This window comes from Pontibacter sp. Tf4, assembly GCF_014212495.1.
Lineage (GTDB): Bacteria > Bacteroidota > Bacteroidia > Cytophagales > Hymenobacteraceae > Pontibacter.
This window is the reverse complement of sequence record NZ_JACKZC010000004.1, coordinates 229,322-285,803: the sequence shown is the minus strand read 5'-3', so window position 1 is coordinate 285,803 and position 56,482 is coordinate 229,322. Positions and strand designations below refer to the sequence as shown.

Here is a 56,482-nt window from a genome sequence, read left to right as displayed (position 1 = left end):
CCACACATCATTTTCAAATCTTCAAATTTTCAAATCTACAAATCTTAAAAATGATCGAGATATTTACAGATGGTGCTTCGCGTGGAAACCCGGGGCCGGGTGGGTATGGCGTTATTCTGCGCTGGGGGCCGCATGTAAAAGAACTGTCTGCCGGTTTCCGTAAAACTACCAACAACCGCATGGAGCTGCTGGCTGTTATTGTGGGGCTCGAAGCGATCACGAAACCGGGCATTCCGATCACCATTTACTCCGACTCTAAGTACGTGGTAGATGCCGTGGAAAAGCGCTGGGTATTCGGCTGGCAGAAAAAAGGCTTCGCCGGCAAAGCCAACGGCGATCTGTGGAGCAGATTTCTGAGAATTTATGCCAAACATAATGTGCGCTTTGTGTGGGTTCGCGGCCACGCCGGTCACCCCGAAAACGAGCGTTGCGACGAACTGGCCGTAGCCGCCGCCTTAGCCCCCAACCTCCCCGCCGACGAAGGCTTCGAATCCGGCATGTTCAACTCCAAGTAAGAAGTCTGAACCGCAGATTAATCAGGATTAAAAGGTTGATTTAAGATTTCTTTTGTGAGCTCCAGGTACCCATTCATAATTTCTAATTTCTAATTCATAATTAAGCGCAGCATTGGCTAATTCTTACTTTCAGTTCAAGCAGTTCAGGGTGGAGCAGGAGAGGTGCGCCATGAAGGTTTGTACTGATTCGTGCCTGTTTGGCGCTGTAGTGGATGTAAGTAAGGCTGCCCGGATTTTGGATATAGGTACAGGGACCGGTTTGCTCTCGCTGATGGTGGCGCAGCGCTCCGGGGCAACTATAGATGCCGTGGAAATTAACCCGGAAGCAGCCGCGCAAGCCCGCGAAAACTTTGCTGACAGCCCATGGTCCGACAGACTGCACCTACATCCGGTAAGTTTGCAAACGTACGCCAACTATAGCCAGCCACAGTACGACGTTATTCTTTCCAATCCGCCGTTTTTTCTGGCCTCGCTGAAATCCGGCAACGCAGCCAAGGATAGCGCCAAACATACCGGCGACCTGTTCTTCGAGGATATTCTGGCTTTTGCACAACAGCACCTTATACCGGAAGGCAAGCTTTACATTCTGCTGCCACCCGCAGAAGCCACTCATTTTGCCGGCCTTTCCCCGGTGCATCAGCTGTACTTAACTCAAACTATAGAAGTTTTCACCTACATCGGTGGCCAATGCATCCGGCATATCCAGACCTATAGTTTCACAAAATCAACTGCCCCAACTATAAGCCAGCTCCACATCCGCGAAGCCGATAAAACTACTTATACCGCTGCATTTACAGCGCTGTTAAAGGCATACTACCTGCATCTATAGTTTCTTTACTGACCTCGCACGGACTCCAGGCGCTATAGTTAGGCCAGCACTGTTTCGCGCTCTATAAAGTTAATGCCATATGCATTCAGTTCTTCCAACACCGGCTGGTATAGTTCGGGGTGGATGGGGATGACGACGCCGTGCTGTGTGATTTTGCCCTGTAGCAATAGTTTGGCCAGAATAGCGACTGGCAAGCCAACGGTTTTGGCCATGGCTGTGTGTACTTCGTCATCGCCTTTCACTACCAGCGACGAAGTCAGTTCGTGTTTCTCCCCTGCCAGCTCGTACTCGAACAGGTGCTGCATCACGATCATGTCCTTATCGCCTGGGGATAGCTGCCATTTTTCCTTCAGTATCTTTTCCAGTATCTGTGCCGGGGTGGCTCCGGCAAGCTCCACCGGCTTTTCAGTAAATAAGTCGAGCCAGGCCAGTTTCTGCATTATAGTGCCGTCAGCGTCTATGCCGGTATAGTTGGCAAGGCGCTGTTCTATCGTTTGCCCGTTGGTAACAGGCGGCAGGAAAGCTTCCAGGTAACTACGGTAGCTCATGTGTTCAGAGCCTTCCAGACTATAGCTGTCGTCGGTGAGGCCGAGCTGAACGAACACATTCCAGGCAGCACAGTAGCCGGCCTTGCGTAGTGTGCCGCGCAGCATAGTAGGTATATCAAGCAGGTTATAGGGTTCGCGGTAGCTTAAGGAGTCGCGGTTGGCATAGCCTTCAAACTGCCCGTAGCCTTCTACATAAATCTCTTCGGTGCGTGTAAACAGCTTGTGGTAGGGAATGTATTTGTACTCGCCGTTTTTAATGTATTTAGCCGTGCCCTGCCCTGCCAGCACCACGTTGCGCGGGTTCCAGGTAAACTTATAGTTCCAGGGGTTGGTGTCTGATTCCGGCGCAACCAGGCCACCGCAGTACGATTTAAAAGATGTAAGCTTGCCGCCTTTGGCCCGGATGTGCTCGATAGCTGCCATCGCCGACATGTGGTCTATGCCCGGGTCAAGCCCCGATTCCATCAGGATGGTCAGGTTCTTTTGCTGTGCTTCGGCGTGCAGTTCCAGAAAAGCAGGTGTTACATACGAGGCTGTGATCAGATGTCTGCCCTGTTTCAGGCATTCGCGGGCAACCTCTATATGATAGATGGCCGGCAACAGCGAGATCACCAGGTCGGCTTGTTTCACTTCGGTTTCGCGCTGGGCATCGTTGTGCACGTCAAAAACAATGGCTTCAGCAAAGGGCAGGTCGTCAACTAGAGTGTGCAGGTGAGTTACAACGATGTCGCCGATCTTTACATGCCAGTTTTCGGTGGGTGCGTGGTGCAGCAGGTAGGCGATGAGCGAAGAAGCAGAACGGCCGGCGCCGAGAAGCAGTATATTTTTCATAGGGTAAACGTACGTTTTGGGTTCCGGCTATAGTTTGCGTGAGGGATGGAGCGGTTGTTTGAGCTCTTTTGGCGAGGTACGAGCCAAAAAGCGAGCCGCGAGAGCCCGACGGCTGTGCCGGCACGCCCAACACATCTCTCTGCTATAGCCTGAATGCTGCTTCAAGTTAAGGAATACCGGCAGGAAGGCAAACCGTTTTATTGTTTTATCGGAATATTCCGTTAAATTTATAGCCCTTTTCTAATTCTTGAATGAAGATTGACTTAAATGGCAAATAAACTATCGGTACACATAGACGTTGACGTGCTGGACCCGGCCGAGCTTACGGCAGAAGAGCAGAAAGCCATGCAACTGGCCCAGGAAGCAGCCAACGATGCCTATGCACCTTACTCCAACTTTTTGGTGGGAGCCGCCCTTCTGCTGGAAGACGGAACCCTGTTTAAAGGCAGCAACCAGGAAAACGCTGCTTACCCGTCGGGGCTTTGTGCCGAGCGCACGGCCCTGTTTGCCCTGAGTGCCCAACACCCGAAGGCTAAAATAAAACTGCTGGCTGTTACGGCCCGCCGCCGCCACGAGCACGAGCATCTGGCCGCCATGCCCTGTGGTGCCTGCCGCCAGGTAATGGCCGAGTACGAGTACAAACAAAAAGAGCCGATCCCGGTTTTACTGCAGGCCGCCGACGGCAAGTTTATCCGTTTTAAATCGGTTGGCGATCTGTTGCCTTTCCAGTTTACGCCGGAGCACCTGTAGGCTTTTGTTTTCAGGCTGCTGCCTGCCCTATGACCTGACATATGCATGAGCACCACCTTACTGTACCCAGAACGGCCCGCTTTTATAGTTTGGGTTTACCCTCGGAGCGTATTGCCGATCTCTGGATTGTGTGCCATGGGTATGGCCAGCTGGCCCGTTATTTCCTGAAACATTTTGCTCCGCTGGATAACGGCCGCACACTTATAGTTGCCCCGGAAGCTTTGTCGCGGTTTTACCTGGATGGTTTTTCGGGGAGAGTGGGCGCTACCTGGATGACGAAGGAAGACCGCCTGACAGAGATAGCAGACCAGACAACATATTTAGACCTGCTATTGCAAACACAGCTACAGCAATTACCTGCCGACGTTCGGGTAACTATAGTTGGTTTTTCGCAGGGCGGGGCTACGGTCAGCCGCTGGCTGGCGGCGGGTGCGGCGCCTGTGCACCGGCTTATCCTGTGGGCTGCCTCCTTCCCCGAAGATATTGACTTCAGTACCGGCAAAGCCGCTTTCCAGAACATACCGGTAGCTGTAGTGTACGGCACCCAGGATAAATTTATAACGCCCGACTCCCTCCGCAAAAAGCAGCAACTGATGGAGACCCTGGGCATACAACCCAACTACTACACGTTTGAAGGCGGCCATAGTCTGCACGCTCCCACCCTGCTGCAGGTGCATTCCGAACTATAGTTTATACTTCTCTTTCCCATTAAACTGCTCCTCCCGGGGCTGGTAATTTTCATCTTCGGCTATACAGGGTTATAATCTGAGCAAAGGCACGTTTTTAGTTAGTATAACTTTATCAATAATAACTTACAGTTATCTAACTTTACCACCCTGTTCCACTCCCAGTCAGTCGCATGATCCTTCACCTTTCTGCGACCAGACAACCTTACACTATAACTCAATAACTATTATGAAAAACTTATTTGAGCACAGTCACCGACTGATGCAAACGTTGTCTGTTGCGGCTGTATTGCTGCTTGCCGGCTGCGAAAATAACACAGATGTTGAACCTGCCGCCCCGCAATCTATGCACGGTAGTGCTGTAAAAGGAGCCACCAAAGTGTACTACGGCGACGAGGCTGCGTTAGGGAACGGCACAGCACAGGTATGGGTACAAACCGTACAGGGCAAACCCACAGCACTGGGCATAGAGTTAACAGAAGAAGCCCTGACCGGTTTACTTGACATGGACATGTTTGAGTTTGCCCTTCCGATGCCCGGGCAGGCCCATGCTACCGGCTATAAAACTGTCATGATCGGCTGGAACCCGATGGGCCATGAGCCGGAAGGCGTGTATACCCTGCCTCACTTCGATTTCCACTTTTATTTACAGACCATGGGCCAGATCATGCAGGTGCAGGGCGGCGAAGACCCGGAAGCCAGGTTGCTGGCCGGAACTGTATTACCTGAAAACTATACCTTTGGCCCGGTACCTATAGCCGTACCGCACATGGGTGTACACTGGAGTGATAGAAACTCTCCTGAGTTCTCGCCAGCCGGTTTCTCCCGAACCTTTATTTATGGTTCTTATCACGACCAGGTAACGTTTCTGGAGCCTATGATCACGCTGGAATACCTTTTAAGCCTGGAGCCCGGCGAATCTGTAACAATGGAAGTCCCTTCTCTGCTTGTATACGAAGACCCTGGTTATTACCCGCTTTCCTACACCATTACCCACACCGAGTACGGTACTTACATCATCGCCCTGACCGATTTGGTTTGGCATAACCGTAACAAATAGGTTTTACCAGAGCAATCCCTTTAAAGTAAAGTTTACGCCGCCCGCGGCCTGCTTTATTTTAAAGGGATTCTTATGTCCGGCAGGCAAAAACTCCGCCCGGTTTTATGAAACTATAGTTCGGGATAGCGCTATAAATATTTGAACATTAATATATTTACTTGCGTATATACCATAAATCAGGTAAAATGGCCTGTTTGTATCCCTATGTAAACCTGTTCTGTTCCATAAACCCTTACTGTTATGCAAAAGAGTTTTTACGCGTTCATTTTGCTATGTTTTGTGTCGGTTGCCGCATCAGCACAAAGTAAGATCAACATCACCGCCAACTTCCCCGATGCCCGTTTTTTTCTGCTCCGCGATGCCGATAACACCGAAGTATCCGAGCTTGGCTCCGGCAGCATTGAACTGAAACTGGAAAAAGATGCCCGCAACCGCATAAAAGTGGTGAAAGAAGGGTACGAGCCCCTGATAAAGGAATATCCCCGGACAACCAAATGGGAGAAAGACCAGAAAGTAGAGCTCGAAAACCGCCTGGTAGACATTACCGTGGAGCCTTATGATGCCGAAATTTATGTGGATGGCCGCATGGTGGGCAGCAAGCGGACCAGCCTTATCATTGGTAAAGGCAAGTTTCTGAATGTGGAGGTAAAGAAGACCGGTTTTGCGCCTGTTTCCAAAGTATACTACAACGCCCCGGACCGCGAGGCCCCGCCTGCCAAAGACTTTTTTGAGTTGAAAGACCGGCAGGTGCGCCTAGAAGTGGCTCCGGCCGATGCCTCTATTCTGGTAAATGGGGTAGCCAAAGGCCGTGGCAACTCCGATATTGCAGTACCGCTTGGCGAGTGCGTAACTATAACCGTAAATCGGGAAGGCTTTGCCGATGTAACGCAGGTTTTCTGCAACAAACCGGCCACCGATCCTGCTCCGCCCATCCGTTTCAGGGCTGCGCTGGAAGACCGCCTGGTAAAAATAACCTCGGCCCCGACGGATGCCAACATCGAAGTGAACGGTAAAATAGTAGGTGTAGGAAAATACGACCTTAAAGTACCAAAAAATGCCTGCATCGAATTGCGTGTGGTGAAAGATGGCTTTATCCGGTTTGTGAAGAACTACTGCAACCAGGCCAACATGCAGGAGCCACCTCTCACCGAGTATGTAGAAATGGCCGTAGATGAAGCGTATAATTCATCCATCAGCACCGACATGGCCAACGTGCGCATTACCATACCGGTAAACAAAACCCTGGACCCTGAAAGCGCCTGGCGTACGCTGAGTTCCATTATTACCCGCAGCTTTGATGTGCTGGAAACCGTGGACTACAACACCGGCTACCTGACCACGGCCTGGCAGGTACAGAACTTTAACGGCATGAGCACCATCCGGACACGCGTTATTGTCAGCACCGGCGGCAACTCCGGCGACCTTACCTATGTGGTAAAACTTGTAAGTCAGCGTGCTGATGGGGTAACAAGCGTAAAAGAAGACCAGCTATTTTCGGACTGGGAAAGGCTGCTGAAACGCTACGGAAATATTGTAGAAGAACTACAGGCACGTCTTCAGTAAAACACGAACTATAGTTTAAAAGCCCCGGAAGAAACTCCGGGGCTTTTTTTATGACCACCTGAACTATAGTTAACAATCAACAATTTAACAATCAGCAATTTAACCATCACCTTTCTCCCACATCCCTTCCATTACAACTTCCAAGAGGTGCTGGTCCGGGTCGCGGAAGTAAAAGGACAGGTAGCCACTGCCCCAGTCGTATTCCTGTTCTATGGGTATGCCGGCGCCGGCTATAGTTGTTTTGGTGGCGCTATAGTTTTGTTTGCTTACTTCAAAGGCCAGGTGCAGCTGACCCGAACCGAAGTGCGGTGGCAGTTTTTTTGATTTAGCCGAGGTTTCAGCTATAAAGCATAATAGCACCGAACTGCCCGCCCTGAAAAACACATGCCTGCCGGGTAGCTCCCCTATCACGTCAAACTTCAGCAATCCGTTGTAAAATGCTTTGGTCTGTTCCAGGTCGGTCACATACAGGCAGGTTTCTTTTATTTTCAGGATGTCCATGGCTGCTTTAAAAAGGTGATTCATGTGCTGCTATATAGCAAACGTATCGTGGGTGCTTACGTTAAGTTAGGGGAATATGCGCCTTTCTTTAACGTTACCTATGAAGCTTATGACAAAAGTATTTATTCTTTTTGCCGCCGTGCTTGCCGTGGCGTTTTACTTTTTACGCGATCAGTTCTCCGATGCACCCGCTGCCGCGCCGGCCTCTTCCGGCAATTTAGAACGACTTGCCTCACTACCCGGAGAGGTAAAAGAAAGCTCCGGAATTGAAACCCTCCCGGAAAAAGGGCACTTAATCACCCACAATGATGCCGGTAACAAACCCTACCTGTACGAGATAAACGAGCAGGGCAAACTCCTGAAAACCTATAAACTGAAGCTGCCCAACGTAGACTGGGAAGACCTTACCCGCGATGATAAGGGCAACCTGTACATCAGCGATACGGGCAACAACGATAACAAGCGCCGGGAACTGGCCGTGTATAAAGTGAACTATAACGCTATGAACAGCCCGCAGGCCATCCGCTTTACCTACGAAGACCAGCCCCACAAAACTTCTAAAAAAGACAAGATCGGTTTCGACAGCGAAGCCATTTTCTGGTACAACAACACCTTGTACCTGGTAACCAAAGACCGCAGCAACACCGGCGAAGCCCGCATTTACACCCTGCCAGACACGCCCGGCACTCACAAAGCGCAGAAGGCCGGCACCCTGAAACTAAAAGAACCTGTAACCGGCGCCGCCATCAGCCCCGATGCATCTATAGTTGCTCTCCTGAGCGAAGAAAAAATACACCTGTACCGCGATGTGCCCTCGCCGGAAAAGTTTTATGAGCAGAAGGCCGAGGAAATAAAGCTGGATGGCGCCGGACAGACCGAGGGAATTACGTTTGAAGATGCTAAAACCCTGCTTATTACCAGCGAGGGCGGCAACCTGTACCGTTACAAACTATAGTTTATAGTTGGCAAAACAAAAGGGCTGTAGTGTATGCTACAGCCCTTTTTATATTATTTAGCTTCTGCCAGCCTGCCTCCAGGCAAAGCAGGTTTCGGGTTGCGCCAAACCTTGTACAGCACAAACAATCCGATCAGTATCAGCGGTATACTTAAAAGTTGCCCGATGTTCAGCGCCATGGTCGCTTCTTTTTCTACCTGGTCTTCTTTCAGGAACTCCACTAAAAATCTGAAACTGAAAAGCAGCGTTACAAACAAACCGAAAAGCAGCCCAAGCGGCAGGTTCTGCTTATACTTTTTCCAGAGCCAGTACAGCAGCACAAACAGGCCAAAAACCATAATAGATTCGTATAGTTGTGCCGGGTGGCGCGGGTCCTGCGAGGCAGCCACGCCGTTTATGATCTCGTTGTTACGCAGAAACTTAAAGGCCCACGGTACATCAGTTACCTTGCCAATAATCTCCGAGTTCATCAGGTTCCCTAAACGGATAAGCGCACCACCAAGGGCTACTACAATCACGATGCGGTCGAGCACCCACATATAGTTGAATTTATGGTTACGGCTGAACAGCCACAGTGCCAGCAATATACCAATGGTTGCCCCATGGCTCGCCAGCCCGCCTTCCCAGATCTTCAGAATCTCGATCGGGTTGCTCAGGTAGTATTCCGGTGAGTAAAATAGCGTATGGCCCAAACGTGCGCCAATTACCGTCCCGATGATCATGTACAGGGTAATAGCATCTACATCGCCTTCGGTGCGGCCTTCGGTTACGTAAATTTTGCTCAGGATACGTTGCCCAAACACAAAAGCCAGCGCAAACAACAACCCGTACCAGCGTACAGATATTGGCCCGATGTGAAATATTTCCGGATCTACGTTCCAGGTAATGTAGTTCAGTAAACTCATATAAGGGTGCTAATCGTGTGTAGCCAAAGTTACAATAAATCGGGCAGGTACAAAAAGGTAGGATTATAACTATAGTTTCTCTTTTGAGATTAAGTGTGTTTATAGAGAGATTGCCTGTGTTCTATAGTTCATTAACACGCTGTTGTCATTTCGAGCGTAGTCGAGAAATCTATCTCGGATTATAGCTGCTTTCTTTTCAACCCGAGCGTTAGCCGAGGGATCTTATGTGTTCTATAGTTTGATAAGTTATAATCCTATTGTTGGCTTTGCCTACCACTAGAAACAAGCCGTTGTTCTATAGTTTCCTTTCATCCTGGGAGCTCTAATAGCCTATAGTTCTATAGTTTACTTGGCTCCCTCCCGGGCCGGGAGGCCCCGTCTTTGGGCATCGCGCTGCTTTCGCTTCCTTTGCTCCTGACGTCGCCATGCCTGACGGCACCGGAACCTCTCGAGGCGCTCAACCCAAAGACTGAGATCAGTTCGATAGCTTCTGCTTCAACTATAGTTTCCTTATTTGCTTTTCGTTAGAGCAGATCGGTTTTTCTCGTGGCTATAGTTCCTTGGGGCAGGCTGCGCCCGCCTGTTCATGGTATGTAACTATCAAACTATAGTTGAACTATAGAACTATAACTTAAACTATAGCAATGTCAGAGTTTCCCTCCTTAGACAAGGAGGGGTAGGGGTGGTTTGACCAACAGCAACTATAAAACTATAGTTACAACTATAGCAAAAACCAAAATCCTGCTAATCCATTAATCCTGTAAATCCTGATTCAGACAAACTCCCCCTCCTACAACCGGTTGAGCTGGTTCAGTTCTTCCCGGAAGCCGCCGCTCAGGATCGGGAAGCGAAGCCAGCTGCGTGGGTCCAGGTTATAGTCGTCGAGGTGGAAGGCTGGGGCGTAGCGTTCGCGTTTCCATTGGTTGCGGCTCCACAAACTATAGAATTTAGTCAGCCAGCCCTGTATCGTTTCACCGTCTGCTACATTTGCTTCCAACAGTTTCTCATACACTTCCTGTGGCGAGTAGCGCTCAAAAAATGCCAGACGCTCTATCTGGTTCAGCACATCATACGGCATCAGGTCCTTTTCATCGGTCTGTACTTCTTTAGACGGACGCAGCTCTGCCGACGGTTGCAATTTGTTCACATACTGCAAGCCTTCATAGCCCAGTTCGGTCTGGCACCATATCAGCAGTTGCCGGACAAACGATTTATCGATACCCGCTATAGGTGAGATACTTCCGGCGGTGTCGCCGTCCATGGTGGCGTAGCCTACAGCCGCTTCACTACGGTTAGATGTTGCCAGCAGCAATGCATTTTTGATATTGGCCAGCATCCAGATAGCCGGGGCCCGTACCCGCGCCTGTATGTTCTGCAATGTCAGGTCGTCTTCGGCCCAGGTGAGCGGCCGCTGCAATGCTGCCTCAATAATGGACGTATAACCCTGTACCTGCTCATCTATGGTCCAGCTATAAAACACAGCGCCAATGCTTTGCGCCAGTTCCTTCGCCGAGTTAAAAGTGTCATCCGACGAATTGACTGTTCCCTGGTAAGCACAGGTCAGCAGCCGGCCGGTCAGTTCGCGTTTTACCTGCTCAGGCGGCAGCGTTTCAAAATAGGCGGCATCTTTTAACGAGAACAACTGTGTTTTAGCAATAAAGCCAAGCGCAGTTAAGCTATCCACGCCCCGGCGCACCATCTCGGCCACAGCCACCGCACATAACGACGAATCGGCTCCTCCGCTCAGCGACAGTACAAAGCCACGGCTACGGCTCTTGCGCATATAATCGAACAGGCCCAGGCTTAGGGCTGCCATCACTTCCTTATTCTCATCTATAGTTGGCAGGTATTGGATAGGTTCATCTGTAGTTGGCGCCTCGTCGAAATCTACTTCAGCTACTTCCATATCCACATTCCGGAAGCAAAGCAGCTCGTTTCGTTTCAGCAGTTTGCCGTGCTGCGCTATCAGTACCTCGCCATCGTAAATTACCTTGCCAGCTTCGTTGCCCAGCAGGTTGGCATATACATACGTGCATTTGTAGCGCTTCGAGGCCTCCAGCACCAGGCGGTAACGCAGATCGGTTTTACTCATGGCAAAGTGGCTGGCGCTGGGGTTCAGGATCAACTGCACGCCCTTGGCCATGTGGCGCTCAGCAGGGCGGTTTGGTCGCCAGGCATCCTCGCATATCTCAAACGCATATTTCACACCCTGCTCTTCATACACCAGATCACCGATCCTGTATTTCTCCCCGAACAGCTCAAACTCTCCTACCTGGTTGGCAGGCCACTCCGTAAACCAACGCGGCTCGTAATGGATGCCATCCCTGGCCAGAAACTGCTTGGCCGTAAATCCTATTATCTCTTTGTTCCTGATAACGCATGCGGTGTTGTACACCTGTTTGTCCAGCCAGATGTGCACGCCTACACATACCGTAATGCCGTCGCACCACTCCTTTACCTGCAGTAATTTCCGGAAAGTGGTTTCGCCGAGCCAGGGACTCAAAAACATATCTTCGCAACCATAACCGGTAATGCAGAGCTCAGGCAGCAGCAGTATGTTTACCTGGCGGGAAATGGCTTCGTTAATGGCTTCTTTAATGTTCTGCAGGTTGTTGTCCCAGTCCATCGGGGTCTGGTTCAGAGCGGCGCCTGCCAGCGTGAGTACATTTTTTTTCATAGATAATATTAAACGCAACTATAGCCGGCAAGTTAAGTTTTATTGTTGGATGGCCGAAAGGTTAAATTGCTAAAGGTTGATGGTTGTTTAACAGGATGAGTTGCTCTTAAGAAACCAGCAACTAAACTATAGTCAGCATTTACAAAACAGCCTAAAGCAAAAAAGACGCAAGGTGTTGCGTCTTTACATTTCTTTAAAATTTAACTATAGCTTTCTGAGCAATTAAGAAATCTTCAGGATCTCCAGGCTTTTTTCTGCGGCAGCCTGGTCGGCTTTTTTCTTGGATAAGCCCACACCGGTAGCAACAGGCTTATCTCCAATGTACACTTCCGATGTAAACTCGGTGGTATTGCCCTGCTGCTTTTTCCTGATGCTCTCGAAGCGGATCTCCATGTTCTGGCTTTGCGCCCACTCGATCAGTTTACTTTTGAAATTGGCAGTCGTGTTTACGAGCTGGTGCAGGTCTACGTGGGGCTTTATCAGTTTGCCCAATATAAACTGGCGCGTCATGTTATAGCCTTTGTCCAGATAAATGGCTCCTACCAGCGCTTCCAGGGCATTGCCGTTCACAGACTTATGGCGGTTAGATCCCGTTTCTACTTTTACCAGCAGGTTCAGTCCTATTTTTACGGCAATATGGTTCAGCGACTCACGGTTAACAATGCGTGAGCGGATCTCTGTCAGAAAACCTTCGTCTTCGTACGGAAACTTACGGAAAAGTAACTCAGCTACCACAGCACCCAGCACGGCATCACCTAAAAACTCAAGGCGCTCGTTGGTATCGTGTTTTGTACCTGCTGCCTGTCGGGCAAACGAGGTATGGGTAAGGGCAAGTTTATACAGCCTGATATTATCGGGTGTACTCCCTGTAATACCGGCAATGGCGCGTACTAATTCTCTATCCCTGTTAAATACTCTCTGGTAGAAACGCCGAACCGGTTTAATAGGACCAAGCACTAATCGTTCAGTTGTCTGAAAATTACGGATGTGTTGTGACCGCCAAAACCAAAGGTATTGCTCAACGCCACTTTTACTTCGCGCTCCTGTGCCTTGTTAAAGGTAAAGTTCAGGTTCGGGTTAAAGCTTTCGTCGTCGGTAAAATGGTTAATGGTTGGTGGCACCACGTTGTTTTTGATAGCAAGGATAGAAGCAATAGCCTCAATCGCACCGGCAGCTCCCAGCAGGTGGCCTGTCATAGACTTGGTAGAGCTGATGTTGAGCTTGTAGGCATGTTCGCCAAACACTGTCTCGATCGCTTTCGCCTCGCTTATGTCGCCAAGTGGGGTGGATGTACCGTGTACGTTAATATAATCTACTTCTTCCGGCTTGATGTGGGCATCACGCAGTGCATTCTTCATTACATTCAGGGCACCCAATCCTTCCGGGTGTGGTGCTGTAATGTGGTAAGCATCTGCAGACATACCGCCACCTAATATCTCGGCATAGATCTTTGCTCCGCGGGCCTTAGCGTGCTCATACTCTTCCAGTATAAGAGCGCCGGCGCCTTCGCCAAGCACAAATCCATCGCGGTCCTTATCAAACGGGCGGGATGCAGTTTCAGGGGAATCGTTGCGCTCCGAAAGGGCTTTCAGGGCATTAAAACCACCTATACCGGCTTCTGTTACAGCTGCTTCCGAACCACCCGATACGATCACATCAGCTATACCTAAACGGATATAGTTAAAGGCATCGAGTAGAGCGTTGGTAGCAGAGGCGCAGGCCGAAACGGTAACAAAGTTAGGGCCACGGAAGCCATACTTAATAGAGATCTGACCGGCGCTGATGTCAGCGATCATCTTCGGGATGAAGAACGGGTTGAAGCGTGGTGTGCCATCGCCGTTGGCGAAGTTCACACACTCTTCCTGGAACGTGCGCAAGCCGCCAATTCCAGATCCCCAGATCACGCCCACGCGGTCCGGATCGTAGTTACCTTCAGTTAAGTTTGCGTCTTGTACAGCCTCGTCGGCCACTACAAGCGCAAACTGTGTAAACAGGTCCATTTTGCGGGCCTCTTTACGATCAAAGTATTTTTCCGGATCGTATCCTTTTATTTCACAGGCGAACTGTGTTTTAAACTTACTCGCATCAAAGCGTGTGATAGGCGCAGCTCCACTCACGCCATTAACAAGGCCGTTCCAATACTCTGCAACGGTATTTCCAAGTGGCGTGAGTGCGCCCAGCCCAGTAACTACAACTCTCTTAAGCTCCATAAGCTGTTACCAGAGGATAGATATAGTAGAAAAATCTTATACTTAAAAAGGGATTATTATTTTGCGTGCTCTTCCAGGTAGCTGATAGCCTGACCTACAGTGGCGATGTTCTCAGCCTGATCATCTGGAATAGATACGTTGAACTCTTTTTCAAATTCCATGATAAGTTCTACTGTATCTAATGAATCTGCGCCAAGGTCGTTAGTGAAGCTAGCCTCAGGAGTAACCTCTGACTCTTCCACGCCAAGCTTATCGATGATGATAGCTTTTACTTTTTCTGCGATTTCTGACATTTTTCTTATAGTTTATTAAAACACTGTGCAAAGAAATATAATTAGGCAGACAATGCCAAAAAAAATTACTCTATTCGTTCTAAAGCAAAAGTTTTGGCCTGTAGCTGTCTTATTCCAAAGTAGCTTCTTAAATTTAGGCGCCAAAGCAATACAATGAAATTATTTTACCTCGACGATGATTACGAATACGATTTTGACCTGTATGGGTTGGTTTCGTCGGGGAAGGAGTACACCCTGGCCTGGTGGCTGAACAAAACGTTTGCCATGCGCCTTATAAAACAGACCGACCTGTGCTACACCCTGCCCGACAGGCAGCAGATGCTGGTCTCCAACTATGAGTTCTGTTCCGAGCACAGCACGATCAGGTTGCTGCGCAACAAGGCACTGGGCACTATTACTGCACGCAAGCCTTACCTGCTCCCGGAAATAAAGCAGTACGACTATGTGCTGCATATTACGGGGTCGTTGCCCAGGTTGTACCCGCATAATTTTATAAACACCCTGTTGCGCATACCGTTAGTACAGTATGTAAAACAATTCGACCCGCTGGCTCTTAACAATAAAGAGAATCTGATTTTTTAAATATGAATACTACGTTTAACAAAACAAAGGTGCTTGCCACCGTAGGTCCTGCTTCCAACACGTTCGAGCGTTTATTATCGCTGGTGAGGGAAGGCGTGGATGCCTTTAGGCTTAATTTCTCGCACGGAGAACACTCCGAACACCTGGAAGTGATCAATCATGTGCGCGAAATAAACCGTCAGTTTAATACAACCGTGTGCCTTGTGCAGGATCTGCAGGGTCCTAAGATCAGGATCGGCGAAGTGGAGAATGGCGGCGTAGAGATACACGAGGGACAGGAAATTCTGCTGCGCTGCGATGGTTCTCTGAGCGTACCGGGCCGACTGGCCACCAACTATACGCACCTGGCCCAGGATGTAAAAGCCGGCGATGCCATCCTGATTGATGACGGTAAACTGGAACTGAAGGTACTGCATACAGATAACGACCAGGAAGTGCGCTGCCAGGTAATCTATGGTGGTGTAGTAAAACCCCGCAAAGGCATTAACCTGCCCGACACCAGCGTATCGGCACCGTCGTTAACAGAGAAAGACCTGCGCGACCTGCACTTTGGCCTGGACCACGACGTGGAATGGGTAGCCCTTTCGTTTGTGCGTTCTGTAAAAGATATAAACGAGATAAAGCGCATTATAGAAGAGCGCGGCAAAGATACCCGCGTTATTGCCAAAATAGAGAAACCTGAAGCTATCCGTAACATCGACGAGATCATTGCGGCTACTGATGCCATTATGGTTGCCCGCGGCGACCTGGGTGTGGAAGTTGGCATGGAACAGGTGCCGATGATACAGAAAATGGTAGTGGAGAAGAGTAACCGTGCTGCCAAGCCAGTGATCATTGCTACCCAGATGATGGAAAGCATGATCGTGAATCCGCGCCCAACGCGTGCCGAGACCAACGACATTGCCAACGCGGTAATTGACGGGGCCGACTGCCTGATGCTGAGCGCCGAAACTGCTGTTGGTGCCTACCCGGTAGAAACGATCCGCAGTATGATCCTGACCATCCGTACCGTAGAGACGCATGCCGATATCTTTAACAAGAACTTTGTTCTGAATCCGCACTCGCCTTTCTTCTGCAACGACAGCCTGGTAGCCAATGCCTGTAACCTGGCCCGCGACACCAACGCCCGTGCCGTGATCGGTATGACCAAATCAGGCTACACGGCGTTCCAGCTGGCCAAGTACCGTCCGAAGTCGGATATCTTTATTTTTACAGAGAACACCAAGCTGCTGACCACGCTTAACCTGGTGTGGGGTGTAAGAGGCTTCCATTACGACAAGTTCGAGTCTACGGACGCTACGATTGCCGACATTAAGGAGATCCTGCTGGAGGGTGGCTATATTGAGAAAGGTGATGTGTTCATTAACACGGCCAGTATGCCGATAAACGAGCAGAAAAGAACCAATATGATAAAGCTGAGCATAGCTTAACTATAGTTCTATAGTTCTGATTAAAACAAGAAAGCGCCGGTAACTGCTATAGTTGCCGGCGCTTTTTATTTATCCTTAGTTGTTGAGCCGCGCTTTTCGGGCAATTGTGTTTCAGCGTTCAGTTATTCCGCTACAGTTGAGCAAAGCCGGTGCACTAACTATAAACACAAAAAGCCTTGCGCGCGTGCACAAGGCTTTGAAACTATTTACTCCGCAAAAATTACGCAGCCAGCGTGTTTACAAACTTAGCCAGTTTAGACTTGTTGTGAGCCGCTTTGTTTTTGTGGATGATGTTTTTCTTAGCCAGACGGTCAATCATTGAAGAAACTGTCTTGTACAGTTCCTGCGCCTCGGCTTTATCAGTTGTGCTTCTCAGTTTTTTGATGAAGGTACGAGTAGTTTTCGCCTGGTATCTGTTACGAAGACGTTTAGCGTTATTCGCTCTGATTCTTTTTAATGCCGACTTATGGTTAGCCATGTTATTTTATACTGTTAAATATTTTGTTCCGTATCTTGAATGAGTTTGCAAAGGTATATTCTTTACAATTAATTTCCAAAGCTTGTTCCCCAGAAAAATATTTTAACTCATTTATGGTTACAAAGGTAAAACCAAATCAGCAAATTAACACTATATACATGCTGCTATATACTACGTAAATTCAGATCATGTCATTTGTTACACGTCTATTAGTCACATTTATAGTTGCCGGGGGCATTGTAGCCTGCTCTCCTGATACCGATGCACCACCTGCCCCACAGGCAGAACACAAGCCTACCCCCTACCAGCTGAACATACCGGCTACACTGTCGCGCAATTTTATAATACCCGATGATAACCCGCTTACAGAAGAGGGCGTGCTGCTGGGCAGACACCTGTTTTATGAGAACAGGCTCTCGGGCAACAATACTATGTCGTGCGCTACCTGCCACCAGCAACAGAAGGCGTTTACCGATGGAAAATCGGTGAGCTTTGGCATAGACCGCCTGCCAACCAAACGAAGCACCATGAGCCTGGCCAACATGCTATGGTTTACTGCCTTCAACTGGGATGGCAGCGCTAAATCTTTAGAAGAACAGGCCCGCGGCCCTATCGAGAACCCGGTAGAGATGCACGAAACAATGGCGAATGCCGTAAGTGAGCTGCAACGCACGCCCATTTATCCGCCCCTGTTCTATAAAGCGTTTGGCGACAGCACCATTACCGAGGAAAACGTACTGAAAGCACTGGCCCAGTTCCAGCGCACGCTTATTTCTGCTGATTCGCGGTATGACCGATACCTGCAGAGCAAAGAGGTTTTTACCCCCGACGAGGCGGAAGGCATGCGCCTGTTTATGACGCACCCCGAACCCAGCCAGGGCATACGCGGCGGCAACTGCGGCGACTGCCATGGCGGCACCCTGATCTCGCTGAAAGGCTTCCATAACAACGGCCTCGACTATACTTTTAAAGACAACGGCCTGGGCGGTGTAACCGGCCGCGAAACCGACAACGGCAAGTTCAAGGCGCCATCGCTGCGCAACATTGCCCTGACAGCGCCTTACATGCACGACGGCCGTTTTAAGTCCCTGGAAGAGGTGCTGGACCACTACAACGAGCACGTTATTTACAACAGTCCTAACATCGACCCGCTGATCACGGAAGCATCAAATGTGCAGAATGGCCGAAGTCTGAAATTAACAGCCGACGAAAAGCAGAAGATCATCAGGTTCCTGCATACTCTCACCGACTCCACGTTTATACAGGACCCCAAATTCGCAAACCCTTTTACCAGATAAGCCATGCACCAATTATACAGACACACCCTTACAACTATAGCTATAGTTTGCACACTGCTCTTTACGGCCTGCTCGTCGGATGACGAGGAACCTATAGTTGCCAATGTAGAGGTAGTGGTAGAGAACACGGTGGCAGGACACCCGCTGAAGCTGACAGACACAACCTACACCAGCCCAACCGGCGATATTTATGCAGTGCATGAACTGGCCTATTTTATGAGCAACATCAAGCTACTGAATGCCAGCGGCGAAGCCGTTTATATAGAGCCCGATAGTTACCACCTGATAGAGGAACAGACAGGCAAACGTACATTTACACTTAAAAACGTGAAAGCCGACACCTATACAAAATTGCAGTTCGGAGTTGGCGTAGATGCTGCCCGCAACCACTCTACAGACCAGTACGGCGACCTGGATCCCAGCTCTTCAATGGTATGGGACTGGGACACAGGCTACAAGTTCTTTTCGTTGGTAGGCAATTATACAGCCAACACAAAAGCCGGCGGGCTGGTATTCCATATTGGCGGCGATGCTAACTATAAAACAGTAACTGTAGACCTGCAGCAGCCGCTCGTTATTAAAGCCACCGAAGGAAACCGCATAACTATAGTTACCGACCTGAACGCCATATTTCAGGATCCGCACCCGATAGATTTTGATGAGATAAACACGGCCATGACCGGCCCGGATGCCGCTAAAATTGCCGAGAACTATAGCACCGGCTTTTTCAGGAAAGTAACCGCAGAGTAATTCAGGATGTGGCGCAGCAGCTTAAAACCAAGGTATAGTGTTGCAATTGTGCTGCTTGCCTTTTGCGCTATAGTTACGGCCTGCGACCAGCCAGCTGCCGTGGCGCCTGTACCGGATTATGTAACCTTGCCCGTGCCGGCAAACTTTCCGGAGCCTTTGGCCCAGCCTGCACATAATAAAGCCACAGCACAAGGCATTCTGTTAGGCAAAACACTCTTCTTCGACCCTACCCTTTCGGCAAACGGAGAAGTTTCCTGTGCCACCTGCCACCAACCCGACAAAGCTTTTTCGGATGGGCAGTCACTCTCTGAGGCAGGAGTATCGGGGAAGCCATTGAGACGGCACGCACCGGCCCTTATAAATTTGGCCTGGATGGATGGTCTGTTCTGGGATGGAGGTGCCCGGAACCTGGAATCGTTGAGCTTTGCCCCGCTGCGCCACCCCGATGAGATGGGACAGGATATTGCCGGACTGGTTGCCCGCATGCAGCAGCACCCCACTTACCCTGCCATGTTCAAAGCGGCTTTCGGCACCGATTCGGTTACAGCGGCAGCACTGGGGAGGGCGCTGGCACAGTTTCAGCGCACATTAATCTCGGCCAACTCGCGCTACGACCGTTATGTGCGGCAAGAACCGAATGGGGCTTTATCCGACCACGAGCTACAAGGCCTGTACCTGTTCCGGCAACACTGCAGCAGTTGCCACGCCACCGACCTGTTCACCGATAACCGCTACCATAACAACGGGCTCGATGCCAGCTTCCCGGGCAGTGACGAAGACCTGTACTTTGGTTACGGGCGCATTTCCCGCAAACCGGAAGACATCGGGAAATATAAAACACCAACCCTGCGCAACATTGCCCTGACTGCGCCTTACATGCACGATGGTCGTTTTAAAACGCTGCCGGATGTGCTTGACCACTATAGCCACGGTGTAAAATGGTCGGAGACTTTAGCCCCAGCACTGCAGCAACACCAGAAGCCGGGCATTCCTTTAACCGAAACCGAAAAAGAAAAGCTCATTGCCTTTCTGCACACCCTCACCGATGCCGGTTTTATCAGAGCCCACACCCCTGCGCCATAAACTATAGTTATAAAAAAAAGCCGCTGCAACTATAGTTACAGCGGCTTTTTCAGCATTTTTTATGAAACAGGATTAGTTGTTATCGCGTTTCACGTCCACATCTACGTCAATATCGTCGATCTTGCCTAAACGTTTCTGAACACTGTTCTCGAACTCGTTCCAGTCGGCTTTAACTTCTTCCCACTCACGACGGGTTTCTTCATCCCAGGTAGAAGATTCAGCTTCAAACTCAGCCTCTTTACGGTTATATTCTGCACGCATTTCGCGGTACTCGTCAGCTGTTACTGTTTCAGCTTTAGCAGTGTTAGTTCTAACCCAGCCAGTAAATTCATCATATTCCTGGTTGGCTTCAGCGCCAGCTTCGTTCAGTTCAGCATTTGCTTCAGTGTTTGCTTCTGATACTTCAGCCTGTGTTTCGTCTACAGCTGAATTTGTCTCATTCTGTGTTTCCTGGCCACAGGCAAACATAAAAAAGCCAAGTGCCAGCGCCATTCCTATTGATTTAATATTCGATACGATTTTCATAGTTTTGTAATTTTTGTTACTGCCTGTTTTACGCATCAAACAAAATATTGATATACCCAACTATAAAATTCCTCTACAAAAGCAATAATGCAAAAATAAAATACAATTTCTGGTCAACATTTTTAACTATAGTTTGTTAAGCACATAGCACTATAGAAAGAGCGCCAATTAAACAACTCCTGGGTTTAAAAGTTAATTTTGTGCTGCAAGCATAATAATCTGATTACCCTCGTATAATTAACTATAATACCACAGTTTTTTAGCCATGCCTATCTTATCATCATCCTACAAGGCACCCTTTTACCTTTTTAACGGGCACCTCCAAACCATTATCCCAAGCTTGTTCAGGCAGGTGGGCGGCATAACGTACAGTCGCGAGCGGCTTACCACCCCCGATCAGGATTTTATAGATGTGGACTGGTCGCAGGTGGGTGGCGATAGCCTGGTGGTGTTGTCGCATGGGCTGGAAGGCGATAGCAGCCGGCCTTACATTTTAGGAATGGTGCGTGCTTTTAACGAGCGTGGCCTGGATGCCCTGGCCTGGAACTACCGTAGTTGCAGTGGCGAACCAAACAAATTGCTACGCTCCTACCACCTGGGCGCTTCCGATGACCTGCAGTTTGTAGTGGAACATGCCCTGCATACAGGCAACTATAACACCGTACACCTGATAGGTTTTAGTGCGGGGGGCAACATTACACTTAAGTACCTGGGCGAGAACCCGGCACAGGTTCCTGCTGAAGTGAAGCGTGCCTGTGTGTTCTCTGTTCCGGTAGACCTGAAAGCTTCGGCCCAGAAAATTTCACGCATCTACACCCAACGTTTCCTGAAGACCCTGGGCGAAAAACTGGAGCAAAAACGGCAGCTATATCCCAACGAGGTAGACCTGACCGACTACAGCGTTTTCTGGTCTTTCCCGGAGTTCGACAACCGCTACACCGCCCCGATCCATGGTTTTAAAGATGCAGATGATTATTATACCAAAGTCAGTTCGCGGCAGTTTCTCACAAACATACAGCAACCTACACTGCTCGTAAATGCCAAAAACGACCCGTTCCTGGCCGAAGAATGTTACCCCGTAGAGGAAGCACGCACTAACCCGTATTTTTACCTGGAGATGCCTGAAACCGGCGGCCACGTAGGCTTTACCGAAGATTTCCGGAAAGATGTTTACTATTCTGAAGCCCGGGCCGTGAAGTTTTTATTAGATGATGTGAGGTGTTGTTTGTAGTTAATTAAAAGGAGTGTGTTTTTTCCTCATCTGATTTGAACTAAGGCATATTTCTGAACTATAGTTTAGCTTTAATTTGTCATGTCGAACGCAGCCGAGACATCTTGTGCGTCCTTTAGTTCATTTCAACCCTCCTGTCATTTCGAACAGAGTGAGAAATCTATTTCAGCCTATAGTTGATGCTCACAAGTTATAGTTTTATAGTTGACTCTGCTTGCTGCTGGATACAAGCCTTTTATTTCATAGCTACTATTCATCCTGGGAGCTCTAAAAGCCTATAGTTTTATAGTTTGTTTGGCTCCCTCCCAGGCCGGGAGGCCCCGTCTTCAGGCATCGCGCGGTGTACATTTCCTTTGCTCCTACCGTCGCAATGCCTTGCGGCACCGCAAATCTACAAGGCGCTCAACCCAAAGACTGAGATCAAACTCGATAGCTTATTCTTTGGCTATAGTTTACTTACTGTCTCTTGGTTAAAGCAGATCATCTTTTCTCGTGGTTGTAGATCCAAAGGGACAGGTCGCGACCTGTCCGCTCTTGGTTTGTAATTATGAAACTATAGTTTGAACTATCACAAAGTCAGAGTTCCCCTCCTTAGATAAGGAGGGGCAGGGGTGGTTGGACAAGCAGCAACCATAAAACTATAGCAGCGTCAACTATAGCAAGATCAAAAAGTCCCCCTTTGAAGGGGGCTGGGGGATGACAAAACGTAACTATGAAACTATAGCTGCTCCAACTATAGCAAAAAGCCCAAATCCTGTAAACCCATCAAATCTCCGTTATTATGCGGTTCAGACAGTCTACTTCTTCAGCGGGACATACACTACTTTTTTGGTATCGAAGAACTCTTCCGTAAAATAGTCGCTCAGGTTAAACTGCTTTGTAATCAACCCTGATTCGGCAATTTCTTCATCCAGGTCGCCGCCTTTTAAATAATACAGGCCTTCTATCGGGGAGCCGGTTTTCTTGAAGCTGTTCATGATCCAGGGCCAGAAGTTGGCTAAACGCGTTACGGCACGGCTCACAATAAAATCGTATTTATCACGCACCTGCTCGGCACGGGTGTGGCTGGCCGTCACGTTATGCAAATGCAGCTCGCGGGCAATCTCCTGCACCACGTGTATCTTTTTGCCAATGCTGTCTACCAAATGGAATTTCACATCCGGAAACATCACTGCCAGCGGCAGGCCCGGCAAACCACCGCCTGTGCCCACATCCATCACGGCTGTATGCTCCGGAAACTGTACCACTTTGGCAATGCCCAGCGAGTGTAGAATATGGTGCACGCCCAACTGGTCCATGTCCTTGCGCGAGATCACGTTTATCTTCTGGTTCCACTCCTGGTATAGTTCACCCATGTGCTCATATTTCTGAAGCTGGTCTTCGGTGAGTTCCGGAAAATAACCTGAAAGCAGGGTACGGATGGCGGTCATATTTTTGAATTACGAATTATGAATGATGAATGGAGCTATGTAGCAACAAAATACAAAGCTAATGCTACCAACCCAACTATAGCTACTACGGCTAAGGCCATAAAAACATCGAACAGCAGCATAAGCCCGGCGTTGCGGTAATGGCCTTCGTACTTTACGGCCAGTTCCTTTTCAATTTTACGTTTATCACGCAGGCGTAACTGCAGGTATAGTTTACCCGAACGTGCTAAGATAGTATCTGTTAAAGATCGGCGCATTGCTATAGTTTAATGCCAGTGTTCTGCGTCCGGCATTTCTCGCTTACTGCACAAAACAGCTGCAAAAGTATAAAATAACAACGGCATCAGCACTAAAACTATAAAGCCCCTGCTGCTTACGGGCAACAGGGGCTTTAACAATAATCAATAGTAACCTTAATTTTTATCTTTTAAAGCACGCTTGCTGATTCAACAATTAAATCAGGTGCTTCTTGTTCTTCACCATGTCATATAGCAATTCGCGGGCGCGGTGCAGCTGGGCTTTTACCGTGCCAAGCGGTGCGTTCAGTTCGGTGGCTATTTCTTCGTAGCTCAGCTCGTTAAAGTAGCGCAGCGTAACCAGGCGCTGATATTTTTCGGGCAGCTTGGCCACCACATACTGCATGATCTCGATCTTCTGGTTCTTGATTGCTTCTTCCTGCGGATTCAGGTTCTTATCCTTAAAGTCGATGGTTATCTCGTCGCCATTATCAATTTTAATGGCCGAGTCGATGCTCATGGTCTTGATGCGGTTCTTGCGGATAAAGTCGATACAGTTGTTGGTAGCGATACGGAACAGCCAGGTACTGAAGGCATATTCGGGGTTAAACTTGTGCAGGTTCCGGAAGGCTTTGGCAAAAGCTTCTATCGTCAGGTCTTCTGCATCGTCGGGGTTGCGCACCATTTTCAGTACCACGTGGTACACCGGCTTTTTATAGATACTCATCAGCTCGGCGTACGCTTTTTCGTCATTATCTTCAACGGCGGCTTGTATAAGCTTAAAGTCGTGTTTCGCTTTCGCTGAGAATTGTTTATTTACTTCCATCTGATTCTTTTAAACAGTAGTACAGATATACCAAGGAACAGGTAATTAAAAAAGTACACCAGGTCAAGTAATGGCAATAGAACTAAGGAGAGCTTGTCGTTTAGTCTGCGAGCTACTGATGCATACGCGGAGAACATAACTATGTACCGCAAACCGACTATAGCGGCTAATATAGCTAAATGACTATTAACGACAAGTAGAATGATGGCTAATACGTAAAAAAGTATGTTTGAGATTACGAATGCGCCAATTTTTCTTTTATCATTTGCCTTGTACTGCTTCCCGACTGAAAGATGCCTTCTTTTCTGCGTGATCCATTCCCGAAACGTCTTTTTGGGAATACTCCAGGTCTGTGCCTCTTTGTCTATAACAATATTTACGTTGCTATTGTTGACGGCATCTCTTACAAATAGGTCGTCGTCGCCGCCAGTTGTTTTGATATGGGAGGCAAACCCTTTGTTCCTAAAGAAACATGCTTTAGTATAAGATAAGTTTCGGCCTACACCCATGTAAGCCCGCCCTTTGTTTGCCTGAGACAAATACTGGATTGCGGTCAGTAATGTTTCATATCGGATAAGATGATTCAAAAATCCTTTTAATTGTGCATACGGAGAGTAGCCAAGTACCATATCAGCCCCTGTTACATAGCCGCTCTGCATCTTTTCTATCCATTTAGTACTAAACGGCCGGCAGTCGGCATCGGTAAAAAGCATGTGCTCGTATTTTGCCGCGCGTATACCCAGGGCCAGGGCATATTTTTTTGAGTTAAGGTACTCCGGGGTCTTTTTAACCGTTACCACCTTAAAATTCGGGAACTGCTTTTCGAGCTCGTAGAGGTAAAACTCCGTGTCGTCGTCAGAGCGGTCGTTTACCACCAGCACTTCAAACTCCGGGTACTCCTGGTCCAGCAGCATGGGCAGCAGCTCAAACAGGTTGTCCTGCTCGTTGTGGGCAGCCACAATTACCGATACCGGCACCTGTTTTGTTACTTCGGGGTCTTTGTGGCGGCTAAGCGGAAAGAAGTAAACTAGAGCAAAAAACAACTGCACCAGCACACAAACACCGAGCAGCCCTAAAAGTATAAGTGGAACCAATATCTCTGATTGTTAAATTGTTGGATTGTTGAATTGTTATCTGGCAAAAGTATTACAAAGGTTTCAACAATTTAACCATATAGCAATTCAACAATTTACTCTCAAAAATAGCTATTCTACGGGCATTTCCGAATGCTGTGGCTAATTAAAAATGTTTAAGGTTTGTACTGCACTTGTTCGTATCTTTGCCGCTTATTTCTATAAACTATAAATAACTGCTGATGAGGAGCTGAAACCTCCGGCAGTTGTCCGCTTAAAACGGGCTTTTAACTACTATATGCAGTTTACCTTACTCGCTACCGATACCCAATCCAAAGCACGCGCCGGCGTGGTGCAAACCGACCATGGCGCCATCGAAACGCCTATTTTTATGCCGGTGGGCACTGCTGGCAGCGTAAAAGCCGTGCACCAGCGCGAGCTGAAAGAAGATATTAAGGCGGAGATCATACTGGGGAACACCTACCACCTGTACCTGCGCCCCGGCCTGGATGTACTGGAAAAAGCAGGCGGCCTGCATAAATTCAATGGCTGGGACAGACCTATACTTACTGACAGTGGCGGTTACCAGGTTTTCTCGCTGGCCGGTACGCGCAAGATAAAAGAAGAAGGCGTAAAGTTTAAATCGCACATCGATGGCTCGTCGCTTGATTTTACACCGGAGAACGTAATGGATACGCAGCGCACCATTGGCGCCGACATTATTATGGCCTTTGATGAATGCACCCCCTACCCTTGCGACTATAGTTATGCCAAAAACTCGATGGAGCGCACGCACCGCTGGCTGCAACGCTGCGTGGACAGGTTTGACAGCACCGAACCAAAGTATGGCTACTCGCAAACGCTGTTCCCTATAGTTCAGGGCAGTACTTATAAAGACCTGCGCATAAAGTCTGCGGAGACTATAGCCAGCTTTGGACGCGAAGGAAATGCCATAGGCGGTTTATCGGTGGGTGAGCCGGCCGAGATGATGTACGAAATGACCGAAGTAGTGTGCGACATACTGCCAAAGGACAAGCCACGTTACCTGATGGGCGTGGGTACGCCGGCCAATATTTTAGAGAACATTGCGCTGGGCGTAGATATGTTTGACTGCGTACTGCCAACCCGTAATGCCCGTAATGGCATGCTTTTTACGACACAAGGAGTCATCAACATCCGGAATAAGAAATGGGCCGATGACTTCAGCCCGATTGATGCGGAACTGGGTGGCTATGTAAGTACGTTTTACACCAAGGCTTATCTGCGCCACCTGATCCACAGCACCGAATACCTGGCCGGCCAGATTGCCAGCGTGCATAACCTTACTTTCTATTTGTGGTTAGTAAAACAGGCACGCCAGCAAATACTAAACGGCACCTTCCGCGACTGGAAAGACGTGATGGTGAAAAAATTAATGACCAGATTATAATTAGAAATTAGAAATTATGAATTAGAAATTATTTTTTGGATTGTACTCTGAGCACTTTGCCATTTTTAATTTCTAATTTTTAATTCATAATTAAGCGAAGCGTGAAAATACTCGACTGGTATATACTGAAGAAGTTCCTGAGCACATTTGTGTTTGCGGTGCTGATCCTGGTGGCCATTATCCTGGTGATCGACTTTACCGAAAAGAACGATGACTTCATCCAGAACAATGTGGCCGTGTCGGAGATCATTTTTGATTACTACATCAACCTGATCCCGTTCTATGCCAACATGCTCAGCCCGATTACGGTGTTCATTGCCACCGTTTTTGTTACAGCAAAACTGGCGTCACACACCGAAATTGTGGCTATGCTGAGCAGTGGTATCAGCTTCAGAAGGCTGTTGGTGCCTTATGTTGTTGGCGCTACACTTATCGGTGCTGTAATCTTCGGCCTGATCGGCTGGGTTATCCCGAATGCAAACAAAAAGAGTGTGGCCTTCCAGGTAAAGTATGTAAAAAGCCCTTATACCTACGACAGCCGCAATATCCATATCAAAATAGCCCCCAACGCTTATGTGTTTATGGAGAGCTATAACAACAACGCCCACATCGGCTACAACTTTGCCCTGGAAGAAATAGAAGGTACTACCCTTAAAAGCAAGATCACCTCGAACAGCGTAACCTGGGACGAAAGCGCCGGCAAATGGCATATGGACTTTTATACCCTGCGCACTTTTGACGGCGAGAAAGAGACCATCCTAAAAGGCCAGGACCTGGACACAACCCTGAACATGTTGCCCAAGGATTTTGAAAGCACCTACAAACTGGAGCAGACACTAACCTTGCCCGAACTCAACAGCCTGATCGATGAAAAAAGACAGCGCGGTGCCGATGATATTGAGCTTTACCTGGTAGAGAAGTACGAGCGCTTCAGTTACCCGTTTGCCATTATCATCCTTACTGTGATCGGGGTAATTGTGAGTGCCCGCAAAGCCCGTGGCGGTGTGGGTGTACAGATCGCGCTGGGGTTCTTCCTGGCCTTCGTGTTTATTATTTTCGTGATCACCAGCCGAAGCCTGGCACAGGTAGGTGATATTCCGCCACAAATTGCCGCCTGGATACCAACTATAGTTTTCAGCGGTATCGGCTTTTTACTTTATCGTTATATTCCGCGCTAATGCCACGCTTAAAAGATTTTTTAGAACTCCACTTTGTAATTCTGCTGTGGGGCTTTACGGCCATACTTGGCAAACTCATTACCATTCCGGCTGTTGAGCTGGTTGCGATCAGAACATTTTTTGCAGCACTGGCACTGGGCGTCATCATTTATAAGACCAAAGCGGTTTTCTGGATGGGACGTGCCACGGCGCTGAAACTGCTGGGTGTTGGTGTACTGATAGCGGCTCACTGGATCCTGTTCTTTGCCGCGGCGCGCGTAGCGTCTGTTTCTATCTGCCTGATCGGGATGGCAACGTGTAGCCTGTGGACCTCTTTCCTGGAACCGTTCTTTACAAAGAAAAAGATAAAGCCATACGAGGTTTTCCTGGCGCTGCTGATCATTCTTGGCCTGTACATCATCTTCCGCAACGAAACTGATTTCAGCAGCATGCTGGGGTTAACGATGGCTATCGGATCGGCGTTCCTGGCTTCCATTTTTACTATTATCAATGCAGCTCTGGTAAAAAAGATACCCTCTACCACCATTACCTGCTACGAAATGGGCGGGGCCTTTTTAGCTACGGTGCTGTTCTTTCCGATATACACCTTGTACTTTGTGGAGAGCGGCCAGCTGAACTTTAACATGGTGCCGATGGATGTGGTATACATGGCCGTGCTGATCCTGGCCTGTACCGTGTATGCCTATACCGCCGGTGTCCGCCTCATGCAACGTATCTCGGCCTACACCATGAACCTGACCGTGAACCTGGAGCCTGTGTACGGCATCATTATGGCCATCTTTATATTTAATGAGAGCAGCCAGCTGTCATCGGAATTCTATATTGGTGCGGCCATTATCCTGATCAGCGTTTTTATTTACCCGGTGATAAACTCGTTTGCCGAGCGCCGCAACAAGCTAAAGCAGGCCTTTCCAGATGAGGTAGTGCTTCGGAAAGATTAATTCCGGGGCATCGCCTTTAAAGATACCGTAAACCGCCGAGCCGGAACCTGTCATGGAGGCGTACAAAGCGCCTGCTTCGTACAGGTTTGCCTTCAGGTTGGCCAGTTCGGGGTATTTCGGGAACAGCGACTTTTCAAAATCATTTACCAACAGCTCGCGCCATAGTTTCATGTCCTGTTGCAGGATCATCTCGATGGAGCTGTCCGGCTTTTCGGGGGTAACGCCGCCGTAGGCTTCGGCGGTGGTGATGTGGATGCCCGGGTAAACAATCACACAACTATAGCCGCTTAAATCTATAGTTGCCGGGATGAAAACATCGCCGCGTTCTATGGCTATTACCGGTTTGTTCTCTACAAAAAAGGCACAGTCGCTGCCCAGCTGGCGGGCGTAGTTTTGCAGGGCTTCTACGGGTAAGTTCAGGTCGAAAAGTTTGTTGAGGGTGCGCAACACAAAAGCAGCATCAGAAGAGCCTCCTCCCAGCCCTGCCCCCATCGGAATTACCTTGTGCAGGTGCATGTGCACCGGTGGCAGGTTGTGCTCTTTATGCAGCAACTGATAGGCTTTCAGGCACAGGTTGGTTTCGGGGTTGCCGGGCACTGGCAGGCCACTCATTGTAAAATTATTCTCTGTAGCAGGCAAAATTTCCAGCGCATCGCACCACTGCACCGGGTAAAAGCACGACGCCAGGTTATGAAAGCCATCCGGCCTTTTCTCGATGATCTGTAAGCCTAAATTTATTTTTGCGTTCGGGAAATCAAGCATTGGTATAAGGATAGTTGCTGCAAGTAAGCAAATAACGGGCTTTATCGGTAGTTGTTCGGTATAGTTTTATAGTTGCGCCCTGCCCATTAAACACCGCGCCTCAAGTAAACATACTGAAAACGATATACGTACTGATGAGCTGCACACATATTGCAACTATAAACTTCCTGAAAAGCTATGCCGGTAAAGCCCAGAATTTGGTTATCTGCTGGTTTCTTATGCTTTTCCAACTATAACCTGCTGTATGTTCTTCAAAAACTTTTGCTTATTTGTATAGCCTAAACCCTCTATCTTCCCACATGAAGCAAATACTCTACAGACCGGGACGAATATTCTTATCGGTGCCGCACATGGGCGGGCACGAACGCAATTATGTGCAGAAGGCGCTGGAAGATAACTGGGTGAGCACCAAAGGCCCCAATGTACCCGGGTTTGAGCACGACATCTGCCAGCACACCAATGCCCAGCATGCGGTAGCCCTAAGCTCCGGCACAGCGGCCCTGCATTTAGCCTTACGGGTACTTGGCGTACAGCCCGGCGACGAAGTGATCTGCTCCACATTTACCTTTGTGGCATCGGCTAACCCGATACTATATGTTGGCGCCACCCCTGTTTTTGTGGACAGCGAGCCCGAGACCTGGAACATGGATCCCGTATTGCTGGAAGAAGCGATAAAGGGAACTATAGCCCGCGGTAAAAAGCCAGCCTGCATCTTGCTGGTGCACCTGTACGGCATGCCGGCAAAGCTGAAGGAGATTATGGAAGTGGCAAACCGCTACGAGATACCTGTGCTGGAAGATGCTGCCGAAGCCCTTGGCTCGCGCTATAGTGGTCATCAGGTAGGTACCTTTGGCAAGGTTGGGGTTTTCTCTTTTAACGGCAACAAGATCGTCACCACGTCCGGGGGCGGGGCGTTGATAACGGCCGATGAAGAACTGGCAAAGCAGGCAGAGTTTCTGGCTAACCAGGCCAAAGAACCGGCACCGTATTACCTTCACTCGCAGCTGGGCTACAACTATATGCTGAGCAACGTAAGCGCCGGCATCGGCCGCGGGCAGCTGGAAGTACTAGAGAAAAGAGTAAAACAGCGCCGCGAGATCTATAGTTACTACCAGAGCCAGTTGCAGGAAATAGAAGGAATTGAGTTTCTGCCGGAGCCTAAAACTTGCTTTACCAACCGCTGGCTCAGCACCTTGCTTTTACCGGAAGGCGTGTCGCCGGAAAGGATGCGCCAGGCCCTGGAGCATGAAAACATAGAGAGCCGCCAGGTGTGGAAACCCATGCACCAGCAACCTTTATTTTCAGGCTATAGTTACTACGGCAACGGCACCAGCGACCGTTTGTTTGAGCGCGGCCTGTGCCTGCCCAGCACCAGCAGCTTAACCGATGAAGACCTGGACAAAGTAGTAAGAACCCTGAAACAGGAGCTGGAATAAACTATAGCTATAGTTTACTTAACCCACGCTCCAGGTCCACCAGCAGTTCTTCCGGCTCTTCAATCCCTACGGACAAGCGGATAACGCCTGCGGTAATGCCTATTTTCTGCTGTTGCTCTTTGCTGAGCGAGCGGTGAGAGGTACCCAATGGGTAAGAAACAGAGGTACTCACACCAGCCAGCGACGGCGCAAACGGAATGTGCTCCAGCCCGCGCATAAACCTGTTCACAGCCTCGGCATCGTCTTTTATCCGGAAGCTCATCATGCCGCCAAACATCCCGTTGCCCTGCTCATAAGCCAGTTTGTGTTGCGGGTACGCCGCCAGCCCTGGGTACCACACCTGTGCTACCTTTTCGTGTGAAGCCAGGAATTCAGCTATCGTTTGGGCATTGCTGCAATGCTGTTTCATGCGCAGGCGAAGTGTTTTAAGGCCGCGGGCAGCCAGCCAGCTCTCAAACGGGCTCAGGTTCAGGCCATAGGTCAGCATTACTTTCTGCACGCGCTGCAGGTCTTCTTTGGTATTACATATCACCACACCCGCCGTCACATCGCTGTGCCCCGAGAGGTATTTGGTCACACTATGGATCACAATATCGGCACCCAGGCTGAGCGGTTTGGTAAGTACAGGCGTGGCAAAGGTATTATCGATTACAAGTTTGATCTTATGTTTTGCGGTCTGTTCCGAGAGGCGTTTCAGATCGAAGACCAGCAGTAGCGGGTTGCTCATGGTTTCGGCCAGAAACAGGCGCGTATTGGGCTGCACCAGCGCATCGAAACTATAGGTATCCGCGGAAGGCACATACGTAACACTTATCCCGATACGGCTCAGCTCCTGCGTCAGCAGCGCCGACGAGCCCCCGTAAATTTCTTCGGCACACAGCACATGGTCACCGGCTTTGCAAACAGCCAGAATAGCTGCCAGTATAGCCGACATTCCCGATGAAGTAACTATAGCGCCGGCACCGCCTTCCAGTTTGTGCACTTCGCTGGCCAGCTCATCCGAGTTGGGGTTAGCGTAGCGGCTGTACATGTAGCGTTGCCCCGGCTGTTCAAAATATAGTTCCAGTTCGTTCAGGTCATCAAACGTAAAAACAGAAGTCTGGTAGATCGGGGTAGATTTTGGTGTGATTTGAGGCATAAAACGGGAATTAACGGCGCTAAAACTAAGCACAATTTCGTATATTGCAATGTACGTATACTCTTTCGAAACCTTATTACTTTTTTAAGGTTCTGGTTTCATAAAAGCACGCAGCTGCTTCCTTTATTATTTCTTCTATCGTTCAGATCAACGCGTATGGTTATAAGCACAGAATTAGTTCTCCTCAGTATTGCCATTCTTTTTTTCTTAAGCATTTTAGCCGGTAAAGCCGGTTACAAGTTCGGGGTCCCTGCCTTGCTGTTATTCCTGTCGGTGGGTATGCTGAGTGGCAGCGACGGCCTTGGCCTTGAATTCGAAAATATACAGTTAGCCCAGATCATTGGTACGGTGGCCCTGTGCATTATCCTGTTTTCGGGCGGTATGGATACCAAACTATCCGAGATAAGACCGGTGATCGGGCCGGGTGTGGTGCTGGCAACTATAGGCGTACTCCTCACTGCCCTGCTGACAGGCCTGCTAAGTTGGTGGGTGCTGGGGCTAACCATGGAATCTGCAGGAATAGGGCTGGCAACGGCGCTGCTACTGGCTTCTACCATGTCTTCCACCGACTCGGCTTCGGTATTCTCTATTCTTCGTTCCAAAGGCCTGCACCTCAAACACAACCTCCGACCCATGCTGGAGCTGGAAAGCGGCAGTAACGACCCCATGGCCTACATCCTGACCATTACACTGATCGAGATCGTGAAAATGGAATCGGAACCCAACTACCTGGCCGCTGCCGGTATGTTGGTAATGCAGCTCGTTATCGGGGCGGTAGCTGGTTACGCACTGGGCAAACTGGCTGTCAAGATCATTAACCGGGTTCAAATCGATAACAGTTCGCTTTATCCTATCCTGGTTTTCACGTTCTGTATCTTTATTTTTTCGGCCACATATTTTATCCAGGGCAACGGTTACCTGGCCGTGTACATTGGCGGTCTGGTTATCGGTAACTCCAAGTTTGTACACAAGCGCTCATCGCTTAACTTTTTCGATGGCATGGCCTGGATGAGCCAGCTCCTGATGTTCCTGACGCTTGGTTTGCTGGTTAACCCGAGAGAGCTTGTTCCTATCATTGTTCCGGGCCTTATCATCAGTTTCCTGATGATCTTTATAACACGCCCTATCAGTGTTTTCCTGTGTACACTGCCTTTCAAGAGCATGACCTTTAAGGACAGGACCTTTGTTTCGTGGGTAGGCCTCCGGGGTGCTGTTCCGATCATTTTTGCTATTCTGCCACTCGCTGCCGATGTGCCTCATGCGCGGCTTATCTTTAATATCGTTTTCTTCTGTACCCTGGTATCGCTGGTGGTGCAGGGAACTTCGCTCTCTAAAATGGCTGTCTGGCTCGGCCTGAGCGAGCAACCTGATTCACTCAAAAAGCCTGAAGACTTTGACGTGGAATTCTCGGATGAGATAAAATCTGTGATGACGGAGCTGAATATAACAGAACATGCGCTGCAGTCGGGTAATAAACTGATGAACCTGCCCCTGCCCGAAAAGACACTGGCAGTAATGGTGAAACGTAACGGCAAGTATTTTGTACCGGGCGGTAAAACAGAGCTCGCCCTGGACGATAAGCTGCTGATCATTACCGACGACCACGAAGCGCTGATGCAGACCATGAAGAACCTTGGCCTGAAAACGAACAACTCCTAACGCTATCGTCCGGAACTATAGTTTTTTATGGTTCCGGACGATAGTCTGTTATCTTCTGTGCACTGAATAAAGCAAGCTATAGTTGATTTGCGTATGCGGAGTATGCCTATGCCAGATACACCGGAAACCAATTACCAGACACTCACTATCCGTGACGTATACGAGGAAGTAGCGGGTGTAAAAGTATTCACGTTTCATGAAATGGTGCCTTACAAGGCAGGGCAACATCTTACCTTACTGCATCACGGTCCCCATGGCGAAATCAGGCGCTCCTACTCTATTACTTCTTCGCCGGTGTTGCCGGAGCCGCTTGCCATTGGCGTAAAACGGATAGAGAATGGTTTTTATTCGCGGCAGCTGGTAGACCATGCCCGGCCGGGCGATACGCTGCAAACCACCGGCGCCGGCGGCCTGTTTACTTTGCCAGCTGATATCCTGAACTATAAGCAGATCTTTTTTCTGGCTGCCGGAAGTGGCATTACACCTATCTTCTCGCTGCTCAAAACTGCACTGCACGCTTTCCCGCACCTGCATGTGGTGGTGCTCTACAGCAACAGATCACCGGAGCAAACCATGTTCCTGCAGCCGCTTCAGCAACTGGCCGCTGACTTTCCGGAGCGCTTACACATCGAGTTCATTTTCAGCAACTCGCCAGACCTGGGCCGGGCGCGCCTGCATAAGGAACTGCTCCAATCCTATGTAGACCAACTGGCCATAGCACCTTACCACCAGCTGCTCTTTTACCTCTGCGGCCCGCTAAACTATATGCGGCTAACATCTTTTGCGCTGCGGCAACACGGCATCCCCGCTGATAATATCCGAAGAGAGATCTTTCATGTTGATAAAACGCCGTCGCCGAAAATTGTCCCACCCGATATCGATGCCCACCAGGTATTGTTAAAGGTAAATGGCAGGCAGCACGCTGTTGAAACCAAATTCCCGCTCACTATTCTGCAGAGTGCCAGGCAGGCTGGTATCACATTGCCCTATAGTTGCGATGCCGGTAAGTGCGGCAGCTGCGTAGCCCGCGTACTGAAAGGCGAAGTGTGGATGTCGTATAACGAAGTGCTGACGGAACGCGACCTGAAACAGGGCCTTGTGCTTACCTGTGTTGGCTACCCGGTTGGCGGCGATGCGGAATTGGAGATACTATAAACTATAGCTGCGCAACTATAGCTGGCAAGTCCCCGGGCCTTTACTTTTAATTGCCAGTTTCGTTTAAGGTTTTACAGGATTCCTACAGCACCACTAAACCTAAAACTATGGCAAAATCAGCAACCGATTTAGTTAAAGAAGCTAAACAGAACATCGAAAACCTGACACCGGAACAGGTACAACAGGAGCTTAAAAATGGAAATGCTACACTGATAGACATCCGGGAGAGCGAAGAACTACAGCAAAATGGCAAATACCCGGATCTGTGCATGCACCGCGGGGCATGATGGAGTTTTACGCAGACAATACGCTACCTTACCACAAACCCGAATTTGACAAGAACAAACGACTGATCCTGCACTGCGCTTCCGGCGGCCGCTCTGCCCTGGCCACAAACACACTGAAGCAGATGGGTTACAACAACGTAGCGCACCTCGATGGCGGCTTTAAAGGCTGGAAAGAAGCAGGCTACCCGGTGACCGAATAACTATAGCCCACTACCTGTAACTATAACTATAGCTTTGCCCGACTCCAGAGCAACTATAGCTTGGGCACAGGGGTTGAATTTGCGCAACTATAAACTATAGGAAAGTATCTCCAACTATAGTTCAGTAGCTGCCTTATAGCCCTATAATCCCGCATTCGGAACAGCTGTAACTATAGCAATCCGTATAAATAAAAACGCCTCCTGCAGATCAGTGCAGGAGGCGTTTTGCTATTTTGTAAATAGGATCTTGTTACTCGATCACAGATTCGGCAAGTACAATGATCTTGTTGTTCAGTACTTCTACCACACCGCCATCCACGGTAAAGAACTCCTGTCCTTTTTTGGTAGTTACCCGGATTCTGCCTCTTTCCATGGTGCTGATAAGAGGAGCGTGCGAGTCCAGCACTTCGAAAGAACCATTGGCTCCCGGAAACTGAGCTGCATCTACCTCACCGGCAAAAACCTTTTTATCTGGTGTGATTATCTCTAAATACATCTTGTTCAGTTATCAGTTAACAATTAACAGTGACCAGATTTTACTTACTGATCACTGCTAACTGTTTCTTGAATTTATTTTGCTTCAGCAAGCATTTTCTCACCTTTCGCTACTGCATCTTCAATAGTACCTACAAGGTTGAAGGCAGCCTCTGGCAGGTGGTCATACTTACCGTCCATGATCTCGTTAAAGCCTTTGATGGTGTCTTTGATATCAACCAGTACACCTTTAAGGCCTGTAAACTGCTCTGCTACGTGGAACGGCTGAGACAGGAAGCGCTGCACACGGCGTGCTCTGTGTACAACCAGTTTATCTTCGTCAGACAGTTCGTCCATACCAAGGATGGCGATGATGTCCTGAAGTTCTTTGTAACGCTGCAGAATCTCCTTAACGCGCTGTGCTGTGTTGTAGTGCTCATCGCCCAGAACGTCAGCAGACAGGATGCGAGAAGTTGAGTCAAGAGGGTCTACCGCTGGGTAGATACCAAGCTCAGCAATTTTACGGGAAAGTACTGTAGTTGCATCCAGGTGAGCGAAAGTTGTCGCCGGAGCAGGGTCAGTCAAGTCATCCGCAGGTACGTAAACCGCCTGCACCGATGTAATGGAACCACGCTTGGTTGACGTGATACGCTCCTGCATGGCACCCATTTCAGTTGCCAGCGTTGGCTGGTAACCTACCGCTGATGGCATACGACCAAGAAGAGCCGATACCTCAGAACCTGCCTGCGTAAAGCGGAAGATGTTGTCGATGAAGAAAAGGATATCACGACCAGCGCCTGAGCCATCACCATCACGGAAGTTTTCCGCTACTGTAAGACCAGCAAGTGCCACACGTGCACGTGCCCCTGGCGGCTCGTTCATCTGACCGAACACCAGCGTAGCCTGCGACTTCGCCAGTTCGTCCATGTCAACTTTAGTAAGGTCCCAACCACCTTCTTCCATCGAGTGCTTGAACTCATCACCATATTTAATAACGCCAGATTCGATCATCTCGCGCAGTAGGTCATTACCTTCACGGGTACGCTCACCAACACCGGCAAATACAGAAAGACCTGCATATGCTTTCGCGATGTTGTTGATCAGCTCCATGATCAATACTGTTTTACCCACACCGGCACCACCGAACAAACCAATTTTACCACCTTTTACATAAGGCTCTAACAGGTCGATTACTTTGATACCAGTATAAAGCACTTCAGAAGAAGTAGCCAGATCTTCGAAACGCGGAGCGGCTCTGTGGATTGGCAGACCGCCATCGCTTACAGGCTGCGAAATACCGTCAATGGCCTCGCCGATTACGTTGAAAAGACGGCCCTTGATGCCTTCGCCTGTCGGCATTTTGATAGGAGTACCCAGGTCAAGCACTTCCACACCACGGGTAAGACCTTCGGTAGAGTCCATCGCAATGGTACGTACGCGGTCTTCGCCAAGGTGCTGCTGACACTCCAGGATAATTACCTGGCCGTTGTCTTTCGTCACTTGAAGGGCATCCAAAATATTTGGTAGCTTAGAGTTTTCACCCGCAAAGCTAACGTCCACCACCGGACCGATAACCTGGGTAATTCTGCCAATATTTGCCATTTGACTTTTTATATTGATTAACTGTTGTAACGGAGTTATTTCAGGGTGCAAAACTAATGTATAAATCTATTAAATCCATGTAACACCTCAAAAACTTTTAACTTACTCAGCGCCAACCAACAGAGGTTAAATAAAAACAGCCCTGCCAGGCGGTTGTTTTGGCAGGGCTGTTCCCGTTATTTATAGGTTTACATGGTGTTACACATCAATGCGCAGCACCCAGCGGCCGGGCTCGGTTACGGTAAACCGCACTTCGCGGTCATACACCACAGAACCCATCGTATTTACTGATCTGAATTTAAAGATTCCTTCAAAAGGCAGGGTTACGTTCTCGAAACTCTGGAAATTGCTCAGCGACATGGTAGAGCCGCTGCTGCCGGTCATCTGCAGGTCCTGCAGGTTGTGCAGGGGCATTCCCGAGTCTGTTACAATTACCTCAATTATATTGCCTTCACCATGTTTTTTCACCAAAGAAGCGCTTTTCACATTGCGCTTCATCAGCACCTTGGATGTTTTAACGTCTGCTTTGCCGGATACTTTCCGCTTCTTTTTCTTTTTTTCAGTGGCCTGCGTGGTGGTATCCTGCAGCTGCACTATGTAAGTGCCTGAGGTGTGAATGGTTACCGGTGGCTTCTGCGGAGCAGGTGCCAGGCTGAATCCTGCGGCTGCCAGCAACAGGAAAGGCAATACATAACCTGTGTTCATAGAGATAGTTATAACTATAGGTATATCTTTTATTAAAGTTAACGCTTCTCAGAACAACTATCAATAGCAAGCCAACTCCTGCTACAAATTTTTCAGTAGCTCTATCTGCTCATCGTTCAGCAGGATATACCTGTTGTTGAACGGGTTGGCATAAAACTTTTCAGCAATTACATACTCGCCGGTTTTTAGCTTGTGTATGTTGTAACTGAACAAACTATTGGACCGCTCAATTACCAGTTCCGTCATACGTAGGTCAAGCTGGCGGCCACAGGTAGTCGTGATCATTTCCTGGTTTGAAGTTGTTGTCGGCATAAGGTTAAGGGATAAGGGTTTCTTCTTTACGAAACTGTTAGCAGTTGGTGACACCCGAAACGAATAATTCCGGATTTTTTCCGGCAACATCCCGGCCGGGCCGCCTGCTTTGCTGTAATTGGAGTGCTGTAACCGGTGTTATCCGCAAATTCATTCTTTTTGCTGTGCTCTTAATGTTTAAGTTCCTACTTTTGCTAATCCGTTACATCAACCCAGACAAAACGTGGAAAATCAACTGACAACAGTCGAAACTGCTCAGAAGCTTGGCCTTCTGGAGGAAGAATTTGAAAAGATCAAACAGATACTGGGCCGCACGCCCAACTTCACCGAGTTAAGTATCTTCTCCGTCATGTGGTCGGAGCACTGCTCTTACAAAAACTCAATTGTCTGGCTAAAAACGCTGCCAAAAGACTCGCCCCGCATGCTGGCTAAAGCTGGCGAAGAGAATGCCGGCCTGGTAGACATTGGCGACGGATATGCCTGCAGCTTCAAGATCGAATCGCATAACCACCCATCTGCCATAGAGCCTTACCAGGGCGCCGCAACCGGTGTAGGTGGTATTAACAGAGATATCTTTACGATGGGTGCCCGCCCGATTGCGCAGCTCAACTCGCTGCGTTTCGGTAACCCGCACTCCGAGAAAACAAAAGGCCTGCTGCGCGGTGTGGTAAAAGGTATCAGCCACTATGGCAATGCCTTTGGTATACCTACCGTAGGTGGCGAGCTCTTCTTTGACGATTGCTACAACATCAACCCGCTGGTAAATGCGTTCTCGGCAGGTATCGTTAAAGTTGGCGAAACGGCTTCGGCAACCTCTTACGGCGTAGGAAACCCGGTATTTATAGTTGGTTCGGCCACCGGTAAAGACGGTATCCACGGTGCTGCTTTCGCATCTAAAGACATTAACGAAGATTCTGCCAAAGACCTTCCATCTGTTCAGGTAGGTGATCCGTTCCAGGAAAAACTTCTGTTGGAAGCTACCCTGGAGATCATTAAATCCGGACACGTGATTGGTATGCAGGACATGGGTGCCGCCGGCATTACCTGCTCTACTTCTGAAATGAGCGCCAAGGGTGAGCATGGCATGGATATCTGGCTGGATAAGGTGCCAACCCGCCAGGCCAATATGGTTCCTTTTGAGATATTGCTATCCGAAAGCCAGGAGCGCATGCTTATAGTTATGAAGAAAGGCTACGAGCAAACCATAAAGGACATCTGCGACAAGTGGGACCTGTATTGCGAGCAAATTGGCGTTGTAACCGAAGGCGGCATGCTGCGCTACTACATGAACGGCGAACTGGCAGCAGAAGTACCTGCCAACGACCTGGTATTAGGTGGCGGCGCGCCGGTTTACCACCGCGAGTACCGCGAGCCAGCCTACTTTGCCGAAACCAAGAAATTTAACATAGACCAGGTTGAAGAACCGGAAGACCTGCAGGCTGTGGCCGAATTCCTGACCACACACCCGAATATTGCCTCCAAGCGCTGGGTTTACCGCCAGTACGACTCTATGGTGGGCACAGCCACTACTACAACCAACGCCCCTGCCGATGCAGCTATAGTTAAGGTTAAAGGTACCGACAAATCGATAGCTGTAGTGGTAGACTGCAACAGCCGCTACGTGTACGCCGACCCGGAAGAAGGAACCGCCATAGCCGTAGCCGAAGCTGCCCGAAACATCGTTTGCTCGGGTGCCGAGCCGGTAGCTATTACCAACTGCCTGAACTTTGGTAACCCGTATGTGCCGGAAGTATACTGGCATTTTGTGGGTGCTATTAAAGGTATGGGCAAAGCGTGTACGGCATTTGGCACACCGGTAACAGGCGGTAACGTAAGTTTCTACAACCAGTCATCCGACGAGGGCCCGGTTTTCCCGACGCCAACTATAGGCATGCTGGGTATACTGGAAGACAAGAACAATAAAATGACGCTGGCTTTCCAGAACGCCGGTGATCTTATTTATATGATCGGCGATGCGCAGAACGACATTGCCTCTTCGGAGTACCTGTACTCTTACCACAACGTGAAGCTCTCTCCTGCTCCACACTTTAACATGGACGAAGAGCTGAAGGTACAGGCTGCCACCAGAGAAGTGATCGCAAACAAGCTCATCAACTCAGCACACGATGTGGCGGACGGTGGTTTATACATCGCCCTGCTGGAGTCGGCCATGCCAAAAGAACTGGGTTTTGATGTGGAGACAGATAAAAATTTCAGAAAAGACGCATTTTTATTTGGCGAAGCACAGAGCCGCGTAGTTGTTTCTGTTTCGCCGGAAAAGCAGGCCGCATTTGAAAGTGCTGTTAAAAATAACGGCGTGAATTTCACGAAATTAGGTACTGTAACAGCGCACGACTGCCACGTGGATGGCGAACTTTTTGGTGGCATTACAGTGGCCAAAAAACACTATGACACTGCGCTGGAGCAGATTTTAGACTAACTTTTTTGATTTTTTTTGAACTAAAAGTTTGCAGTTTAAAATCGTCTCTCTATCTTTGCATCACTGAACGACAAAGGGGCTTCCACTCTGAAATCAAGTAGGTAGCTTGTCCGATGGTGTAACTGGCAACACGTCTGATTTTGGTTCAGAAGAGTCCAGGTTCGAAACCTGGTCGGACAACTTAAAAAGCCCTTAGCAAACGCTGAGGGCTTTTTTGTTTTAAGGCCGATCTATAGTTTACTCCTGAATTTGCCTGCCTGCATTCTACGGTCCCTATCTGCCCAAAACTATAGTTCCTGTCGCTTTCAGCACGCTGTTCAAACCAATACTGATTTTAGCTACTTGTCTCTTTCTCCCGAAAACATACATGACCAATTTGCTGTTACACAGAAACGATGTGATAAAAGCGTATGCGGAGTCAGGCAAGTGGCGGGAAGTTTTACAAACTATAGATTAGCCTACCCGGCGCAAACTATAAGCACCTCTGCATAGCCAGCCTGTATTTTGCGCAGCAGCTTGGGCATCACGTAAACAAAACAACAATAACAACATCACCATGAGTCAGTCATTCTATAATTTATCAGCTAAAACACTACAAGGCAAAGAAGTGACTATGGACCAGTTTGCGGGCAAGGCCGTGCTGGTTGTAAATACGGCGTCGCAGTGCGGGCTGACACCGCAGTTTGAAGGGCTGGAACACCTGTACAAAAAGTATCAGGATAAAGGCCTGGTAGTACTTGGTTTCCCGTGTAACCAGTTTGGCAACCAGGAGCCCGGCGATGAAAAGTCAATTGCGGAAGGCTGCGTGATCAACTATGGCGTAACGTTCCCGATGTTTGCCAAAGTAGATGTAAACGGCGACAATGCTCACCCTGTCTTTAAATACCTGAAAAGCGAACTGAAAGGTTTGTTAGGCACCGGCCGCGTAAAGTGGAACTTCACGAAATTTCTGGTTGGCAAGGACGGAAAACCATTAAAGCGCTTCTCGCCTACCACCAAACCCGAGAAGATAGAAAAGTACCTGGAGACTGTGCTATAGTTTACAACACCTGCTGCTCTACTATTTAGTTTTGCGGCAGGCTATAGTTATAAAAAATTCAGCCCCTATACTTACAGATGAAATATAGGGGCTGACTTATATTAAAAGCAAACTATAGTATCCTGTAACCAAACAGCACTGAGAAAGACTTAACCATTTCAATCTCCCAGGTGCCATCATCTACTACCTTTTTGTCGATGTGGTAAATTACCTCCAGGCTCATTCTTTTTTTGTTAGCATAGCCTATGCCTGCAGCATAACTGGCTTTCTGAAAAAAACTCTGATCAGTCAGATCCGGGTATGATTTGAAACCTTCTGCTTCGTAAACATCAGAATCGTCTATGATAGAATTAAAACTCATAGCGCCTTTCACAAATATCCTGTTTCCGCTGCCTGTTGTATGGGCGTATTTAAAACCGAATGGCACAGAAAAGTGTGTATAGTTTACACTGATCGTTCCGGCATCAGACTTTATATTCTGATGTCTCTTGTATTCGCCTTCTACATCCTGCTTATGCCATTGTATACCCGGCTCTACAAAGAAAGACCAGCTTTTATTGTAGAAAGGGAAAACATATTCAGCCTCTACTGCTATCTGAGGAGATAGCGTTCTGCCGGTACCGCTGTTAAACTCACTTTCGTAATATACCGTCAGGATCTTATAATAGTAGGTCATTTTGGTGCTGGAAGTGTTAATTCCTACTTTAGGTGTAAGCCTGAACTCCCCTTTTTGTCTCCGGTCGCTATAGTTGGTTACCTCGGAGTTAATACAGGCATTATAATCCATAAACAGTTTCAGAAGTGCCCGCTCCTGGTAGCTTGTTTTGTTCAGCCGGTCTGCCGAAATGGCCTCGCACGACAGCATCATAGCAAGTTGGTTCTGAAACATTTTGTTCTCCCCAAGCAGGTTTTCGGCTTCAAAATACTTTTTATAAATAAGCTGCTCTACCTTTTTCCCGGGCATGCCTGCAAAGAATCTTTCAAAACCATCGGCCTCATAATACCCATACAAGCTGGCCTTGCCTTCTACCAGTAATCTCAGAAAACGGGCTTCTTTGTTAAAATAAGGCTCCCGGAAGTTGGTAAGGTGTTCAATATCGTTGCTGGACCGATCTATCTCTACCTCGAAGCGTTTGTATTTATGTACCGTATTTAAAATTTCAAATTCCTGCACATCGTTTATAGTTGCTATTTCAGTCTGTCCATCCTCTGTTAACCTGTATTCGAAGTTAGACGGGTTTATACGCTTGTCGTAGTTCCTGATGAAGCACTCTACTCTGTTGCCCGCGTTATCAATAAAATAGCCTGGCACAAAAGCGCTTTGTGCAAAAGCAGTCGCACTAAACACAAGGAGTAGTGCCAAAAGGTAAATCTGTTTCATGTAAAAAATTGGCTAAAAGTAAAATTATAGGTTGTTGTGATGGATTACAGATGGGCAACTATAGCTGTTTTATGTACCGCTGCAATTTTATTTTGTAAGATATATAGATGATTATATATTCTGAAATTACAGTGAAATATTTTATGGTGAGCATACAAAAACACCTCTTCAACCAGCAGATTTAACTTGGTAATATAGAGCTACCTAAACAAGTTATTTCGTAGCTTTGCAGGCATAGTTAACCTAAACCCATTTTAGCATTCTCAAAACTATGCCCCTTGTAAAGATCTTCTCCGGCTCCCAGTCACGCTACTTAGCTGAGAAAATTGCTGCTGCTTACGGCACAACACTCGGCGACCTTACTATTTCCCGTTTCAGCGATGGCGAAATAGGTGTTCACTACAACGAGTCGGTGCGCGGTGCCGAAGTGTTTATAGTTCTCTCCACGTTTCCGCCGGCCGATAACCTGATGGAACTGATGCTGCTGGTTGACGCAGCCAAACGCGCCTCGGCACACAAGGTAATTGTGGTTATGCCTTACTACGGCTATGCCCGCCAGGACCGTAAGGACAAGCCGCGTGTTTCGATCGGCGCAAAAGTACTGGCCAATGCCATACAAAGCTGTGGTGCCGACCGCCTGATGACCTGCGACCTGCACGCCGGCCAGATCCAGGGCTTCTTCGACATTCCGGTAGACCATCTGGATGGTTCTGCTATTTTTGTGCCTTACCTGCGCAGCCTGAACCTGGGTTCCGACCTGATCTTCGCATCGCCGGACGTTGGAGGTGTGGTAAGAACAAGAGCTTTTGCCAAGAACTTCGGTGCTGAAATGGTAGTGTGCGACAAGCACCGTAAACGTGCCAACGAGATCGCCTCGATGCAGGTGATCGGTGATGTGGAAGGCATGGACGTGGTGCTGGTTGACGACATGGTAGATACCGCCGGAACTATAACCAAAGCTGCCGAACTGCTGAAAGAGAAAGGTGCCAAATCTGTAAGAGCCATCGCCACGCACCCTGTGTTATCGGGCCCGGCTTACGAGCGCATCGAAAACTCTGTGCTGGAAGAACTGGTAGTTTCCGACACTATTCCGCTACGCCAGCAGTGCTCCAAGATCAAGGTACTTACCTTCTCCGAGCTGTTTGCCCGCGCCATCAACAACGTAGTAACACACGAGTCTATCAGTTCGCTGTTTATCTAATTGATTGCTGATTGTTAGTTGTTAATTGTTGTTTTCAATGATTAACAACTAACTATCAGCACAAGAAATAATATTAATAGGGTTAAAGGTACTTTTGAAGCCGATTTTATAGTTGATTGCACTTTATCAGAAAAAAACAATCAACAATTCAACAATCAACAATTAAATCCCTACCTTTGTGGCTCGAAAAAATTTAACAAATTCATTTTATGAAAACTTTAGAGATTATAGGGTTTAAAAGAGCAAATCTCGGCAAAGCGCAGACGAAAGAACTGCGTAATGAGTCTTATGTACCAGGTGTACTTTATGGCGGTGCTGAGCAAGTTCATTTCTATGCACCAGTTATCCTGTTCAGAGACTTAATTTATTCTCCGGAAGTATACGAAGTAGATCTGAATATTGAAGGCACACACTACAGAGCTGTTCTGCAGGATGCACAGTTCCACCCGGTAAACGAAATGCTGTTGCACGTTGACCTGCTGGAGCTACAGGATGATAAGCCAGTTAAAATGGAAATTCCTGTTAAAATGGTTGGTAACTCTCCAGGTGTAATGGTAGGTGGTAAACTTGTTACAAAGCTGCGTAAGCTTAAAGTAAAAGCACTTCCTGCTAACCTTCCAGATTATATCGAAGTTGATATCTCTGAACTGGAACTTGGTAAGTCTATCAAAGTTGGCAAGATCAACACTGGTGGTAACTACGAGATCCTGACTAACGCGCTTGCTCCGGTTGCTACAGTAACTATCCCACGTGCCCTGAAGAGTGCACAGATGGAAGAAGCCCGCGCTGGCAAGAAATAAGCAGCAAACGCTACTTTATAGTACAAGATCCTGTCCTGCTGCAAGCAGGGCAGGATTTTTTATTTAAATTTGGCTAGATATTAGAATTCAGATACTAGATATCAGACTATCAAAGATTCATAATAGCTACTTGATTTCTTTTGTAACATTAAGTCTATTATCTAATATCTATAGTCTAACATCTTAATAGAATGCTGAACACGTTGAAACAATGGCTGGGGCTGACACCCAAAGCTCCCGCCCTACCCGAAGATACAAGCATGAAATACCTTATAGTTGGTTTAGGAAACATTGGCCCCGAATATGCCGAAACCCGCCACAACATCGGCTTTATGGTGCTGGATTACCTGGCAAAAAAACACGATGCTACGTTCGATACCGGCCGCCACTCCTTTGTAACTGAAATAAAAACCAAGGGCCGCACCTTTGTGCTGGTGAAGCCAACCACGTACATGAACCTGAGCGGCAAAGCCGTAGGCCACTGGCTAAGTAGTCTTAAACTACAGCCGGATCAAATGATGGTGATCACCGATGATATAGCTTTACCTTTCGGAAAGATCCGCATCCGTACTAAAGGCAGCGCCGGCGGCCACAACGGCTTGAAACACATCGAGCAGACACTGGGGCACAACAATTACCCGCGCCTGCGCTTTGGGGTGGGTGATGCTTTCCATAAAGGCAAACAGGTAGATTATGTACTAAGCAAGTTCAGCGACGACGAGCAGGCTGAACTACAGACCCTGATCGAAAAGTCTGCAGAAGCGGTTGTGTCTTTTGGCACGATCGGGCTGGAGCGCACCATGAATTTCTACAACACAAAATAATGGCAGCAACACGGGTACAAGAGGCACCGGCCAGAGTTACATCGCTTGACTATGTCAGGGGCCTGGCTGCTTTTGGTATCCTGTTATACCATTTCCAGAGCTGGACGTTGGGCCACATGGAAGCCGAAACGTTCTGGGGGCGTATTGGCTTGTACGGCGTTGCCATCTTTTATGTACTGAGCGGGCTCACCCTGTACCATGTTTACGAAGCGCGTTTGCAGCCCAGCAAAGCCGGGTTAATAGACTTCTACCTGAAACGGGTTTTCCGGCTGTTCCCGTTGCTCTGGCTGATTATGCCTGTTTACCTTATCATCCTGCCCGAGCTCCGCGAATGGGACCGCATCCTGCTTAACTTTACTGGTTTGTTCGGGTTTGTGGCCTGGGATAAATCTATTGGTACAGGTGTCTGGTCTATCGGAAACGAGATGGTTTTTTACCTGTTCTTCCCGATTTTCCTGTTCTCGGCCAGGTATAGCCGGTTAGCTTTTGCTATAGTTTGTTTGGCTATAGTTGCTATAGGTGCATACTTTGCATTTTATAAGATAGACGATGCCGTGCCACTCGCAGCGCATTGGCGTGACTATGTAAATCCGTTTAACCAGATCTTTCTGTTTTTAGGTGGTGTGGCTATCGGGTATCTAACCAAATACAGGTCGTTGCCTGCCGTGCCATTAACTATAGTTTTAGTGCTGGCTATAGTTGTGTTTGCGTTTTATCCGGCATCGGGCAACACAGTAGTATTGGTTACAGATTGGGAGCGCTTTATTTTTGCCGGTACCTGTCTGGCTGTTTGCTTTGCCATGTACAAGCTGCCGGTTACGCTGCCAACTATAGTTCATGTGCCGCTGCATACCTTAGGCGAGATCAGTTATGCGGTTTACCTGCTTCACCCGCTTGTTTACGAAGTTGTAAAATTTGCCGGCAAAAAACTCCACTTCTCCCCGTGGGTTACCATCATAGTGGCTATTGTATTAACCCTTATTCTTAGCCAGTTGGTGTATCGTTATTACGAGCAGCGCTTCATCCGGCTGGGGCAAAAAGTAAGCAAAGCCATTACAGCGCGTCTCTCCTGATAGTACTTCTATAGTTAAAGCCTCGCCCTCTGCAACTATAGTTATTTATTTACAGCAACACGCTTTTGTAGTTTCTGTTGCTTGCACCATACAAACCCTACTATGAAAAAGATTTTACGGCTTTACCGAAATGCCTTTGGCGGCCTGTCCAGGTCTGCCTGGATGCTTTCGCTGATCATGTTCATCAACCGCAGCGGCGCTATGGTGATCCCCTTCCTGGGCGTGTACCTGACCGAGGCGCTGGGATTTACAATGAAAGAAGCCGGTATTATCCTCAGTATTTACGGGCTTGGTGCCGTGTGCGGCGGTTTTCTGGGCGGGTGGCTCACCGATAAGATCGGTCATTTTAAGGTACAGTTCTTCAGCCTTACGGTTGGCGGCAGCTTATACTTTATGTTCCTGTTCCTCGAGAAGTTTGAGCACATCGCCATCGGTGTATTTGTGCTGAGCCTTGTAAACGACATGCTGCGCCCGGCCAACGCATCATCCATTGCGCATTATGCCAAACCCGAAAATGTGACCAGAGCCTTTTCCCTAAACCGTATGGCACTGAACTTAGGCTTTTCTATTGGTCCGGCCCTGGGAGGCATGATAGCGGCTATCTCATACAAATACCTTTTTGTGGGCGATGCGCTGGGCTGTATGATGGCCGGCCTGTTTTTCTACATCTACTTCCGGAATAAACAAGGGCACAGACCACAAAAGAAAGTTGCTACAGAAACTATAGTTAACGATGCCACTCCTACTTTATCAGAGAAAGTAAGGTCTCCTTATACCGATAGCCTGTACCTGGTTTTTGTGTTACTGAACGCTGGTTTTGCGATGCTGTTCTTTCAGCTCCTCTCTACGCTGCCACTATACTATAGGCAGGTGTATGTATTGCCCGAACAGAGTATTGGCGGTCTGCTTGCCCTGAACGGGTTTATCGTGTTTATGATCGAGATGATCTTTGTTTACCTGATCGGGGACAAAATAAAGAAATCGTGGCTGATACCGATTGGTGTGCTGGTGCTTGGCTTATCGTTTGCCATCCTTAACCTGGGGCACCACATTTTCCTGCTTTACATTGCTATGGCGCTGCTCAGTTTTTCTGAGATTCTGGTAATGCCGTTTATGGCTACTATTTCGGTGGAGCGCTCTAATAACAGCAACCGTGGGTCTTATATGGGCCTGTATACTATATCGTATGCCGCTGCGCATGTGGTAGCTCCGTACATGGGCACCACCATCGCCGCGCGCTATAGTTTCGACACGCTGTGGTGGGTACTCAGTGCTTTTGCTATAGTTGTAAGTGTGGGCTTGTATTTTGTGGTTAAAAAGATAGACCAAAAAAAATTTACAGAGCAGATTGCAGTTATCGGGGCGTAGAGACGCAAGATGTTGCGTCTTTAAAGGCAAAGCTATAGTACAAAGCTTTCATTCATTCAAATTATAGAGTTCTACTGGTAGGCCTGTTGCAGGAGACGCAACATCTTGCGTCTCTACATATCACTACATGAATAGATTTTCAGGGTTATTCTTTTCTGCTTGCCAGTTTGCCGGGTTATTGAAAATATAATTTCTGATATTACAGAGTTCTTTCTCAGAGCGTATTACACGATCATAATATCTGCTTTGCCAGCCAAACTCAATCTGATTGATCGTAGCATATTTCTTTACCGCTACCTTATAGCCTCTGATAACGGATGCTAAATTCCGGGATTGTGGTCCGAATCTGTTAGGTTGCCATTGCTCATATTCAGGTCTGTTCAGAAAAAGAATTCCATGCATGTGGTTAGGCATAACGATAAATTCATCAAGCTGCACAAATGGAAAATGTACTGGAATTTCTTCCCACAATTTGTGGGCGATGTTACCAATATCGGTTTTTCGTAGAGACGCAATTTCTTGCGGCTCCTGTTGAATGACTTGAGTAATATCCCCAAAATAATGCTGTTTGTCTTTCGTACAGATTGTTACAAAATATAACCCATGCGAACTATAATCCCAGTTTGCTAAACGGGTAGATGGAATCCGGTAACTGTTCCTAAACTTGTCCATGCCATCATTTACGGAATGAACACAATTGTAGAGACGCAAGATGTTGCGTCTCCTGCTACAGGCTTATCATAAAAGCTGTATCATTCTTGCAGCTAAAGCACCTTACAATAGCTACTACCAATTTAAACGCCTTTGGAGACGCAACATCTTGCGTCTCTACACACAAAAAAGCCCTGCAACTATAGTTAGCTGCGGGGCTTTTTTTTATTACATCAAACTATAGTTTACGACACTGTTCCGCCTGGTTTTACTTCTTTACTTGGCTGTACGAAGGCCAGCGAGCCATCGGCATTTTCTGCCATCAGGATCATGCCCTGGCTGGTAATGCCTTTGATATCGCGTGGTGCCAGGTTAACCAAGATACTTACCTGCTGACCGATAATTTCATCCGGGTTAAAGAACTCAGCGATGCCACTCACAACCGTACGCTGGTCTATACCAGTATCAATCGTTAGCTTCAGGAGTTTTTTGGTTTTGGCCACTTTTTCGGCGGCAAGTATAGTTCCTATGCGGATGTCCATTTTAGAGAACTCATCGAACGTAATGTTCTCTTTGGCTGGTTCCACTACGGCATTGGCCATTTCGTTTGCTTTTTTGGTATCCAGCAGCTTCTGCACCTGTGCTTCCACGGCGGCGTCTTCTACTTTCTCGAACAGCAAAGCAGGCGTACCGATCACGTGCCCTTCTTTCAGCAAGTCAGTAGCGCCGGCATCGGTCCAGCTATTGCCTAAGGCCATGTTCAGCATACCACGCAGTTTAGCAGCAGAATCCGGCAGAAACGGCTCCATCAATATAGCCAGGCTACCAGAGATCTGCAGCGCGATGTTCATGATGGTTTTTACACGGGCCTCGTCTGTCTTTATCAGCTTCCACGGCTCTGTATCGGCCAGGTATTTGTTACCTAAACGTGCCAGGTTCATCAGTTCACCTAACGCATCACGGAACTTGTAACGCTCAATGTGTGCGGCAATTACCATCGGCATCCCGGCCAGCACTTCCAGCACTTGTTTGTCATAATCCTGCAGCTCGCCGCGTGTTGGTACTGCGCCGTTGTAATACTTTTGGGTAAGCACTACGGCTCGGTTTATAAAGTTACCAAGTATAGCCAGGAGCTCGTTGTTATTACGGGCCTGGTAATCTTTCCAGGTAAAGTCGTTGTCTTTGGTTTCAGGGGCATTGGCACACAGGGCATAACGTAACACATCGCCTTTGCCTTTAAATTCTTCCAGGTACTCGTGCAGCCATACCGCCCAGTTTCGCGAGGTAGAAATTTTATCGCCTTCCAGGTTCAGGAACTCGTTGGCCGGGACGTTGTCTGGCAGAATATAATCACCGTGCGCCTTCAGCATACTTGGGAAGATGATGCAGTGGAACACGATGTTATCCTTACCAATGAAGTGCACCAGTTTTGTATCCTCGCCTTTCCAGTATTTTTCCCAATCCGGAGTAAGCGCTTTGGTTGCCGAAATATAACCGATCGGCGCATCGAACCAAACATACAGCACTTTTCCTTCGGCTCCTTCAACCGGCACAGGCACGCCCCAGTCCAGGTCGCGGGTTACGGCGCGTGGTTGCAAGCCCTGGTCTATCCATGATTTGCACTGGCCGTATACGTTTGGCTTCCAGTCGCCTTTGTGGCCATCCACTATCCATTCGCGCAGCCACGGTTCGTACTCGTTCAGGGGTAGGTACCAGTGTTTTGTTTCGCGCAGCACAGGTGGCTCACCGCTCAGTGTACTTTTCGGGTTGATCAGGTCAGTAGCGTTCAGAGAAGTTCCGCAGCTTTCGCACTGGTCGCCGTAGGCGTTTTCGTTTCCGCACTTCGGACAGGTACCAACTATATAGCGGTCTGCTAAAAATTGCTGGGCTTTCTCGTCGTAGTACTGCTGGGTGGTCTGCTCTATAAACTTACCGTCGTTGTATAGTTTCAGGAAGAAATCCGAAGCTGTTTCGTGGTGTATTTTAGAGGAAGTTCGATCGTAGATATCAAAGGAAATGTTAAAATCTGCGAACGACTGTTTGATCAGTTCATGGTATTTATCAACGGCCTGTTGTGGCGTGATGCCCTCTTTTTTGGCGCGTATCGTGATCGGAACACCGTGCTCATCTGAACCACAGATAAACTTCACGTCGCGGCCCTGCAAACGCAGGTAGCGCACATAAATATCAGCCGGCAAATAAACCCCAGCCAGGTGACCGATGTGAACCGGGCCGTTGGCATAAGGCAACGCTGCCGTTACAGTATAGCGTTTAGGAGTATTTGTTGTCATCTTTTGTCTTAAAAAAAGCAAATATACGAATAGCAGCCACATTGCGCCCTGCTATAGTTGGCCTCAGTTACAAAATCAGGAAACTATAGTTACTTACTGTGCCTGCTTCCGTAAACGGAACATCACCTACTGTATACTTTAACATGAAGCAGAAAGATAACGCACACATAAAAAAAGGCGACAAAGACAGCCTCGGAGAAAAAAGCGAAAAGAAAGAGATCAGCAAAAACCCGGCACCGCAGGAAGCCACCCGCGAATCGGAAACCACCCCACCCGACCATGAAGTGTATGTAGACCTGGAGCCAGACGAACTACACCTGGGCGACTCGGACCAGGAACCGGACGATGTAAGCAAATAAGGCATTGTACCAGCACACAAAAGCCGGCCGAAACTATCGTTTTGGCCGGCTTTTGCAGTTAATTGCCGGTTCTTCGGGGAGTTACGCGCCGCGGCGAATGTTTGGTCGTATCCACAGGGGCGTTTGGCAGTTGCTCAGGCCTTACCTCGGGCGGTTTCATGGCCGGTGCATTTCTGTTTGTTTCCTCTATGTTCTTTTTCCGGTTTATCTCGCTGGCCTGTTCATCCATGCGGTCGCGGAGGCCGGCATTGGCATCGCCTCGGTACCGTACCCTGTTCTCACGATCTACACCCGGCATTCCTTCTTCACCTTCCGAGAGCGAAGTGCAGGACACTAGCCCTAACACTGCCAACCCAACTATAGCTGTTCTGTATTTTTTCATAATCTGCTGCCTTAACCCTGTACACAACTATAAATCATGCACATATACTATAGTATACGGCAGCCACCGCTTCTAAAACAGGACTATAGGAGTTTTATAGTTGCACTACTTCTCTGTCAGGGCACGGTAGCCGATCTGTGTCAGCATCAGCCCTTCCGGTGCCGGGTTTACAAACCCTGATTTTGCCAGATGTTGTTCTGCTTCTTTCTGAACGTCTTTGTACTTCGGATATTTTTCCTGCAGGATCGGGTAAAGTTCCTGGTAGGTAAGCACTTCGCCCTCCTTTATGTTCTTTGCCCGGAAAGCATCCATCATGTGCTGCGATAGGTTCTCTATATTTTCTGCTTCTGAATGTAGCTCTGTCATAGTTTTATGCTTTATAGTTATGATGCATAAAAGGTACGGCAGCTACATAGTTATTGTTAATTGTTAGTTGCTGATTGTTCAATTGTCTGAATCAGGATTTATCGAATTTAAAGATTTTCAGGATTTCTTGACGCAGCAGTGTGCGCAGTTCTTGCTATAGTTGGAACAGCTATAGTTGTATAGTTAGCGTTTGTCATCCCCCTGCCCCCTTCGAAGGGGGACTTTCTGCTACTGCTATAGTTAGAACTATAGTTTCATAGGCCATTACAAGTGCAAACAAATTGCGTAACGTCAACTCAAAAATAAAATCCTGTTAATCCTTTAATCCTGTAAATACTGAAAACAATCAGCAATCAACACCCAGCAATTATTCTTTCCTGAAATCCAGGGCTGCAGAGTTAAGGCAGTAGCGCAGGCCGGTTGGCTTTGGGCCGTCGTCGAACACGTGGCCCAGGTGGCCGCCGCAGTTGGCACATACCACTTCCGTCCGGATCATGCCGGCACTTCTATCGGTAATTTCCCGGATGTTTTTGCTTGAGATGGGTTTCCAGAAGCTGGGCCAGCCGGTTCCGGAATCGAATTTGGCAGCAGAACTGAAAACCGGATTGCCGCAACCGGCACAATAGTAAATGCCTTTAGCCTTGTTGGCGTTGTACTTGTTATCAAATGCAGGTTCGGTGCCTTTTTCGCGCAGCACAAAATACTGTTCCGGGGTAAGCACTTTTTTCCATTCTGCTGCGGATTTCTGAACCTTATAGGGTTTTGTTTGCTGTGCTGGCGCGGCTTCAGAAACAGAAGCATCGCCTATAGTTGCCAAGGTATAGTTGGCGGCAGTAGCGTTTTCCTGCTGGTTGCAGCTGGCAAAAAGCCCGGCTGCCATCAGGTATAAAAATAATTTTCTCATAACTATAGATACGTTTTAAAAGGCCTTTAAATCAATGGTTTGCAATAATTATACCTGAAATGAACAAAGAACAGGCCGCGTATGTTTGCCCCTTAACCACTGCCGGAAAGCCGGTTCTGGAGAAAATAATAAAATCATAACCAGTTTATTTCGAGCGGACTACTAAAAAATGAAGGGTTTTTAGTACTTTTGCACCTCGAAAAATCAATTCAATGCAGAACATTCGTAATATCGCGATCATCGCTCACGTAGACCACGGCAAAACAACGCTCGTGGACAAGATCATCCACGCTTCAAAGCTTTTTGCAGAGCACCAGCACTTTGACGACCTTTTACTGGACAACAACGACCTGGAGCGCGAGCGCGGTATCACGATCGTTTCTAAGAACGTGTCGGTTCGCTATAAAGGTGTAAAGATCAACGTTATAGACACGCCTGGTCACGCCGACTTCGGTGGTGAAGTAGAGCGTGTACTGAAAATGGCTGATGGTGTACTACTGTTAGTAGACGCCTTTGAAGGTGCCATGCCACAGACACGTTTCGTATTGGGTAAAGCCATACAGCTTGGCCTGAAACCAATTGTGGTTGTAAACAAAGTAGATAAAGAAAACTGCCGTCCTGATGAGGTACACGAGCAGGTATTCGACCTGATGTTTAACCTAGATGCTACCGAAGACCAGCTGGACTTTACAACGCTGTACGGCTCGTCTAAGCAGGGTTGGATGAGCACCGACTGGACACAAAAAACAGAAGACATCACTCCACTGTTGGATGCTATCATTGATGTGATCCCGGCTGCTCCGTTCCGTGAAGGTACGCCGCAAATGCAGATCACCTCGCTTGACTATTCATCTTTCGTAGGTCGTATCGCTATCGGTCGTGTGCACCGTGGCACGCTGAAAGAAGGTATGCCAATTTCGCTTTGCAAAGCCGATGGCACTATCAAGAAAGGTAGAATTAAAGAACTACAGGTATTCGAAGGCCTTGGCAAGAAAGCTGTGCAGGAAGTACATGCCGGCGAGATTTGCGCAGTAACAGGTATCGAAGGTTTTGACATTGGTGATACCATTGCTGATGCCGAGAACCCGGAGCCACTGGCACGTATCGCTATCGACGAGCCTACCATGAACATGCTGTTCACGATCAACAACTCTCCTTTCTTCGGTAAAGAGGGTAAGTTCGTAACATCACGTCACCTTCGTGATCGTCTGTTTAAAGAAACTGAAAAGAACCTGGCACTGCGCGTACAGGAAACCGACCGAGAGGATTCATTCCTGGTATTTGGTCGTGGTATCCTGCACTTGTCAGTACTTATCGAAACCATGCGCCGCGAAGGTTATGAGTTACAGGTAGGTCAGCCACAGGTTATTTATAAAGAAATTGACGGTGTGCGTCACGAGCCAATTGAGCAGTTGGTTGTGGATGTGCCGGAAGAAACTGCTGGTAAAGTAATTGAGCTGGTATCGATGCGTAAAGGTGAACTGAACGTGATGGAGCCAAAAGGCGACCTGCAGCACCTGGAATTCACGATTCCTTCGCGTGGTTTGATTGGTCTGCGTAACAACGTACTGACTGCAACTGCCGGTGAAGCTATCATGAACCACCGCTTCTTAGCATACGAGCCTTACAAAGGTGCTATCCCGGGCCGTAACAACGGTTCTATCATCTCTATGGAGACGGGTCCTGGTACTGCTTACTCTATCGATAAACTACAGGACAGAGGTGTTTTCTTTGTTGATCCGGGTGTAGATGTATACATGGGTCAGGTAATTGGAGAGCACAACCGCCAGAACGATATCACGGTGAACATCCAGAAAGGTAAGAAGCTGACAAACATGCGTGCTTCCGGTTCAGATGATAATACCAAGATCGCTCCTGCTAAAAACTTCTCGCTGGAAGAAGCCATGGAATACATCCAGAAGGATGAGTACCTGGAGGTAACGCCTAAGAGCCTACGTATGCGCAAGATCTACTTAGACGAGAACGAGCGTAACCGCATGAGCAAGAAAGAAGAAGTAGCCTAAGCTACCCAAACTATAGTTTAAGAAAGCCCCGACTGGTAAACCTGGTTGGGGCTTTTGTTTTGGGGTGAGCTATAGTTTAGGTATATTGGGGCCGATCGGTATTCTAAATATATGTAACGTAATTTTAAACAAAGTGCTGATAAACGTATGTTGTGGTTTATGTTATAGTTACATGTCATTTTGATGGATAAAGAGATAATCTCAGATGAAGAAATGGCTTCAAGAATTAGAGAACTGATTCTTGAGGTTATTGAATTATGGTCATCAAAAGAAGCCCAACTCGAGTATCAAAAAAATGTTCCTTTCGCAGATGTATCTGCCGAACTGTTTGGACAGTGGGATGTACTTTATAATCCTGACGACAGGTTGTTTAAGATGGCTTTTAATGCATCAGAACAAAATTTATTATCTGTGTTTGAAAAAGTGTTGACTCGTGAGTTTACTAGAGTTTCACCCTACAATGTCCCTGACATTGAACAGTTTGTCTATACTTTAGAATGGAGAGAAATCAATAAAGAAGCTGTCGCGCTACTTAAAAAACTAAAAAATTAGGTCAGATAACAAAGCGCAACTTCACCTCGCCCATCTGGTGCAAGCATAACGTTAAACTAAATACAACAACAATAAAATAGATTACCATGTCAGAAGAAATGAAACCATGCCCGAAATGTAACTCCCCTTACGGTTACGCCATGGGCGATGAATTATATGCTTGCCCGGAATGCGGAAACGAGTGGAACCCGAATGAAGAAACAGAAGCGGAAACTGAAAGCGGCTTAAAAGTGATAGATGCGAACGGAAACGAGTTGCAGGATGGTGACACCGTAGTGGTGATC

57 protein-coding genes and 1 tRNA gene (1 of these 58 only partly in view) are annotated in these 56,482 nt (G+C 48.1%); 33 read left to right on the top strand and 25 right to left on the bottom strand.

Translation table 11 applies throughout. From position 1 onward, the window contains the following. The first annotated feature begins 50 nt into the window (after positions 1–50). Positions 51–515: a ribonuclease HI gene (gene rnhA, locus H7F15_RS08595; RefSeq protein WP_185196558.1), complete on the top strand. Its 465-nt coding sequence runs from the start codon at positions 51–53 to the stop codon at positions 513–515. Positions 516–627: 112 nt separating this feature from the next. Beyond that, positions 628–1,344 (top strand): tRNA1(Val) (adenine(37)-N6)-methyltransferase, encoded by a 717-nt coding sequence (locus H7F15_RS08590; protein ID WP_185196557.1) that lies wholly within the window; start codon positions 628–630, stop codon positions 1,342–1,344. Between the two features lie 38 nt (positions 1,345–1,382). Here H7F15_RS08590 and H7F15_RS08585 read toward each other — a convergent pair whose 3' ends face one another. Next, on the bottom strand, positions 1,383–2,723 hold the full coding sequence (locus H7F15_RS08585) for a saccharopine dehydrogenase family protein (protein WP_185196556.1): 1,341 nt from the start codon (positions 2,721–2,723) through the stop codon (positions 1,383–1,385). A gap of 267 nt (positions 2,724–2,990) precedes the next feature. Between H7F15_RS08585 and cdd the strand changes: the two genes are divergently transcribed. From cdd to H7F15_RS08565, 4 genes are all read left to right on the top strand, one after another. Continuing rightward, complete coding sequence (gene cdd, locus H7F15_RS08580; protein WP_185196555.1) at positions 2,991–3,473, top strand: cytidine deaminase; 483 nt, start codon at positions 2,991–2,993, stop codon at positions 3,471–3,473. A gap of 41 nt (positions 3,474–3,514) precedes the next feature. After that, entirely contained in the window at positions 3,515–4,162 is a 648-nt protein-coding gene (locus H7F15_RS08575; protein ID WP_185196554.1) for an alpha/beta hydrolase, read from the top strand. Positions 4,163–4,388: 226 nt separating this feature from the next. Continuing rightward, positions 4,389–5,219, top strand: coding sequence for a DUF5602 domain-containing protein (locus H7F15_RS08570; protein WP_185196553.1), 831 nt, complete (start codon positions 4,389–4,391; stop codon positions 5,217–5,219). A 240-nt stretch (positions 5,220–5,459) separates the two neighbouring features. Then, the gene (locus H7F15_RS08565; RefSeq protein WP_185196552.1) at positions 5,460–6,782 is read left to right on the top strand and encodes a hypothetical protein; all 1,323 of its coding nucleotides are present in this window, start codon (positions 5,460–5,462) and stop codon (positions 6,780–6,782) included. Between the two features lie 99 nt (positions 6,783–6,881). On the opposite strand, the gene H7F15_RS08560 is transcribed toward H7F15_RS08565, so the two are convergent. Further along, complete coding sequence (locus H7F15_RS08560) at positions 6,882–7,307, bottom strand: VOC family protein (protein WP_370523520.1); 426 nt, start codon at positions 7,305–7,307, stop codon at positions 6,882–6,884. A gap of 76 nt (positions 7,308–7,383) precedes the next feature. Between H7F15_RS08560 and H7F15_RS08555 the strand changes: the two genes are divergently transcribed. Continuing rightward, positions 7,384–8,238: an SdiA-regulated domain-containing protein gene (locus tag H7F15_RS08555; protein ID WP_185196551.1), complete on the top strand. Its 855-nt coding sequence runs from the start codon at positions 7,384–7,386 to the stop codon at positions 8,236–8,238. A gap of 53 nt (positions 8,239–8,291) precedes the next feature. Here the strand turns inward: H7F15_RS08555 and lgt are convergent, their stop codons facing one another. The 5 genes from lgt to H7F15_RS08530 all read right to left on the bottom strand — a co-directional run bounded on the left by lgt (position 8,292) and on the right by H7F15_RS08530 (position 14,323). Continuing rightward, entirely contained in the window at positions 8,292–9,143 is an 852-nt protein-coding gene (lgt, locus tag H7F15_RS08550) for a prolipoprotein diacylglyceryl transferase (protein ID WP_185196550.1), read from the bottom strand. A gap of 790 nt (positions 9,144–9,933) precedes the next feature. Then, positions 9,934–11,820 carry an NAD(+) synthase gene (nadE, locus tag H7F15_RS08545; RefSeq protein ID WP_185196549.1) on the bottom strand — a complete coding sequence of 629 codons (1,887 nt, stop codon included), beginning with the start codon at positions 11,818–11,820 and terminating at the stop codon, positions 9,934–9,936. 222 nt (positions 11,821–12,042) lie between these two features. Then, the gene (gene rnc, locus H7F15_RS08540; RefSeq protein ID WP_185196548.1) at positions 12,043–12,777 is read right to left on the bottom strand and encodes a ribonuclease III; all 735 of its coding nucleotides are present in this window, start codon (positions 12,775–12,777) and stop codon (positions 12,043–12,045) included. Then, a complete protein-coding gene (gene fabF / locus H7F15_RS08535; RefSeq protein ID WP_185196547.1) occupies positions 12,777–14,030 on the bottom strand; it encodes a beta-ketoacyl-ACP synthase II in 1,254 nt (417 codons plus the stop codon). Before fabF ends, rnc begins: the two co-directional genes overlap by 1 nt. Positions 14,031–14,086: 56 nt before the next feature. Further along, positions 14,087–14,323: an acyl carrier protein gene (locus H7F15_RS08530; protein WP_007659745.1), complete on the bottom strand. Its 237-nt coding sequence runs from the start codon at positions 14,321–14,323 to the stop codon at positions 14,087–14,089. Positions 14,324–14,476: 153 nt separating this feature from the next. Here H7F15_RS08530 and H7F15_RS08525 point away from each other — a divergent pair, with 153 nt between their 5' ends. Next, positions 14,477–14,905: an IPExxxVDY family protein gene (locus H7F15_RS08525; RefSeq protein WP_185196546.1), complete on the top strand. Its 429-nt coding sequence runs from the start codon at positions 14,477–14,479 to the stop codon at positions 14,903–14,905. 2 nt (positions 14,906–14,907) lie between these two features. Then, the gene (pyk, locus tag H7F15_RS08520; protein ID WP_185196545.1) at positions 14,908–16,335 is read left to right on the top strand and encodes a pyruvate kinase; all 1,428 of its coding nucleotides are present in this window, start codon (positions 14,908–14,910) and stop codon (positions 16,333–16,335) included. A 220-nt stretch (positions 16,336–16,555) separates the two neighbouring features. Here the strand turns inward: pyk and rpsT are convergent, their stop codons facing one another. Further along, complete coding sequence (gene rpsT / locus H7F15_RS08515; protein WP_185196544.1) at positions 16,556–16,813, bottom strand: 30S ribosomal protein S20; 258 nt, start codon at positions 16,811–16,813, stop codon at positions 16,556–16,558. A gap of 188 nt (positions 16,814–17,001) precedes the next feature. Here rpsT and H7F15_RS08510 point away from each other — a divergent pair, with 188 nt between their 5' ends. The 3 genes from H7F15_RS08510 to H7F15_RS08500 are packed head-to-tail and all read left to right on the top strand — an operon-like array spanning position 17,002 to position 19,944. Further along, positions 17,002–18,111 (top strand): cytochrome-c peroxidase, encoded by a 1,110-nt coding sequence (locus H7F15_RS08510; RefSeq protein ID WP_185196543.1) that lies wholly within the window; start codon positions 17,002–17,004, stop codon positions 18,109–18,111. A gap of 3 nt (positions 18,112–18,114) precedes the next feature. Continuing rightward, positions 18,115–18,861 (top strand): MbnP family protein, encoded by a 747-nt coding sequence (locus H7F15_RS08505; protein WP_185196542.1) that lies wholly within the window; start codon positions 18,115–18,117, stop codon positions 18,859–18,861. A 48-nt stretch (positions 18,862–18,909) separates the two neighbouring features. Beyond that, positions 18,910–19,944, top strand: coding sequence for a cytochrome-c peroxidase (locus H7F15_RS08500; protein WP_370523514.1), 1,035 nt, complete (start codon positions 18,910–18,912; stop codon positions 19,942–19,944). A gap of 72 nt (positions 19,945–20,016) precedes the next feature. Here H7F15_RS08500 and H7F15_RS08495 read toward each other — a convergent pair whose 3' ends face one another. Continuing rightward, positions 20,017–20,469, bottom strand: coding sequence for a hypothetical protein (locus tag H7F15_RS08495; protein WP_185196540.1), 453 nt, complete (start codon positions 20,467–20,469; stop codon positions 20,017–20,019). A gap of 265 nt (positions 20,470–20,734) precedes the next feature. Here H7F15_RS08495 and H7F15_RS08490 point away from each other — a divergent pair, with 265 nt between their 5' ends. Further along, positions 20,735–21,700: a YheT family hydrolase gene (locus H7F15_RS08490; RefSeq protein WP_185196539.1), complete on the top strand. Its 966-nt coding sequence runs from the start codon at positions 20,735–20,737 to the stop codon at positions 21,698–21,700. Between the two features lie 797 nt (positions 21,701–22,497). Here H7F15_RS08490 and rsmG read toward each other — a convergent pair. From rsmG to H7F15_RS08470, 4 genes are all read right to left on the bottom strand, one after another. Further along, positions 22,498–23,130: a 16S rRNA (guanine(527)-N(7))-methyltransferase RsmG gene (rsmG, locus tag H7F15_RS08485; RefSeq protein ID WP_185196538.1), complete on the bottom strand. Its 633-nt coding sequence runs from the start codon at positions 23,128–23,130 to the stop codon at positions 22,498–22,500. A gap of 35 nt (positions 23,131–23,165) precedes the next feature. Next, positions 23,166–23,387: a hypothetical protein gene (locus tag H7F15_RS08480; RefSeq protein ID WP_185196537.1), complete on the bottom strand. Its 222-nt coding sequence runs from the start codon at positions 23,385–23,387 to the stop codon at positions 23,166–23,168. A 196-nt stretch (positions 23,388–23,583) separates the two neighbouring features. Next, entirely contained in the window at positions 23,584–24,192 is a 609-nt protein-coding gene (locus H7F15_RS08475) for an RNA polymerase sigma factor (RefSeq protein ID WP_163915552.1), read from the bottom strand. Beyond that, positions 24,183–25,286, bottom strand: a complete 1,104-nt coding sequence (locus H7F15_RS08470) for a glycosyltransferase (RefSeq protein ID WP_185196536.1) — start codon at positions 25,284–25,286, stop codon at positions 24,183–24,185. The genes H7F15_RS08475 and H7F15_RS08470 overlap by 10 nt, the downstream gene beginning before the upstream one ends. A gap of 277 nt (positions 25,287–25,563) precedes the next feature. On the opposite strand from H7F15_RS08470, the gene tgt reads away from it, so the two are divergent. From tgt to H7F15_RS08455, 3 genes are all read left to right on the top strand, one after another. Then, positions 25,564–26,694, top strand: a complete 1,131-nt coding sequence (gene tgt, locus H7F15_RS08465) for a tRNA guanosine(34) transglycosylase Tgt (RefSeq protein WP_185196535.1) — start codon at positions 25,564–25,566, stop codon at positions 26,692–26,694. A 101-nt stretch (positions 26,695–26,795) separates the two neighbouring features. After that, positions 26,796–27,872, top strand: a complete 1,077-nt coding sequence (locus tag H7F15_RS08460; protein WP_185196534.1) for an LptF/LptG family permease — start codon at positions 26,796–26,798, stop codon at positions 27,870–27,872. Then, the gene (locus H7F15_RS08455) at positions 27,872–28,813 is read left to right on the top strand and encodes a DMT family transporter (RefSeq protein ID WP_185196533.1); all 942 of its coding nucleotides are present in this window, start codon (positions 27,872–27,874) and stop codon (positions 28,811–28,813) included. Before H7F15_RS08460 ends, H7F15_RS08455 begins: the two co-directional genes overlap by 1 nt. Here the strand turns inward: H7F15_RS08455 and ispE are convergent. Further along, positions 28,769–29,575 carry a 4-(cytidine 5'-diphospho)-2-C-methyl-D-erythritol kinase gene (gene ispE, locus H7F15_RS08450; protein ID WP_185196532.1) on the bottom strand — a complete coding sequence of 269 codons (807 nt, stop codon included), beginning with the start codon at positions 29,573–29,575 and terminating at the stop codon, positions 28,769–28,771. The genes H7F15_RS08455 and ispE overlap by 45 nt on opposite strands. Positions 29,576–29,874: 299 nt before the next feature. Here ispE and H7F15_RS08445 point away from each other — a divergent pair, with 299 nt between their 5' ends. After that, complete coding sequence (locus H7F15_RS08445; RefSeq protein ID WP_185196531.1) at positions 29,875–31,011, top strand: DegT/DnrJ/EryC1/StrS aminotransferase family protein; 1,137 nt, start codon at positions 29,875–29,877, stop codon at positions 31,009–31,011. A gap of 7 nt (positions 31,012–31,018) precedes the next feature. On the opposite strand, the gene H7F15_RS08440 is transcribed toward H7F15_RS08445, so the two are convergent. Further along, positions 31,019–32,149: a PLP-dependent aspartate aminotransferase family protein gene (locus H7F15_RS08440; RefSeq protein WP_185196530.1), complete on the bottom strand. Its 1,131-nt coding sequence runs from the start codon at positions 32,147–32,149 to the stop codon at positions 31,019–31,021. 156 nt (positions 32,150–32,305) lie between these two features. Between H7F15_RS08440 and H7F15_RS08435 the strand changes: the two genes are divergently transcribed. From H7F15_RS08435 to H7F15_RS19320, 4 genes are all read left to right on the top strand, one after another. After that, on the top strand, positions 32,306–33,808 hold the full coding sequence (locus tag H7F15_RS08435) for a potassium/proton antiporter (protein WP_185196529.1): 1,503 nt from the start codon (positions 32,306–32,308) through the stop codon (positions 33,806–33,808). 108 nt (positions 33,809–33,916) lie between these two features. Then, on the top strand, positions 33,917–34,963 hold the full coding sequence (locus H7F15_RS08430; RefSeq protein WP_255481150.1) for a ferredoxin--NADP reductase: 1,047 nt from the start codon (positions 33,917–33,919) through the stop codon (positions 34,961–34,963). Positions 34,964–35,070: 107 nt separating this feature from the next. Next, positions 35,071–35,250 (top strand): hypothetical protein, encoded by a 180-nt coding sequence (locus H7F15_RS19325; RefSeq protein WP_221627019.1) that lies wholly within the window; start codon positions 35,071–35,073, stop codon positions 35,248–35,250. Further along, entirely contained in the window at positions 35,247–35,450 is a 204-nt protein-coding gene (locus H7F15_RS19320) for a rhodanese-like domain-containing protein (RefSeq protein ID WP_255481149.1), read from the top strand. Before H7F15_RS19325 ends, H7F15_RS19320 begins: the two co-directional genes overlap by 4 nt. A 250-nt stretch (positions 35,451–35,700) precedes the next feature. Here H7F15_RS19320 and atpC read toward each other — a convergent pair whose 3' ends face one another. From atpC to H7F15_RS08405, 4 genes are all read right to left on the bottom strand, one after another. Next, a complete protein-coding gene (atpC, locus tag H7F15_RS08420; RefSeq protein WP_185196527.1) occupies positions 35,701–35,946 on the bottom strand; it encodes an ATP synthase F1 subunit epsilon in 246 nt (81 codons plus the stop codon). Positions 35,947–36,020: 74 nt separating this feature from the next. Beyond that, on the bottom strand, positions 36,021–37,526 hold the full coding sequence (gene atpD / locus H7F15_RS08415; RefSeq protein WP_185196526.1) for a F0F1 ATP synthase subunit beta: 1,506 nt from the start codon (positions 37,524–37,526) through the stop codon (positions 36,021–36,023). 198 nt (positions 37,527–37,724) lie between these two features. Beyond that, the gene (locus tag H7F15_RS08410) at positions 37,725–38,231 is read right to left on the bottom strand and encodes a hypothetical protein (RefSeq protein WP_185196525.1); all 507 of its coding nucleotides are present in this window, start codon (positions 38,229–38,231) and stop codon (positions 37,725–37,727) included. A gap of 81 nt (positions 38,232–38,312) precedes the next feature. Further along, the gene (locus tag H7F15_RS08405) at positions 38,313–38,543 is read right to left on the bottom strand and encodes a hypothetical protein (protein ID WP_185196524.1); all 231 of its coding nucleotides are present in this window, start codon (positions 38,541–38,543) and stop codon (positions 38,313–38,315) included. Positions 38,544–38,766: 223 nt separating this feature from the next. Here H7F15_RS08405 and purL point away from each other — a divergent pair, with 223 nt between their 5' ends. From purL to H7F15_RS08390, 3 genes are all read left to right on the top strand, one after another. Then, entirely contained in the window at positions 38,767–40,983 is a 2,217-nt protein-coding gene (purL, locus tag H7F15_RS08400) for a phosphoribosylformylglycinamidine synthase subunit PurL (protein WP_185196523.1), read from the top strand. A gap of 107 nt (positions 40,984–41,090) precedes the next feature. Next, positions 41,091–41,163 (top strand) — tRNA-Gln (locus H7F15_RS08395). A gap of 376 nt (positions 41,164–41,539) precedes the next feature. After that, positions 41,540–42,022, top strand: a complete 483-nt coding sequence (locus H7F15_RS08390; protein WP_185196522.1) for a glutathione peroxidase — start codon at positions 41,540–41,542, stop codon at positions 42,020–42,022. A gap of 112 nt (positions 42,023–42,134) precedes the next feature. Here H7F15_RS08390 and H7F15_RS08385 read toward each other — a convergent pair whose 3' ends face one another. Beyond that, the gene (locus tag H7F15_RS08385) at positions 42,135–43,403 is read right to left on the bottom strand and encodes a hypothetical protein (protein WP_185196521.1); all 1,269 of its coding nucleotides are present in this window, start codon (positions 43,401–43,403) and stop codon (positions 42,135–42,137) included. A gap of 271 nt (positions 43,404–43,674) precedes the next feature. Here H7F15_RS08385 and H7F15_RS08380 point away from each other — a divergent pair, with 271 nt between their 5' ends. The 5 genes from H7F15_RS08380 to H7F15_RS08360 all read left to right on the top strand — a co-directional run bounded on the left by H7F15_RS08380 (position 43,675) and on the right by H7F15_RS08360 (position 48,669). Continuing rightward, entirely contained in the window at positions 43,675–44,604 is a 930-nt protein-coding gene (locus H7F15_RS08380; RefSeq protein WP_185196520.1) for a ribose-phosphate pyrophosphokinase, read from the top strand. A 209-nt stretch (positions 44,605–44,813) separates the two neighbouring features. After that, the gene (locus H7F15_RS08375; protein WP_185196519.1) at positions 44,814–45,404 is read left to right on the top strand and encodes a 50S ribosomal protein L25/general stress protein Ctc; all 591 of its coding nucleotides are present in this window, start codon (positions 44,814–44,816) and stop codon (positions 45,402–45,404) included. A gap of 260 nt (positions 45,405–45,664) precedes the next feature. Next, entirely contained in the window at positions 45,665–46,228 is a 564-nt protein-coding gene (gene pth, locus H7F15_RS08370; RefSeq protein ID WP_185196669.1) for an aminoacyl-tRNA hydrolase, read from the top strand. Next, a complete protein-coding gene (locus H7F15_RS08365) occupies positions 46,228–47,301 on the top strand; it encodes an acyltransferase (RefSeq protein WP_185196518.1) in 1,074 nt (357 codons plus the stop codon). The genes pth and H7F15_RS08365 overlap by 1 nt, the downstream gene beginning before the upstream one ends. A gap of 102 nt (positions 47,302–47,403) precedes the next feature. After that, complete coding sequence (locus tag H7F15_RS08360) at positions 47,404–48,669, top strand: MFS transporter (protein WP_185196517.1); 1,266 nt, start codon at positions 47,404–47,406, stop codon at positions 48,667–48,669. A 123-nt stretch (positions 48,670–48,792) separates the two neighbouring features. Here H7F15_RS08360 and H7F15_RS08355 read toward each other — a convergent pair whose 3' ends face one another. Then, on the bottom strand, positions 48,793–49,341 hold the full coding sequence (locus H7F15_RS08355) for a transposase (RefSeq protein WP_185196516.1): 549 nt from the start codon (positions 49,339–49,341) through the stop codon (positions 48,793–48,795). Positions 49,342–49,565: 224 nt separating this feature from the next. Next, positions 49,566–51,611 carry a methionine--tRNA ligase gene (metG, locus tag H7F15_RS08350; RefSeq protein ID WP_185196515.1) on the bottom strand — a complete coding sequence of 682 codons (2,046 nt, stop codon included), beginning with the start codon at positions 51,609–51,611 and terminating at the stop codon, positions 49,566–49,568. Between the two features lie 143 nt (positions 51,612–51,754). Between metG and H7F15_RS08345 the strand changes: the two genes are divergently transcribed. Beyond that, positions 51,755–51,970, top strand: coding sequence for a hypothetical protein (locus tag H7F15_RS08345; protein WP_185196514.1), 216 nt, complete (start codon positions 51,755–51,757; stop codon positions 51,968–51,970). Between the two features lie 58 nt (positions 51,971–52,028). Here H7F15_RS08345 and H7F15_RS08340 read toward each other — a convergent pair whose 3' ends face one another. The 3 genes from H7F15_RS08340 to msrB form a co-directional block, all read right to left on the bottom strand. Then, the gene (locus tag H7F15_RS08340; protein ID WP_185196513.1) at positions 52,029–52,352 is read right to left on the bottom strand and encodes a hypothetical protein; all 324 of its coding nucleotides are present in this window, start codon (positions 52,350–52,352) and stop codon (positions 52,029–52,031) included. 105 nt (positions 52,353–52,457) lie between these two features. Continuing rightward, a complete protein-coding gene (locus tag H7F15_RS08335) occupies positions 52,458–52,718 on the bottom strand; it encodes a hypothetical protein (RefSeq protein ID WP_255481148.1) in 261 nt (86 codons plus the stop codon). Positions 52,719–53,085: 367 nt separating this feature from the next. After that, positions 53,086–53,622: a peptide-methionine (R)-S-oxide reductase MsrB gene (gene msrB / locus H7F15_RS08330; protein ID WP_185196512.1), complete on the bottom strand. Its 537-nt coding sequence runs from the start codon at positions 53,620–53,622 to the stop codon at positions 53,086–53,088. Positions 53,623–53,834: 212 nt separating this feature from the next. Here msrB and typA point away from each other — a divergent pair, with 212 nt between their 5' ends. The 3 genes from typA to H7F15_RS08315 form a co-directional block, all read left to right on the top strand. Beyond that, complete coding sequence (typA, locus tag H7F15_RS08325) at positions 53,835–55,646, top strand: translational GTPase TypA (RefSeq protein ID WP_185196511.1); 1,812 nt, start codon at positions 53,835–53,837, stop codon at positions 55,644–55,646. 183 nt (positions 55,647–55,829) lie between these two features. Further along, positions 55,830–56,198, top strand: a complete 369-nt coding sequence (locus tag H7F15_RS08320) for a hypothetical protein (protein WP_185196510.1) — start codon at positions 55,830–55,832, stop codon at positions 56,196–56,198. 86 nt (positions 56,199–56,284) lie between these two features. Then, positions 56,285–56,482, top strand: the 5' portion of a protein-coding gene (locus tag H7F15_RS08315; RefSeq protein WP_185196509.1) for a zinc ribbon domain-containing protein YjdM. The gene runs 153 nt beyond the window's last position; the window shows 198 of its 351 coding nt (coding positions 1–198); its start codon is at positions 56,285–56,287; the stop codon falls past the right edge of the window.

What these genes read in the sequence shown, in the direction of transcription:
- rnhA (WP_185196558.1), top strand. Translation starts at nt 51, where the DNA reads ATGATCGAGATATTTACAGATGGTGCTTCGCGTGGAAACCCGGGGCCG.
- H7F15_RS08585 (WP_185196556.1), bottom strand. Translation starts at nt 2,723, where the DNA reads ATGAAAAATATACTGCTTCTCGGCGCCGGCCGTTCTGCTTCTTCGCTC.
- cdd (WP_185196555.1), top strand. Translation starts at nt 2,991, where the DNA reads ATGGCAAATAAACTATCGGTACACATAGACGTTGACGTGCTGGACCCG.
- H7F15_RS08575 (WP_185196554.1), top strand. Translation starts at nt 3,515, where the DNA reads ATGCATGAGCACCACCTTACTGTACCCAGAACGGCCCGCTTTTATAGT.
- H7F15_RS08570 (WP_185196553.1), top strand. Translation starts at nt 4,389, where the DNA reads ATGAAAAACTTATTTGAGCACAGTCACCGACTGATGCAAACGTTGTCT.
- H7F15_RS08565 (WP_185196552.1), top strand. Translation starts at nt 5,460, where the DNA reads ATGCAAAAGAGTTTTTACGCGTTCATTTTGCTATGTTTTGTGTCGGTT.
- H7F15_RS08560 (WP_370523520.1), bottom strand. Translation starts at nt 7,307, where the DNA reads ATGAATCACCTTTTTAAAGCAGCCATGGACATCCTGAAAATAAAAGAA.
- H7F15_RS08555 (WP_185196551.1), top strand. Translation starts at nt 7,384, where the DNA reads ATGAAGCTTATGACAAAAGTATTTATTCTTTTTGCCGCCGTGCTTGCC.
- lgt (WP_185196550.1), bottom strand. Translation starts at nt 9,143, where the DNA reads ATGAGTTTACTGAACTACATTACCTGGAACGTAGATCCGGAAATATTT.
- nadE (WP_185196549.1), bottom strand. Translation starts at nt 11,820, where the DNA reads ATGAAAAAAAATGTACTCACGCTGGCAGGCGCCGCTCTGAACCAGACC.
- fabF (WP_185196547.1), bottom strand. Translation starts at nt 14,030, where the DNA reads ATGGAGCTTAAGAGAGTTGTAGTTACTGGGCTGGGCGCACTCACGCCA.
- H7F15_RS08530 (WP_007659745.1), bottom strand. Translation starts at nt 14,323, where the DNA reads ATGTCAGAAATCGCAGAAAAAGTAAAAGCTATCATCATCGATAAGCTT.
- H7F15_RS08525 (WP_185196546.1), top strand. Translation starts at nt 14,477, where the DNA reads ATGAAATTATTTTACCTCGACGATGATTACGAATACGATTTTGACCTG.
- pyk (WP_185196545.1), top strand. Translation starts at nt 14,908, where the DNA reads ATGAATACTACGTTTAACAAAACAAAGGTGCTTGCCACCGTAGGTCCT.
- rpsT (WP_185196544.1), bottom strand. Translation starts at nt 16,813, where the DNA reads ATGGCTAACCATAAGTCGGCATTAAAAAGAATCAGAGCGAATAACGCT.
- H7F15_RS08510 (WP_185196543.1), top strand. Translation starts at nt 17,002, where the DNA reads ATGTCATTTGTTACACGTCTATTAGTCACATTTATAGTTGCCGGGGGC.
- H7F15_RS08505 (WP_185196542.1), top strand. Translation starts at nt 18,115, where the DNA reads ATGCACCAATTATACAGACACACCCTTACAACTATAGCTATAGTTTGC.
- H7F15_RS08495 (WP_185196540.1), bottom strand. Translation starts at nt 20,469, where the DNA reads ATGAAAATCGTATCGAATATTAAATCAATAGGAATGGCGCTGGCACTT.
- H7F15_RS08490 (WP_185196539.1), top strand. Translation starts at nt 20,735, where the DNA reads ATGCCTATCTTATCATCATCCTACAAGGCACCCTTTTACCTTTTTAAC.
- rsmG (WP_185196538.1), bottom strand. Translation starts at nt 23,130, where the DNA reads ATGACCGCCATCCGTACCCTGCTTTCAGGTTATTTTCCGGAACTCACC.
- H7F15_RS08480 (WP_185196537.1), bottom strand. Translation starts at nt 23,387, where the DNA reads ATGCGCCGATCTTTAACAGATACTATCTTAGCACGTTCGGGTAAACTA.
- H7F15_RS08475 (WP_163915552.1), bottom strand. Translation starts at nt 24,192, where the DNA reads ATGGAAGTAAATAAACAATTCTCAGCGAAAGCGAAACACGACTTTAAG.
- tgt (WP_185196535.1), top strand. Translation starts at nt 25,564, where the DNA reads ATGCAGTTTACCTTACTCGCTACCGATACCCAATCCAAAGCACGCGCC.
- H7F15_RS08455 (WP_185196533.1), top strand. Translation starts at nt 27,872, where the DNA reads ATGCCACGCTTAAAAGATTTTTTAGAACTCCACTTTGTAATTCTGCTG.
- ispE (WP_185196532.1), bottom strand. Translation starts at nt 29,575, where the DNA reads ATGCTTGATTTCCCGAACGCAAAAATAAATTTAGGCTTACAGATCATC.
- H7F15_RS08445 (WP_185196531.1), top strand. Translation starts at nt 29,875, where the DNA reads ATGAAGCAAATACTCTACAGACCGGGACGAATATTCTTATCGGTGCCG.
- H7F15_RS08440 (WP_185196530.1), bottom strand. Translation starts at nt 32,149, where the DNA reads ATGCCTCAAATCACACCAAAATCTACCCCGATCTACCAGACTTCTGTT.
- H7F15_RS08435 (WP_185196529.1), top strand. Translation starts at nt 32,306, where the DNA reads ATGGTTATAAGCACAGAATTAGTTCTCCTCAGTATTGCCATTCTTTTT.
- H7F15_RS08430 (WP_255481150.1), top strand. Translation starts at nt 33,917, where the DNA reads ATGCCAGATACACCGGAAACCAATTACCAGACACTCACTATCCGTGAC.
- H7F15_RS19325 (WP_221627019.1), top strand. Translation starts at nt 35,071, where the DNA reads ATGGCAAAATCAGCAACCGATTTAGTTAAAGAAGCTAAACAGAACATC.
- H7F15_RS19320 (WP_255481149.1), top strand. Translation starts at nt 35,247, where the DNA reads ATGATGGAGTTTTACGCAGACAATACGCTACCTTACCACAAACCCGAA.
- atpC (WP_185196527.1), bottom strand. Translation starts at nt 35,946, where the DNA reads ATGTATTTAGAGATAATCACACCAGATAAAAAGGTTTTTGCCGGTGAG.
- atpD (WP_185196526.1), bottom strand. Translation starts at nt 37,526, where the DNA reads ATGGCAAATATTGGCAGAATTACCCAGGTTATCGGTCCGGTGGTGGAC.
- H7F15_RS08410 (WP_185196525.1), bottom strand. Translation starts at nt 38,231, where the DNA reads ATGAACACAGGTTATGTATTGCCTTTCCTGTTGCTGGCAGCCGCAGGA.
- H7F15_RS08405 (WP_185196524.1), bottom strand. Translation starts at nt 38,543, where the DNA reads ATGCCGACAACAACTTCAAACCAGGAAATGATCACGACTACCTGTGGC.
- H7F15_RS08390 (WP_185196522.1), top strand. Translation starts at nt 41,540, where the DNA reads ATGAGTCAGTCATTCTATAATTTATCAGCTAAAACACTACAAGGCAAA.
- H7F15_RS08385 (WP_185196521.1), bottom strand. Translation starts at nt 43,403, where the DNA reads ATGAAACAGATTTACCTTTTGGCACTACTCCTTGTGTTTAGTGCGACT.
- H7F15_RS08380 (WP_185196520.1), top strand. Translation starts at nt 43,675, where the DNA reads ATGCCCCTTGTAAAGATCTTCTCCGGCTCCCAGTCACGCTACTTAGCT.
- H7F15_RS08375 (WP_185196519.1), top strand. Translation starts at nt 44,814, where the DNA reads ATGAAAACTTTAGAGATTATAGGGTTTAAAAGAGCAAATCTCGGCAAA.
- pth (WP_185196669.1), top strand. Translation starts at nt 45,665, where the DNA reads ATGAAATACCTTATAGTTGGTTTAGGAAACATTGGCCCCGAATATGCC.
- H7F15_RS08365 (WP_185196518.1), top strand. Translation starts at nt 46,228, where the DNA reads ATGGCAGCAACACGGGTACAAGAGGCACCGGCCAGAGTTACATCGCTT.
- H7F15_RS08360 (WP_185196517.1), top strand. Translation starts at nt 47,404, where the DNA reads ATGAAAAAGATTTTACGGCTTTACCGAAATGCCTTTGGCGGCCTGTCC.
- H7F15_RS08355 (WP_185196516.1), bottom strand. Translation starts at nt 49,341, where the DNA reads ATGGACAAGTTTAGGAACAGTTACCGGATTCCATCTACCCGTTTAGCA.
- metG (WP_185196515.1), bottom strand. Translation starts at nt 51,611, where the DNA reads ATGACAACAAATACTCCTAAACGCTATACTGTAACGGCAGCGTTGCCT.
- H7F15_RS08345 (WP_185196514.1), top strand. Translation starts at nt 51,755, where the DNA reads ATGAAGCAGAAAGATAACGCACACATAAAAAAAGGCGACAAAGACAGC.
- H7F15_RS08340 (WP_185196513.1), bottom strand. Translation starts at nt 52,352, where the DNA reads ATGAAAAAATACAGAACAGCTATAGTTGGGTTGGCAGTGTTAGGGCTA.
- H7F15_RS08335 (WP_255481148.1), bottom strand. Translation starts at nt 52,718, where the DNA reads ATGACAGAGCTACATTCAGAAGCAGAAAATATAGAGAACCTATCGCAG.
- msrB (WP_185196512.1), bottom strand. Translation starts at nt 53,622, where the DNA reads ATGAGAAAATTATTTTTATACCTGATGGCAGCCGGGCTTTTTGCCAGC.
- typA (WP_185196511.1), top strand. Translation starts at nt 53,835, where the DNA reads ATGCAGAACATTCGTAATATCGCGATCATCGCTCACGTAGACCACGGC.
- H7F15_RS08320 (WP_185196510.1), top strand. Translation starts at nt 55,830, where the DNA reads ATGGATAAAGAGATAATCTCAGATGAAGAAATGGCTTCAAGAATTAGA.